The organism is Amycolatopsis sp. NPDC051106 (assembly GCF_040682775.1).
In the GTDB taxonomy this organism is placed as follows: Bacteria; Actinomycetota; Actinomycetes; order Mycobacteriales; family Pseudonocardiaceae; genus Amycolatopsis.
In genome coordinates, this window is record NZ_JBFBBQ010000017.1 from 55,859 (window position 1) to 111,462 (window position 55,604).

Sequence of the window (55,604 nt, forward strand, 5' to 3'; positions counted from 1 at the left end):
GACCCGGGTGGCCGACAAGGTCGCCCGGATCAAGTTCCCGGAGCCCGCGCCGTGCGGCCGGACCCCGCTCACCGCCGAGGGCCTCTCGAAGTCGTACGGCTCACTGGAAATCTTCACCGGGGTCGATCTCGCGATCGACCGCGGTTCGAAGGTCGTCGTACTCGGGCTGAACGGCGCGGGAAAGACCACTTTGCTCCGGCTCCTCGGCGGAATGGAAACTCCCGACACCGGGGAGATCGTGCCGGGTCACGGAATGCGTTTGGGCTATTACGCACAGGAACACGAAACTCTTGATCATGATGCGTCGGTGTGGGAAAACATCCGACATCTCTCACCGGACACCGGTGCTCAGGAGTTGCGGAACCTGCTCGGCTCGTTCCTCTTCACCGGCGAACAACTCGACCAGCCCGCCGGCACGCTTTCCGGCGGCGAGAAGACCCGGCTCGCGCTCGCGGGCCTGGTCTCCAGCGCTGCCAACGTCTTGCTCCTCGACGAGCCGACGAACAACCTGGACCCGGCCAGCCGTGCCCAGGTCCTGGACGCTTTGCGGAGCTTCGCCGGTGCCGTCGTCCTGGTCACGCACGACCCCGGCGCCGTCGAGGCGCTGGAGCCGGAGCGGGTCATCCTGCTGCCCGACGGGACCGAGGACCACTGGTCGGCGGACTATCTGGAACTTGTCCAGCTTGCGTGACTCTGTGCGTCCATTCGGGTGCAAGATCGTTGCGACCGAGCACTGGAATGGCCCAATGTGATCGCAGTTTCGGCTGTTTTACGTCTGTCGTCTGGCATTCCGGCGCTCAGTGTTCGATCATTGCCCCGGCAGGGGCCGATATGTGGCCCAGAACACTCTCGGCGGGAAGGCGATCGACGTGGCTGATCTCAAGAAAGGCGCGCGGATCACCGGCAACACGCGCGACAAGCTGGCCGCTGACCTGAAGAAGAAATACGAGAAGGGCTCGAGCATCCGGGCACTCGCGGAGTCGACGGGGCGTTCCTACGGGTTCGTCCACCGCGTGCTGTCGGAGTCCGGGGTCCAGCTGCGGGGGCGCGGCGGGGCCACGAGGGTGAAGAAGAAGTAGTCACGAACTGCTGCGCGGGGGGCGCGCAGTGGAAGCTTCGGCCACGCGGAACGTCAGGTGGGCCCCGAGCAGGACCAGCGGGTACACCAGGTAACCGTAGCGGGTGGCCGGGGTGAGCAGGATCAAGGCGCCGAGTCCGACGGCGATGCGCAGCAGTGCGCCGGAGCCGTTCGCGGGGGGCCGGCGCACCAGCCAGACGACCATCGCCACGGCCGCGGCGCCGACGAGCGCGAACGCCGCGACCCGGCCCACCGGGCCGATCCCGGCGATCAGGTGGCCCGGCAACGGGCTCGCCGCGGGCGAGCGCACGGCGCCCATCCCGAGGGGGAACCGGAAGACGTGTTCCACGAACGCCGCCGGGTCCACGAGGTACACCGGCAGGTGCAGCGCGGCCGTGGTGGCCACCAGCGCTGACCCGAACCGGCCCACGGCCGGCCAGTCGAGCCCGGTTTCGCGGCTGACCCGGCCCCGGCGTACCAGCACGAACACCGCCAGGACCGCGGCCGCGGGCGCGACGATGAGCTTCGCGCTGACGACCAGCGCCAGCACCAGGCCCGCCCAGGCCGCCCGCCCGGTGGCGGCGAGCGCGCAGGCGAGCACCAGCAGCCCGACGATCGCCAGGTCCGGACCGGCGACGGCCCAGGTGAGCGCGGTGAGCGGGCAGGCCAGCGCGAGCTGGGCGGCGCCGACCGGGACCTTCGGCCAGTTCAGCAGTTTCAGCGTGCCCAGCACGCACGCGCAGGCGGCCAGGGCGAACATCCAGCGGGCGTCGGTGAGGGCGTCGCCCAGCGGCGTGCCGCCGAACAGCGCGCGCGGCAGCCCGAAGACGGCCATCACCGGGCCGTAGGGGGTGTAGTCGTTGACTTCCGGCGCCCGGCCGAGCGCGGTGACGTCGACGTACGGCGTTCCGTGGTGCAGCAGCAGATCCGCGGACCGCTCGATCACCCAGACCTCGGGCTGCGCGGCCCACGAGAACGGCGTGATCAGCCAGTCCACTCCGGTCAGCCGGCGGATCACCAGAAGCAGCAACGGAAGGATCATTGCCAACAGGCCGACGGCGGCGATCCCGCACCAGCGCGAGCCGAGCAGGCTGCGGGGCGTCCGCCCGGTTCGCGCGGACAGCAGCAGCCAGCCGCTGTGCAGCGCGCCGAAGGCGTACGCGACGGTCGCGAAGTTTCCCCAGACGCGGTAGCCGTAGAACTCGGACTTGAGCGCGGTGGGCAGGGCGAAGGCCAGGCAGACGAGGTAGAAGCCGAGGTCCCACCGCAGCGGCGCCCGGTCGAGAGTGACCGCGGGGGCCGTGAAGAGCCGTGCCGCGCGCCGCCATGCGGGCGCCCGGCCCACCTCCGTTTCCACGTCGCCAGGCTACCGACGGGCCGGGTGCCCGGTTCAGCCGACGCCTCGCAGTCTCGGCAGCGCCCCCACGGCGGCCTCGGCGCGCTCGGCCTTGGCGTCGAAGTTCTTGAATGACTCATTCGGGCCTCCGAAGACCTGAATGAGTCATTCAAGACGGCTGGGCGGGAGCGGCTGGGGCGGTCAGGCCAGTTCTCGCAGGCGGGGGAGCAGCTCCGCGGCGGCCTCGGCCGCTTTGACGACGTTGTCAGGCCCGGCCGGCATGAGGACCAGCTCGGTGAAGCCCGCCTCGACGTAGTCGCGCGCGAGCCGCACGGCACCGTCCGCATCGGACGGCAGCCGGAACTGCACGGCGCGGCGGATCGTCGCCGGGTCGCGGCCGGCCGCCGCGCAGTGCTCGTCCAGTACTCGCGAAAGCCGTTGCAGCTCGGTGATTTCCGTGCCCGGCAGGGCGGCGTTGAGCCACACGTCGGCGTGTTCGGCGACGACGCGCAAGCCGAGCTTCTCGCCGCTGCTGCCCAGCCACAGCGGCGGCTTCGGCTGCCGGGGCTTCGGGTCGCTGCGCGCCCCGGTCAGCGTGTAGTGGCGGCCTCGGTAATCGGTTTCCTCGTGGGTCCACAGCAGACGGAGGATTTCGCAGCTCTCGGCCAGTCTTTCGACGCGTTCGACCGGTGACGGCGTCGGCGTGCCCATCATCGCGTCGGTGTACACGTCCCCGCCGGCGCCGAGGCCGACGTCCAGCCGGCCGCCGGAAAGGTGGTCGACGGTCGCGGCGATCTTCGCGAACGTGCCCGGGTGGCGGTTGGTGGTGCCCGAGACCAGGCATCCGATGCGCAGCCGCTGCGTCGCCTCGGCCATCGCCGCGAGGAGTGACCAGCCGTCGAAGACGTCGCCGGTGCGGTCCGGGCCCATCGGGGCGAGGTGGTCGAAGACCCAGCAGCCGTCGAAGCCGGCGTCGTCGGCGATGGCCCAGATCTCGCGGAGCGCCGTGATGCCGATGTGCTGCTGCGGTGGCTTGAGGCCGACGGTGACCATGATGTCCTCCTGATTATCAGCATGACAAATCATCAGTGAAACTGACGATCAGCTTAAGTGTAGAGTCATCCTGTGTCCAGCGACCTCGCCGTCACCCGCCGGCTCGGCTACCTGCTCAAGCACGCCCAGCTGCGGCTCGCCGAGCTGGCCGAGCCGCTGTACGCGCCGCTCGGCGTCACCGGCCGGCAGCTCGCGCTGCTCACCCTGTTCGGGGACGGGCCGGCGCTGTCGCAGCAGGAGGGCGCGGCCCGGCTGGGGATCGACCGGACGACGATGGTCGCGCTGGTCGACGAGCTGGAGGACAAGGAACTGGTCCGGCGCGAGGTCGCGCCCGGCGACCGCCGCAAGCGCCTCGTCACCCTGACCGGCGAAGGCGAGCGGGTCCGCGCGGCGGGGGAAGAAGTGACGCGGCAGGCCGAGGCGATGCTGTTGGAGCCCCTGAACGAAGGGGACGCGGAACGGCTGCGCGCCGCACTGCGCCGCGTTGTTCGCGGGGAGTGAACGGCAGCGGGAAGCAAACGGACGACGGGGACGTTGTCCAGGTCATATCCGGAGAAAACCTCGGCTATAGTAGAGGTTTTGACACTGGGGGTTCCTCATGGACAACACCTGGGCGCTGCTGAGCTCGGCGATGCGCGCCAACGACGTCCCGAAAGGGCTGAGCCGCGGCACGCTGAAACGCGTCGCGCGGTTCGCCCGGCCGCACTGGCGGCGGCTGGTGGCCTTCCTCGTGCTGACCGTCGTCTCGGCGGTCCTGGCCGTCTCGACACCGGTGCTGGCGGGCAAGGTGGTCGACACGATCGTCGGCGGCCGTGACCTGCCGCTGGTCGTCTGGCTCGCGGTCGTCATCGCCCTGCTCGCGGTCGCCGACGCCGGGCTGGGCCTCGTCGAGCGCTGGCAGTCCTCGCGCATCGGCGAAGGCATCATTTACGACCTGCGACGCGCGGTGTTCGAGCACGTGCAGAAGATGCCGATCGCGTTCTTCACGCGCACCCGCACCGGTGCGCTGGTCTCGCGGCTGAACAACGACGTCATCGGCGCGCAGCGGACGTTCACCGCGACGCTGTCCGGCCTGGTCACCAACACGATCCAGCTGGCGCTCTCGCTCGCCGTCATGCTGACGCTGTCGTGGCAGGTCACGCTGCTCGCGCTGGTGCTGCTGCCGATCTTCGTGCTCCCCGCGCGCCGGCTCGGCCGCCGGATGGCCGGGCTGCAGCGCGAAGCCGCGAACCTCAACGCCGGCATGACCACGCAGATGACCGAGCGGTTCTCCGCGCCGGGCGCCACTTTGGTGAAGCTTTTCGGCCGTCCGGTCCAGGAAGCGGACGACTTCGGCGTGCGAGCGGGGCGCGTGCGCGACATCGGCGTGCGGACCGCGATGCTGACCCGCTGGTTCATGACCAGCCTGACCCTGGTTTCGGCGCTGGCGCAGGCGCTCGTCTACGGCCTGGGCGGCTACCTCGCGCTGACCGGCAAGCTCGCGCCGGGCACCGTGGTCGCGCTCGCGCTGCTGCTGACCCGGCTCTACGCACCGCTGACCGCACTGGCCAACGTGCGCGTCGACGTCATGACGGCGCTGGTGTCCTTCGAGCGCGTCTTCGAGGTCCTCGACCTGAAGCCGATGATCGAAGAGAAGCCGTCCGCGCGGGCGCTGCCCGCTACTTCCGCCGGTGGTGTGTCCGTCGAGTTCTCCGACGTCCGCTTCGGTTACCCGGCGGCGGACCGGTACTCGCTGGCGTCGCTGGAGGACGTCGCGACGCTCGACCACCGCGGCGGGGAAGAGGTGCTGCACGGGATTTCGTTCCGCGCCGAGGCGGGGCAGATGGTCGCGCTGGTCGGGTCTTCGGGGGCGGGGAAGTCGACGATCGCGTCGCTGCTGCCGCGGCTGTACGACGTCGACTCCGGGTCGGTGCGACTGTCCGATGTGGACGTCCGGGACCTGACTTTCGCGTCGCTGCGGGAAACCGTCGGCGTCGTGACCCAGGACGGCCACCTCTTCCACGAGACGATCCGCGCGAACCTGGCCTACGCGCGACCGGGCGTCACCGACGACGAGATCTGGGCGGCGCTGGAGCGGGCGCGGCTCGGTGAGCTGGCGCGTTCGCTGCCGGACGGCCTCGACACGACGGTGGGGGAGCGCGGCTACCGACTCTCCGGTGGAGAGCGTCAGCGGCTGACGATCGCGCGGTTGCTGCTGGCGCAGCCCAAGGTCGTCGTGCTGGACGAGGCGACCGCGCACCTGGACTCCGAGTCCGAGGCGGCGGTCGGGGAAGCCCTGACCCACGCGCTGGCCGGCCGCACGGCCCTGGTCATCGCGCACCGCCTCTCGACGGTCCGCGCGGCCGACCAGATCCTGGTCCTGGAGCACGGCGAGATCGTCGAACGCGGCACGCACGACGAACTCCTGGCCGCGAACGGCCGCTACGCAACCCTCCACGCAACCCAGTTCGCCGACCAGGAACCCGCCGTGGCGTGATCAGCCACGTGACTCGCGTGATTGAGCCCGTATCTCGCGTGATTGGAGCCGGAACTCACGAGTTGCGGCTTCAATCACGTGAGTTACGGCTCTGATCACGCGAGTTACGTGTTCGGGAGGGACTCGTAGAGGGCCTGGACCAGGGCCATTTTGCGGGGGTCGTCGCGGATCAGGGGACCCAGCTGGTTGAGGGTGTAGCCGAAGGCGATGCCGTTCTCCGGGTCGGCGGCGCCGGTGGAGCCGCCCAGGCCGTCGTGGCCGAAGGCCGTGGGGTTGGGGCCGAAGCCGCGGGCGTCGCTGCCGAGGTAGAAGCCCAGGCCCCACTCGTTCGGCAGGCCGAGCACCGCGTCGATCTCCTTGCCCTGGCTTTCCCGGGCCCGGGCCAGGCCCGCGGGAGACAGCAGCGTCCCGTCCACCAGCCCGCCGTAGATGGTCGCGATCGCGCGAGCCGTGCCGTGGCCGTTCAACGCCGGCAGGACGGCGTGGCGCCAGGCCGGTTCGTTCGCGTGGTGCCCCGCGAGCTGCGGGTTGGTCAGCGCGGCCTGCGCGACCGGGCCGGCACTGGCGAACGCCGTGGCCAGCGCGTTCGCCATCTCTTCCGTCATGACCGGGTCGACCAGGGTCGCGCAGCGGTCCAGGTCGGCGTCGGGCCCCAGCCCGATCGAGAAGTCCGCGCCCAGCGGCCCGGCGACCTGTTCGGCGAAGAACTCGCGGATGCCCTGCCCGGCGATCCGCCGGACGACCTCGCCGACGAGCCAGCCGTACGCCAGCGCGTGGTACCCGCCCGCGGAACCCGGTTCGCACAACGGTTCCTGCGCCGCGAACAGCGACGTCATCAGGTCCCAGTCGTAGAGCTCCTCGACCGCCACCGGCCGGTCGAGGCCGATCCCGGGCACGCCGGAGCGGTGCGAGAGCAGCCACCGGACCGGGATCCCGTCCTTGCCCGCGGCGGCGAACTCGGGCCAGTACTTCGCGACCGGCGCGTCGACGTCCAGCTCGCCGGCGTCGGCGAGCCGGTGCGCGCAGATCGCGGTCATGCCCTTGGTCGTCGACCACACGTTGGCGAGGGTGTCCGGCTGCCACTCGCGAGTGCGGTCCGGGTCGGCCCAGCCGCCCCACAGGTCCACGACGACCTCGCCGTGGCGGAGGGCCGTGAACGCCGCGCCCAGCTCGCCGCGCTCGCGGAAGTTCGCTTCGAAGGCGTCGCGCACCGGCTCGAAACCGGGGGCGCACACACCGTGCACCGTCGCCGTGGAACCGTCCATGGGACCTCCTCCGAGCGCCGCGACCGGTCCATACCGACCAGTCGGTATGGAGACGCTAAAGGGGGCCGGGCACGCCCGTCAAGGCATGCCCGGCCGGTGCTTCTCCACGAACTGCTACTTCAGCCGCGGCACGATCGCGCCGTACTTCTCCAGCAGCGCCGCGTTCGCCTCGTCGCCGCCCTCCACATTGGAGCTGCGCCACAGCGGGACGTCGAGACCTTCGGCCGTCCCGCGGTCGTAGACCTGGGCGAGCACGAGGTTCCACAGGAACGCGTTGACCACAGTGGACAGCGGCGCGGTGCGCGGCGCGTCCGGCGGGTAGCTCGCGTCGCCGGGGATGACCAGCGAGTCCAGCACGACGGTGCCCTGCTCGACCAGCGTGCTCGACGACCGCCGCGGCGCCGCCGCCACGCAGGCCCGGGACGTGATCGCGATGACCGCCGCCCCCCGCTTGCGAGCCTCGATGCACAGCTCGACCGGGTACGGGTTCGACCCGGACGTCGAGAACACCACCAGCACGTCGTCCGGCCCCGGCGCGCGCTCGGCCAGGACCTCGGCGGCCAGGCCGGTGCGCCGTTCGGTCTTCGTGCTGCTCACCGCGCCGTGCAGCGGGAGCAGGTCCGGGTGGTACAGCGGGTACACGCAGGCCAGGCCGCCGGCCCGGTAGAACGTCTCGGCGACGGCGGCCAGCGAGTGCCCGGCGCCGGCGGTATAGACCAGTGCGTCCGCCCGGATCACCCCCAGCACCAGATCCGCCGCTTCGCGCACTGCCTCGGCGTTGGCCTGCTCGACGTCCGCCAGTTGCTTCGCGACGCTGCCCGAGATGTCCGTGGCGCTCACCACACCCACCCTTCCGTAGGGGACCGGGCGCCGAATCTACCGCGAAGATGGTGGTACGCGGTGGAATAGCCCGGTGGGCGGGCGCCGTTGACCCGGTTGCGGGGCCGACAGGAGGACACGGGTGAGCGAAGCGGAACCGGCGGTGTCCGTGCGGCGGGCACGCGGGCGGACCGAAGCGGTGGTGCTCGTGCTGCACGGCGGCGCCGAGCGCGGCACCGGCGGCGTGCCGCCCTGGAAGCTGGCCTACCTCCGGATGGTCCCGATCGCGCGCGCCCTGCACCGGGCCGGCCGCAAGGACGGCGTCGAAGTGCGGCTGCTGCGCAACCGCCGGTACGGCTGGAACGCCCCCGCCATGGACCCGCTCGACGACGCCCGCTGGGCCCTCGAGCGCATCCGCGCCGACCACCCCGGCCTGCCGGTGGTCCTGGTCGGACACTCCATGGGCGCCCGGGTGGCGCTGCGCGTGGCGGACGACCCGGCCGTGCGCGGGGTCTGCGCGCTCGCGCCGTGGACGCCGCGGGGCGAGCCGGTGGACGCCGTCGCCGGGCGCTCGGTGCTCATCGTCCACGGCACCCGCGACCGGATGACCAGTCCGGCGGAGTCGCACGCCTTCGCCGAACGCGCCGAGGGCGTGGCCGCCCGCGTCGCCCGGTTCGAGATCGCCAACGAAGGCCACGCGATGCTCCGCCGGTCGTCCGTGTGGACCCGGCTGACGATTGCTTTCACACTGGAAGTGCTCGCCGGGGACCCCGCCGACGAGCTGCGCGGCGCGTGGGCCGCGCCGGGGCCCGAGCGGCTCCGAATACCGGTGTAGAAACCGCCCCGAACAGGGCATACAGCGAAACGCGCCGCGGGGGTGCGGCGGCTAAAATCACCGGCGCACCAGGCCGGCCGGAGGGAGAACCGTGACCACCTCGAGTGTTGACCGCGCTCAGGACATCCCCGACGAGTCCCGCTGGCCGGGGCTGGCCAGCCCGCCGCGGTCCGCACTGCGCGCGCGGATCGCCGCCTCGCTCTTCCGCCGCGCGGTCCGCCCGCTCGACGTGCGGGTGACGTTCCCCGACGGCACCGTGCTCGGCGCCGGCGGCCCGGAATCACCCGAAATGCGGATTCTGCGGCCGGAAGCGTTCTTCCACCGCCTCGGCGTCGACGCCAAGATCGGCTTCGGCGAGTCCTACATGGCCGGTGACTGGACCGCGTCCGACCTGGCCGAGGTGCTGACGCCGTTCGCCGAGCGGATGGCCACGCTCGTGCCGCCGGTGCTGCAGAAGTTCCGGCGGATCGCCGAGCGCACGCAGCCGCCGTCGGAGGAGAACACCCTCGAAGGCGCGCGGGCCAACATCCACCGGCACTACGACCTGTCCAACGACCTGTTCGGGGCCTTCCTCGACGAGTCGATGATGTACTCCTCGGCGCTGTTCGGCCCCGGCGAGGACCTCACCGCCGCCCAGCACCGCAAGATCGACAGCGTGCTCGACTACGCCGGCGTCCGCGCGGGCAGCGAGGTCCTCGAAATCGGCACCGGATGGGGTGAACTCGCCATCCGCGCCGCGGCCCGCGGCGCCCAGGTGACGTCGCTGACCATCTCGGAGGAACAGCGGGCGCTGGCCACCGAGCGGATCGCCGCGGCCGGGTTCTCCGACCGCGTCGACGTGAAGCTGTGCGACTACCGCGAGTCGAGCGGCCAGTACGACGCCGTGGTCAGCGTCGAGATGATCGAGGCGGTCGGGGCGTCCTACTGGCCGGCGTTCTACGCCACGATCGGGGAGCGGCTGCGCCCCGGCGGGCGGTTCGGCCTGCAGGCCATCACCATGGACCACGACCGGATGCTGGCGGCCTCGCGCGCCTACACCTGGATCCACAAGTACATCTTCCCGGGCGGCATCATCCCGTCGGTCCGCTCGATCGAGGACGGCCTGGTCGCGAACACCCGGCTCAGGCTGGCCGGGATGCGCGAGTTCGGCCAGGACTACGCGCGCACGCTACGGTTGTGGCGCGAACGGTTCCTGCACCGCTGGACCGACATCGCCGGGTTCGGGTTCGACGACGTCTTCCGCCGGATGTGGGAGTTCTACCTGGCCTATTCCGAGGCCGGGTTCCGCTCCGGGTACCTCAAGGTCCACCAGTTCGGCTACGAGGCGACCGACAAGTAACCTCCGTCGGCAACCCCGACCCGGTGCCGCACGTCCTCCTTTCGAGGGCGTGCGGTTGACTGACGACGACAGGTTTGTCCGAATCGGGATTGGGTGATGGGTGATGACGTACCGTGGCGACGACGGCGGGCGCCGGATGCCGCCGCCCCGGCCGGGCGGGCGCTCCCGCGACCACCAGCGCGCGCAGATGATGCCGCTGCCCGGTCGCGGCCAGAGCCCGTACGACGAGCGCACCCGCCCGATGGGCACCCGCGAGGACGAGCGGCAGTACGCGCCGCCCCCGCCGCGGCAGGACCCGCCCCGGCGCCCGGTGGACGACGACTACCCGCCGTCCCGGCCGCCGCGCCGGCGTCGCTGGAGCTTCGGCCGGATCCTGCTGACGCTGGTGCTGGTGTTCGTCGTCTTCCTCGCCGGCATCTGGGTCTACCTGGAGTTCTCCATCAAGCGCGTCGACGCGCTCGCCGACTACTCCGGCCGCCCGGTCGCCGCGTCCGGCACCAACTGGCTGATCGTCGGCTCCGACAGCCGTGAGGGACTCACCGCCGAAGACGAGGAGCGCCTGGCCACCGGCGACGTCGCGGCGGCCGGCGGCGGGCAGCGCACCGACACGATCATGGTCGCGCACATCCCGGACAACTCCACGAAGCCGACGCTGCTGTCGCTGCCGCGCGACTCGCAGGTGTCGATCCCCGGCCACGGCAAGAACAAGATCAACGCGGCGTTCTCCCTCGGGGGGCCGAAGCTGCTCGCGCAGACCGTCGAAGGTGCCACCGGCCTGCACATCGACCACTACGCGGAGATCGGCTTCGGCGGGTTCGCCAAGATCGTCGACGCGATCGGCGGGGTCGACATGTGCATCGACAAGGACATGAACGACACCTTCACCAACATCAGCATCAAGGCCGGCTGCCAGTCCCTCGACGGCCGCTCGGCGCTGGGCTTCGTCCGGATGCGCCACAGCGACGCGACCCCGCGCTCGGACCTCGACCGCGTCGCCAACCAGCGCAAGTTCATCGGCGCGCTGGTCAGCCAGATCGCCAGCCCGGGCACGCTGCTCAACCCGTTCCACTTCTTCCCGCTGCTGGGCTCGGGGCCGGACGCGCTGACGCTGGACTCGGGCGACCACGTGCACAACCTGGTGGGCCTGGCGCTGGCGATGCGCGGCATCTCCTCGGGCGGCGTGGTGACGACGACGGTGCCGGTGACCAGCGGGTCGGCGGAGAACTGGGACAAGACCAAGTCGAAGCAGATGTTCGACGCGCTGAAGAACGACACGGAGATCCCGGACAGCGTCATCGTCAATTAATTCGGAAGCGCTCGAGGTCTCGGCCGGGGCACCATGGAAACATGGAGACCCCGGCCGAGACGTATGCGCGTGACGAGTTTTCGCTGACCCGCTGGCAGACCGCCGACGGGCCGGAACTCACCGCGACGGTCGGCGGGTCCCTCGACCACCTCGGCACCTGGTTGGTCTGGGCGACCGACGGCTACACCGCCGAAGACGGCGCCGAGTTTCTGCGGCGCACCCGGAAGCAGTGGGAGACCGGGGAAACGCACGACTTCGCGATCCGCGTCGGCGGCTCGCTCGCGGGCGCGGTCGGCTTGATGGCCCGCGAGGGCGGCGTCGAGATCGGGTACTGGCTCGTGCGGGACCACACCGGCCGGGGCCTGATCACCCGCGCGGTGCGGCTGTTGACCGAAGAGGCGTTCCGGCTCGGTGCCGGGTACGTCGAGATCAAGCACGACGAGCGGAACGTCCGAAGTGGAGCGGTGCCCGCGCGGCTGGGCTTCACGAAAGCGGGGGTGGAGCCCATGGAGGCACCCTGGGCACCTTCGTGCTGTGGCACGTACCGCGTGTGGCGGAAGGAGAAGCCGTGAAGCCGGTTTTCGCCGGAGTGACCCAGCCGAGCCACCGGTGGCTGTGCGAGCGGCGCGAGTTCGCGAACCGGGCCGCGAAACGCGGGAACCGCGCGGACGCGCACGAGTACGCGATCCGGCGGCGCCGTCGTGACCGCCCGAGGGGGTGGCCGTCGGCCGGAGTGCGCCGCCCGCCGGGCTGGCCGCCCCGCGGGTGGCGTCGCTGACCGCTCAGGAAACCTTGTTCCGCTCCCGCAGCACCTTGAGCGCCTGGTCGGCGTGCACGGTGAAGTTCAGCTCGCTCTTGATCTTTTCGAGGATCTTCCGGTCCTCGCCGATCACGAACGTGGCGCGCTTGGCGTGCAGCGGCAGCAGCTTCCGCCAGACGCCGAACTGCTTCGCGACTTCACCCTCCACATCGGACAGCAGCGGGTAGTCGAAGCCGTTGGCCTCGGAGAACTGCCGCTGCTTGGTGACGCCGTCCGGGCTGATGCCGACGCGGTGCGCGCCGACCTCGGCGAACTCGGCGGCCAGGTCGCGGAAGTGGCAGCTCTCCGCCGTGCAGCCGCCGGTCATCGCGGCCGGGTAGAAGAACAGCACCACCGGGCCGGTGGCCAGGAAGTCCGACAGCCTGCGGTCGGCGCCCTGGTCGTCGGGCAGCGTGAAATCGGGGGCGAGGTCTCCGGCGTCCATGGAGGTCCCTTCTCGTCGGCGGCAGAACCCATCCTGCCGGGTCTTCGGAGCCACCCCGAACCCGGCTTGGTCCCCACCGCCCCAATGTGGCCTTGGTTGCTCCTCCCATGCCCCCACCGCCACCCTCAACGGAGGCGCTTCGCGCCGCAGTGCTGATTCCACGCACCCAAGGCGGCCTTCGGTGCGTCCAACGCACCGAAGGCCACATTGGGGCGCTCGGGTCACCCGGTGGGGTGGCGGGCGATGAGCTCGTCGACCTCGTCGCCGGTGGCCGAGTCCGCCACGAACGGGCCGCGGGCCGCCAGGACGCCCAGCTGACGCAGCCTCGCCGCCTGCTCGTGCGTCCGGACCCCTTCCGCCCCGACCCGCAGGTTCAGCTCGCGGGCCCGCGTGACCAGCTGCGTCAGGTGCCGCAGCGCCGGCTCCGGCGGTGAGTCCGAGTCCAGCGCGTCGATCACCGCGCCCGAAAGGATCACGTGGTGGACGGGCAGCCGGCGCTGAGGGATCAGCTCCAGGTCCGCCGAGCCCGAGATGGTCAGCACCAGCTGCGTCCCCAGGTCGGCCAGCACCGCGAACGAGTCCAGCACCTCGCCGCGCGGGTCGAGGACCGAGTCGCGGTCCGTGCACAGCCGCAGCGCCTGGGCCGGCAGCTCGTGCTTGTCCAGCTGCTCCTTCACCAGCAGCACCAGGTCCGGGTCGATCGCCAGCCGCGTCGGCAGCCGGACGCACACGTCCGGCGCCGCCTCGCCGAAGCGCGACCGCCAGCGGGCCGTCGCCGCCAGGGACTCCGCCAGGAGCCAGCGGCCCAGCGGCACCGTCATGCCCGTGGTCTGGGCCAGCGGGTAGAACTCGTCGGAGCCGAGCTCGCCCTTCTCCGGGTGGTTCCAGCGCAGGCCCGCGTTCACCGCGGCGAGCCGGTCGGGGTCGGCGAGCTTCACCGTCGGCTGGTAGATGAGCGAGAACTCGCCGTTCTCCAGCGCCCCGGCGATCACCGCGCCCAGCTGGTAGCGGCCGCGGTCGCGGGCGTCCAGCTCCGGGTCGAACAGCATCCACTGCGCCTTGCCGGCCTCCTTGGCCCGGTGCAGCGCGATCTCGGCCGCCCGCAGCAGCTCCGCGGCGCCACCCTCGACGGCCGCGCGCACCACGATGCCCGCGCTCGCGCTCACGCCGATGCCGTGCCCGCCCAGGTAGATCGGCTCGTTGAGGTCCTCCAGCGCCCGCTCGACGAGGCCGACGACCTCGGCGGCGGACAGCTCGCCCCGCAGCAGCACCGCGAAGCCGTCGCCGGACAGCCGCGCGACGAACCCGTCGTGGTGGCCGGTGAACACGGCCGACAGCTTGCCCGCGACCCCGCGCAGCACCTGGTCGCCGACGCCGGCGCCGAGACCGTCGTTGACGACCTTGAAGCCGTCGACGTCGAGGTAGATCAGCGCGATGTCGTCGTGCGCGCCGGCGCCGAGCGCCGCTTCGAGCTTCGTGGTGAACGACGACGCGTTGGGCAGCCCGGTCAGCGGGTCGTGCACGTTCTGGTGCAGCAGCCGTTCCTGCAGCAGGTGCAGCTCGTTCGCGTCGGACACCATCAGCACCGGGTAGACCGAGCCCGGCCGGTCGCCGGGCAGCCGGGCGAGGGTGACGTCGGTCCAGAGCTGCCCGTCTTCGGTGTGGTCGAGCAGCATCCGCTCCTGGTAGCGCTCACGGCCGCCCCGCACCAGTTCGAGCCCCGCCTTGAGCCGCGAGACGTCGTGGTCGGTGGAGCCGAGGTCGGTGAGGTGGCGGCCGCGCAGCAGGTTCGGCGAGCAGCCGAGCAGCTGGCCGAGCGCGAGGTTGGCCTCCACGATCTCGCCGTCCGGGTCGGCCAGCGCGATCCCCATCGGCGACGCCGCGTAGAGCGCGGTGAACCGGTGCAGGGCACCGTCGTGCCCGGACCCGGCGTGGTCGACCGCGTCGTGCGCGATCTCCAGCAGCAGCGGTTCGAGCTCTTCCAGGGGAAGTGTTACTCCTTTGGTGTCGGCCAACGTCGCCGCCCACCGGCGCGCCACGTCCAGCAGTCCTGGCGCGGCACCGGACTCAGGCACACTTCACCTCTTCACGCACAGGTCGGGCCAGGTCAGCCGCGGTGCCGGGGATCAGCGAGCCACACCGGGTGCCCCTCGCCCGCGACCGATGCCACGCCATCATGTGTGTCACGGGGTGTCTACCGGCTGAACGAGTGAACGAATCTCCACAGGAGGTAACTTTATGTCACTCGGTGTATGCAGTGGTGGACGGTACCGCGGTCACCGAGGCGTCAAGCGCACCGGAAGGCCGTCGGCCGGCACCGGCAGGGAGACGTAATCCCACTTCGCGGTGTAACCGTCCGGAACCGACCAGCGGTGGGCCCGCAGCATTTCGTGCATCAGCAACTTCACCTCGAGGCCGCCGAAGTGGAGCCCGATGCACTTGTGCGCGCCGCCGCCGAACGGCATCCACGCCATCCGGTGGGACTTGTCCTCGCGGCGCGGCTCGGCGAACCGCTCGGGGTCGAACGCGAAGGGGTTCGTCCAGCACTCCGGCGTGAAGTGGTTCACCGTCGGCGAGACTCCGCACAGCGTGCCCGCGGGGATGTAGTGGCCGAGCACCTCGGTGTCCTTGACGGTCTGGCGGGTCAGCGACGGCACCGGGGCGACCAGCCGCAGCGCTTCCTTCATCACGAGGTCGAGGGTTTCGAGCTGGTCGACGGCGTCGATGTCGAGGAGGTCGTCGCCGAGGGCGAGGGACTCCTCGCGGGCGCGTTCCTGCCACTCGGGGTGCTTGGCGAGGTAGTACGCCATGGCGCTGCTGGTGATGGTCGTCGTGTCGTGCGCGGCCATCATCAGGAAGATCATGTGGTTGACGATGTCGGTGTCGGTGAAGCGGTCGCCGTCCTCGGTGGTGGCGTGGCAGAGCGCGGTGAACAGGTCGTCGCCGTCCGACTTCCGTTTGGCGGGCAGGGTTTCGCTGAAGTAGCGCTCGAGGACCTTCCGCCCGTGCAGGCCCGCCGACCAGCGCCCGCCGGGCATGGGGAAGCGCACCAGCGCGGTGCCGGCGCGCACGGAGCTGACGAACGCGCGGTTGATCCGGTGGGCGTCGGCGCCGCTGCGCATGCCCATGAACACGCGCGTCGCGACGTCGAGGGTCAGCTGCTTGAGCGCCCAGTACAGCCGCGGCCGCTCGGCCGATCCCCAGCTCGCGACGCCTTCGCGCAGCGCCGGGCCCATCTCGCCGACGTAGCCGATGAGCCGCTGCCGGGTGAACGCCTCCTGCATGATCCGGCGGTGCAGGTGGTGCTCGCCGAAGTCCATCAGCATCAGGCCGCGCTCGAAGAACTTCTCGATGAAGAACTTCCAGCCTTCTTGCGAGAACGCCTTGTCCTTGTTGACGAGCGCGATCTGCGTCGCCTCCGGCCCGGACAGCGCGACGATCTTCCGGCCGAAGCCGCCGGTCCACGACACGGGGCCGTAGAGCTCGTGGCGGCGCAGGCCGAACGCGGGGCCGAAGCGCATCATTTCGAGCATGTGCCCGACGACCGGCGGGCCTTCGTCGCCGAGGACGGGTTTGAGGCCGCTGCCGGCGGGCGGCGTCGCGAGCTCCTTGACGGGCCAGCGCGAGTGCAGCCAGCGTTCGTCGACCCGGTGGGGGAGGGGGAGCGAAGTCAGCGGCGGCACGCGTTCGCGCAGTGCTTCGGTGGCTCGGCTCACGGTGCCCGGCAAAGTGACCATCTCCCCGCTGAGATCGGCGACCCCTTCACGATGCACCCTTGTTGACGATGTGACAACAGGTTGGGGTGTCCTCTTTTCGGGTGGCTTCTCAGCGCGCCGCCGCGCGGCGGAACTCGCTCGGGTTCGTGCCGCGGACCCGCTTGAACGCGGCGCTGAACGCGAAGGCGTCGGCGTACCCGACGGTGCGGGCGACCTCCGCGACGGTCCGGTCTTCCCGCTCGGCCAGCAGGTCGGCGGCGAGCGCCATGCGCCGGCGGGTGAGGTAGGTCAGCGGCGGTTCGCCGACCAAGTCGGCGAACCGCTTGGCCAGCGTCGACCGGGACACGCCGGTGCGGCCGGCCAGCGTCCCGACCGTCCAGGGCGCGGCCGGTTCGGCGTGCAGGAGGCGGAGCGCGTGGCCGACCACCGGGTCGCGCTGGGCGGTCCACCAGGCCGGGGGTTCGCCGCCCGGCCGGTCGAACCACTCGCGCAGGGTGCAGACCAGCATCCAGTCGAGCAGCCGGTCGAGCACCACCTGCTGACCGGGCGCGTCGACGGCGACCTCGGCGGCGAGGTGCTCCAGCACGGCGTCCCCCGTGCCCCCGCCGCCGACGCGCAGGACGGCGGGCAACGCGTCCAGCAGCCGGGCGCCGACCTCACCGCCCACCGGGTAGGCGCCGACGATCAGCGTCGTCGCGCCGTCGCCGGGGTCGTGCCAGCCGCGCCGGTGCCGGGTCCCGCCCTCTTCGGGCGCCGCGCAGTGCTCGCCGCACGCGACCGGCTCGGCCGGGGTGCCGACCTCGTCGACGAAGGTGAAGGTCCCCGGTCCGCGCACGACGACCGTGTCGTAGGCGCGCAGCGGTTCCGGCGCGCCGTGCTCGGGCACGATCCAGCCGCCCCCGGTGAGGACGGTGCACAGGGTCAGTGGCGCGCCGTCGACGAAGTGCAGCGCCCAAGGCGGCGAGAGGGTCGAGCTGCCGAACAGCGAGCCGTGCGCCCGCAGGTCACCGAACGCGTCCACGTTCCCGAGATTAGACGATCACACAGGCATCCCGGGGTCTCGCCCATGGGATCGTCCGAGCGGATCGGGTTGACTCGACGTCATGACCGCGTTCACTGATGAGGACCTCGAATTCCTTCGGCGGCCCCTGCACGGCTTCCTGACCGTGGCCGGCGGCGAGCCCCGGCCGGTGTGGTTCGAGGCGACGGCCGAAGGCACGATCCAGCTGTTCACGGAAGTGGACTCGCCGAAGGTCCGGCGGGTGGGCCGGGACCCGCGAGCGTCGCTCGTGGTGGCGGCGCCGGTGGGGGAGCGTGAGCGGTGGGTTTCGGCCGCGGGCCGCGTCACGGTGGAACCCGGGGGAGCGCACGACCTCGCGTCGCGCCTGGCTGAGCGCTACTGGGACCTGGCGGACCCGGCCCGCGCCGCGACCCTCGAGGAAATCCTGGCCACGGACCTGATCCGCCTGGTGATCCACCCGGAGAAGGTGCGCCGCTACGTCTACTGAGCCAGGTTGGCGGTGAAGTACTTGGCCAGCTTCTCGACGGCGAGGTCGATGTACTCGCGCTTGTCGTAGAGATCGACGTGGCTCGCGCCCTCGATCCAGTGGATCTCCGCCGGGCCGGTGGCGCGCCGGTGGGCTTCCAGGCCCATCCAGGCGGTGACGGCGCGCTCGCCGAGGATCTGCAGGATCGGGCGCGGGCCGATCAGCGGCACGGCGTGGAAGACGTCGCTCGCGGCCATCTTGTCGACGCTGTCCCAGGTGAGGAACTTCGCCGAGCGCTCGTGGTGGCCGCGGGCGCCGCAGTAGTACTCCCAGCCTTCGATGCCGTGCTGTCCGCCGAGCGCGCCGGCTTCCGCGGCGGTCTCGGGGAACATCGTCAGCACGCCGGGGTACTCGCCGCGGGCGGCGGCGGTGCGTGCCTGCGCGGCGGCGTCCAGCAGCCCCTGGAAGACGGCCGGGTCCTGGGTGCCGTCGGCGCCGTAGCGGAACTGGCGGGCCGGCTCGGCCGTGCAGACCGTCGCGACGGCCTTGACCCGGTGATCACCGCCGGTGGCGGCGAGCGAATAGCCGCCGGAGGCGCAGATGCCGAGCAGGCCGATCCGGCCGGCGTCGACCTCGGGCCGGGTGGTGAGGAAGGAGACCGCGGCCTTGAAGTCCTCGATCCGCTGGGCGGGATCCTCCAGCCCGCGCGGCAGGCCGCCGGACTCGCCCTGGTGGGCGGCGTCGAAGGCGAGGGTCACGAAGCCCCGCTCGGCCATCAGGCTCGCGTAGGTTCCGGAGGTCTGTTCCTTGACGCCGGTGCCGGGATGGCCGACCACGAGGGCCGGAAGCGGGCCGTCGGCGCCGTCGGGAACGTAGAGGTGGGCGGCGATGTCGATGCCGGCGCTGGTGAAGGTGACGGTGGTGGTCATGTCTCCACCATCGACCCGGGATGTGACCGGCAAAAGCCGCGGGTTCCTGCCTGGGAAGAATCCTTCCCAGGCAGGAACCCGATCGGGAGATCAGTCCCAGTCGAGCGCGCCGCCCGACTGGTACTCGATGACGCGGGTCTCGAAGAAGTTCTTCTCCTTCTTCAGGTCCATCGCCTCGGACATCCACGGGAACGGGTTCTCGGTCTCGCCGAAGATCGGCTGGAGGCCGATCTGCTGCGCGCGCCGGTCGGTGATGAAGTGCATGTACTGCTCGCACAGCTGCGCCGACAGGCCGAGCATGCCGCGGGGCATCGTGTCGCGCGCGTACTTGACCTCGAGCTCGCACGCCTCCTTCAGCATCCCGCGGACCTCTTCCTGGAACTCGGGCGTCCACAGGTGCGGGTTCTCGATCTTGATCTGGTTGATGCAGTCGATGCCGAAGTTCAGGTGGATCGACTCGTCGCGCAGGATGTACTGGTACTGCTCGGCGATGCCGACCATCTTGTTGCGGCGGCCGAGCGACAGGATCTGCGCGAAGCCGGTGTAGAACCACATGCCCTCGAAGATCACGTAGAACGCGACGAGGTCACGCAGGAACGCCGTGTCGGCCTCCGGCGTCCCGGTCTTGAAGTCCGGGTCCTCCAGGTGCTGCGTGTACTTCAGTGCCCACGCGTCCTTGTCCGAAATGGACGGGACCTCGCGGTACATGTTGAACAGCTCGCCCTCGACCAGGCCGAGGCTCTCGCAGATGTACTGGAAGGTGTGCGTGTGCACGGCTTCCTCGAACGCCTGGCGCAGCAGGTACTGGCGGCACTCGGGGTTGGTGATCTGCCGGTACACCGCGAGCACGATGTTGTTGGCCACCAGGGACTCCGCGGTCGCGAAGAAGCCCAGGTTGCGCTTGAGCATCTGCCGCTCGTCCTCGGTGAGGCCGTCCTTCGACTTCCACAGCGCGATGTCGGCCTGCATGGCGACCTCGGTCGGCATCCAGTGGTTGTTGCAGCCGGCCAGGTACTTCTCCCAGGCCCACGTGTACTTCATCGGCAGCAGCTGGTTGACGTCGGCGCGCGCGTTGATCATGCGCTTGTCGTCGACGTTGATCCGGGCGGCGCCGACCTCGATCTCCCCGAGGCCGGTCGCGTCCGTGGTCTCCACGTTGGTCATGTTCCTCAGGTTCCTTACTGGCAGGATTCGCAGTCGGGGTCGTCGATGCGGCAGGCGGCGCCCTCGGTGGCGACGAAGTCCACGTCCGTCTTCGGCAGTTCCTTGGACTCCGGCTTCGGAGCCGGGGTCACCGGCACGGCCGGGACCGCGGCGGCCGGCGCCGGCGCGGGGGCCGGAGCCGCGGCGGGCGCAGCGGGCGCCGGGGTGGCCGAGACGGCGTTCAGCTTGCCGTCGGTGCCGCGCAGGGTGCTCTTCTCGACGTGCGTCGCGGACTGCGCTCGCAGGTAGTACGTGGTCTTGAGGCCCTTGTGCCACGCGTAGCGGTACAGCTCGTCGAGCTTGCGGCCGCTCGGCGCCGCGATGTAGAGGTTCAGCGACTGCGCCTGGTCGATCCACTTCTGGCGCACCGAACCGGCGTCGACGATCCACTTCGACTCGATCTCGAACGCCGTCGCGTACAGCGCCTTGAGGTCGTCCGGCACGCGGTCGATCTGGCCGAGGCTGCCGTCGAAGTACTTGAGGTCGCTGACCATGACCTCGTCCCAGAGCCCGCGGGCCTTGAGGCTCTTGACCAGGTGCGGGTTGACGACGGTGAAGTCGCCGGACATGTTCGACTTGACGAACAGGTTCTGGAACAGCGGCTCGATCGACTGGCCGACACCCGAGATGTTGGAGATCGTCGCGGTCGGCGCGATCGCCATCACGTTGGAGTTGCGCATGCCGACGGTCTTGACGCGCTCGCGCAGCGGTGCCCAGTCCAAAGTGGACGACAGGTCGACGTCGAGGCCGTCACCGCGGCGGGCGTCGATGAGCAGCTGCATCGAGTCGATCGGCAGGATGCCCTTGCTCCACAGCGAGCCCTCGAACGACTGGTACTGCCCGCGCTCCTCGGCGAGGTCGGTCGACGCCGAGATCGCGTAGTAGGAGAGGTGCTCCATGGAGACGTCGGCGAACTTCACGGCCTCGTCCGAGGCGAACGGGACGCCGATCTCGAACAGCGCGTCCTGGAAGCCCATGATGCCCAGGCCGACCGGGCGGTGGCGCAGGTTGGAGCGCCGGGCCTCCGGGATCGTGTAGAAGTTGATGTCGATCACGTTGTCCAGCATGCGGACGGCCGTGCGGACGGTCTTCTCGAGGCGCTGGGTGTCCAGGCCCTCGGGGGTGACGTGCTTGAGCAGGTTCACCGAGCCGAGGTTGCAGACCGCGACCTCGTCCGTGGTGGTGTTCAGCGTGATCTCGGTGCACAGGTTGGACGAGTGCACGACGCCGACGTGCTGCTGCGGCGAGCGCAGGTTGCACGGGTCCTTGAACGTGATCCACGGGTGGCCGGTCTCGAACAGCATGGTGAGCATGCGGCGCCACAGCTCCACCGCGCGGATCCGGCGGAACACCTTGATCTCGCCGCGGTCGGCCATCGCCTCGTACTCGCGGTAGCGGGCGGAGAACTCGTTGCCGTAGAGGTCGTGCAGGTCCGGGGTCTCGTTCGGCGAGAACAGCGTCCACTCGGCGTTGGCCTCGACGCGGCGGAGGAACTCGTCCGGCACCCAGTTCGCGGTGTTCATGTCGTGGGTGCGCCGGCGGTCGTCACCGGTGTTCTTGCGCAGGTCGAGGAACTCCTCGATGTCCACGTGCCAGGTCTCGAGGTACGCGCACGCCGCGCCCTTGCGCTTGCCGCCCTGGTTGACCGCGACCGCGGTGTCGTTGGCGATCTTGAGGAACGGCACGACGCCCTGCGACTGGCCGTTGGTGCCCTTGATGTGCGCGCCGAGGCCGCGGACCGGGGTCCAGTCGTTGCCGAGGCCGCCCGAGTACTTCGCCAGCAGCGCGTTGTTCTTGTACGCCTGGAAGATCGAGTCCAGGTCGTCGTCCACCGTGGTCAGGAAGCAGGACGACAGCTGGGCGCGCGTGGTGCCCGAGTTGAACAACGTCGGGGTGGAGGCCATGAAGTGGAACGTCGAGAGCAGCTCGTAGAACTCGATGGCGCGGGCTTCGCGGTCGTCCTCGCGGATCGCGAGGCCCATCGCGACGCGCATGAAGAACGCCTGCGGCAGCTCGAAGCGGGTGCCGTCGTGGTGCTGGAAGTACCGGTCGTACAGCGTCTGCAGGCCGAGGAAGCCGAAGTCGAGGTCGCGCCGGGCATCGATCGCGGCGGTGATCTTGTCCAGGTCGAAGGACAGCAGCTCGCCGTCGACCAGCTCCAGCTCGACCGCGCGGCGCAGGTAGGCGCGGAAGTACGAGGGGTACTCCGCCGCCATCTCGTCCTGGCTGGCCTGGCGCGGCTTCTTCGCGAGGTAGCTCAGGGCCTCGCCGCGCAGCTTGTCGAGCAGCAGCCGGGCGGAGACGTAGGAGTAGTTCGGCTCCTGCTCGACCAGCACGCGGGCGGCCAGGACCTGGGCCAGGGCCAGCTCGTCGGCGCTGATGCCGTCGTAGAGGTTGCGCTTGGCCTCGGCCAGCACCGGCTCGGCGCTGACGTCTTCGAGGCCGGCGACGGCCTCGCCCACGACGTGGGACACGCGGGCCCAGTCGAGCGGGCGCAGGACGCCGTCGGCGCCCTTGACGTTCAGCGCGACCTCGGTGGTGGCGGGCTTGGCGGCCTCGCGGGCCTTGCTGCGCTCGTCGCGGTAGAGGACGTACGCGCGGGCGACCTTGTGGTGCTCGCCGCGCATGAGGGCGAGCTCGACGATGTCCTGGATCTGCTCGATGTGCAGGGCGGTTTCGGGGCCGGCGTGCCGCAGCAGGGTGGTCTCCACCTGCTGGGTCAGCTCCGCTACGACGTGGTGCACGCGTGAGGACGCGGCGGCGTCGCCACCCTCGACCGCGAGGAACGCCTTGGTCAGCGCGACCGAGATCTTCCCGGCGTCGAACGGCGACACGCTGCCGTCCCGCCGGATGACCCGGATCGCGGTGGATGTGTCGGCGGCGGAGGGCCGCTGACCGGTTTCGACTGACATGCGTGTCTCCAAGTTTTCGGGCGCGTTCGATCGCCACACGGCGTGATGAGGCCGTGCGCAGGTGTTTTCCAGGCTGCTTGGCAGGTCTTGCGCAGCGGTCTCCCCGTCGCTGGGGCCTGCCGGTTCCCAGAGACTACATGTAGGGGTGCCCGCCCGCACGGGCCCCCAGATGGCGTGTCGCGAGTTCACTCTGACGGGATTACGTGATCACCCAGAGAAGCACTTCAACGCGCGATTGCGGGGTTCCGCGGGTAGGTTTCGCAGCCGGTCAGGAGCCGAAGCGCAGCTCCGACTTCGGGAGCTCCAGGCTCGTCACCGGCCGGCGCCCGGCGAGGTAGCCGAGCGGGCCGTCCGGGTTGAAGCTCCAGTCCGCCGACGCCGGGCGTGGCCGGATCTTCGCGCCGACCGGGGTGCGCAGGAGGCCGTCGCGTTCCTGGACCACCTCGAACGACGTCGGCACGCGCAGCGGCAAGGCGGGCCGGGGCTTGAACGCCGCCGTCGCGATCCAGTCCTCCGAGGTTGCCGCCGTGGCTTGGAACGTGCGGCCGCCGGTGAAGTCCAGGGTCGCCAGGTCCTTCGGGATCGCCCACAGCTCGCGGCCGCCCGCCAGGGACGCCTCGCTGTCGACCCAGATCTCGGTGATCGAGCAGGACACCCGCCGGGCCTTGATCGCCACCGCGGAAAGGAGTTCGTGGTAGGCCATCTGCCCGGGCGGGGTGTAGTCGATCCACGCCGTGAACACCGACGCGTGGCCGGCCACGAGCAACGGCTCGGTGCCGGGCGGCAACGCGGGCAGCCGAGAAGGCGGAACGCGCCAGATCGACACCCGCGCGTCGGCGGTCAGGTTCCAGGGCTGCGGCGGGTAGAGGCTCATTCTTCCAACCAGGGGAGATACGGGGGCAGGTCCTTGTCGACGCGCATGCCGAACGCGGGCGGTCGCTTCTGCAGGAACGACATGACCCCTTCGACGGCGTCCGGGCTCGCGCCCAGCCCGCCGATGAGGCGGGAGTCGAGTTCGTGCACCGGGAACGGCGACTCGGCGCTCGCCATCCGGTAGAGCAGCTGGCGGGTCACCGCGACCGACACCGGCGCGGTCTTCTCCACGATCTCGCGCGCCAGCTCGTACGCCTCGTCGAGCACGGTGCCGATCGGGAACACCTGGTGCACCAGTCCCTTTTCGAGGGCTTCGGCGGCAGGGAAGACCCGGCCGCTGATCATCCAGTCCAGCGCGGTGCCCATACCGACGAGCCGGGGGAGGAACCACGCCGACGCGCCTTCGGGGTAGATGCCGCGCCGCGTGAACACGAAGCCGAAGCGCGAGTCTTCCGAGGCGAGCCGGTAGTCGCACGAGAGCGTGATCGTGACGCCGCCACCGACGGCCGCGCCGTGCAAGGCCGCGATCACCGGCTTGTTCATCGTGAAGATCCGCTTCGAGCACCGGCCGGCGGGCTCCTGCCACGCCGCGTCCGGCCCGGTCGCCGGGTCGAAGTCGAAGCCGCCCTGCGACAGGTCGGCGCCGACGCAGAAGTCCGGGCCCGCGCCGGTCAGCACGACGACGCGGACGTCCTCGTCGCGGTCCGCGCGGTCCATCGCGGCGCCGAGCTCGTCGGCCATCCGGATCGTGTAGCCGTTGCGCGCCTCGGGGCGGTTCAGCGTCACCGTGGCTATCCGGTCCGCGACGGCGTAGGTGATCTCGGCGTAGTCGGCCATGGTGAGGAACGTATTGCAGCCGGCCACTACTGGCAAGCTGTCAATAGCACACTTTCCCGTGAAAGTGCGGTTGCTGTCCCAGGCAAAACAATCAGGCGTGCTTGATTTTTCCGGTGGCCGGTGCGACGCTGGGCGCCAGGACGCAAGGAGGCGGCGGATGGCGGATCTCGGCGTGATCCTCGGGGATCTCGACGCGGAGACACGGACGATCGACGACGTGGTGGCGGGCCTGCCCGCGTCGGACTGGGCGCGGGCCACGCCCGCCGAGGGGTGGACGATCGCGCACCAGATCGCGCACCTGGCCTGGACCGACCGGAAGGCCCTGATCGCGGCGGCTCACCCGGAGGACTGGCAGGCCGAGGTCGAGGAGCTGCTCAAAGCGGGGGAGACCTACGTCGACGACGGCGCCGCGGCCGGGGCCGAGCGGCCGCCGCGTGAGATCCTCGAAGACTGGCGTTCCGGGCGCGCCGCGCTGGCCGCCGCGCTCGCCGCTGTGCCGGACGGGCAGAAGCTGCCGTGGTACGGCCCGCCGATGAGCGCGGCCTCCATGGTCACCGCGCGGCTGATGGAGACCTGGGCGCACGGCCAGGACGTCTTCGACGCGCTGGGCCTGACGCGCGAGCCGACCGCGCGGCTGTGGCACATCGCGCGCTTCGGCACGCGCACCCGCGACTTCGCGTTCCTGACCCGCTCGCTCGCCCCGCCGGCGGAGGAGTTCCGCGTCGAGCTGACCGCGCCCGATGGCACCACCTGGGCGTTCGGCCCGGAGGAGGCCGAGCAGAAACTCACCGGCAGCGCGCTGGACTTCTGCCTGGTCGTCACGCAGCGGCGGCACCCGGCCGACACCGACCTGGCCGCCCACGGTGCCGACGTCGAAGAGTGGCTGACCATCGCGCAGGCCTTCGCCGGGCCTCCCGGGGAAGGCCGTAAGCCGGGGCAGTTCGCATGACCTATCGCATCGGCAACGCTTCGGGCTTCTACGGTGACCGGTTCAGCGCGGTCCGCGAGATGCTCACCGGCGGGCCCCTCGACGTCCTGACCGGCGACTACCTGGCCGAGCTGACCATGCTCATCCTCGGCCGCGACCGGATGAAGGACGCGAACCGCGGCTACGCCAAGACGTTCCTGCGCCAGATGGAGGAGAACCTCGGCCTGGCGAAGGAAAAGGGGGTCAAGATCGTCGCCAACGCGGGTGGCCTGAACCCCGCCGGGCTCGCGGACGCGCTCCGGGAGCTGGCCGATCGCCTCGGTCTCGACGTCAAGATCGCGCACGTCGAAGGGGACGACCTGGTGGCCCGCGCCGAGGAGCTGGACCTCGGGAAACCGTTGACCGCCAACGCCTACCTCGGCGCCTGGGGCATCGTGGAGTGCCTCAACGCGGGCGCGGACGTCGTCGTCACCGGGCGCGTCACCGACGCCTCGGTGATCGTCGGCCCGGCCGCCGCGCACTACGGCTGGGCGCGCGACGACTTCGACGCCCTCGCCGGCGCGGTCGCGGCCGGGCACGTCATCGAATGCGGCGCCCAGGCCACCGGCGGCAACTACGCCTTCTTCACCGAGCATTCTCTGGGCGTGCCGGGTTTCCCGATCGCCGAGATCGAGGCCGACGGCTCCAGCGTTATCACCAAGCACCCCGGCACCGGGGGCGTGGTGAACACCGGCACGGTCACCGCGCAGCTGCTGTACGAGATCACCGGCGCGCGCTACGCGGGACCCGATGTGACCACGCGGTTCGACACGCTCTCGCTGACCGAAGCCGGACCAGACCGCGTCCGCATCTCCGGCGTCCGAGGCGAAGCTCCGCCGCCGACCCTGAAGGTCGCGCTCAACACCCTCGGCGGGTTCCGCAACGAGACTACGTTCGTCCTCACCGGACTCGACATCGAGGCGAAAGCCACGCTGGTGCGCGAACAACTCGAAGCGTCCTTGAAGGACCGGCCGCCCGCCGACGTCCGCTGGACTCTCGCGCGCACCGATCACCCCGACGCGGACACCGAGCAGGCCGCGAGTGCGCTCCTGCACGTCGCCGTCAAGGACGCCGACCCCAAGGTCGCCGGGCGCGCGTTCACCGGCGCCGCCGTCGAGCTGGCGCTGGCCAGCTACCCCGGGTTCCACGTCACCGCGCCGCCGTCGGACGCCTCGCCGTACGGCGTCTACACCGCAGCTTATGTGGACGCGGGGAAGGTGCCGCACGTCGCGGTGCTGCCGGACGGGATGCGGGTCGACATAGCGCCTTCGGTGTCCACTCAGGACCTGTCCGATGTGGACGAGCCCGCCCTGCCCGAGCCCCTGGACCACGGGCCGGTACGCCGCGTGCCCCTGGGTACCGTCGTCGGCGCCCGCAGCGGCGACAAGGGCGGCAACGCCAACCTCGGCGTCTGGGTGCGGTCCGATGAGGCCTGGCGGTGGCTGGTGCACCGGCTGACCGTCGCCGAACTCAAGCTGCTGCTGCCCGAGACGGCCGACCTGCCGGTGATGCGCTACCTGCTGCCGAACCTGCGGGCGATGAACTTCGTGGTCGAAGGCATCCTCGGTGAAGGCGTCGCTTCGCAGGCGCGGTTCGACCCGCAGGCCAAGGCGCTGGGCGAGTGGCTGCGCTCGCGCGAAATCGACGTTCCCGAGGTGCTCCTGTGACCGATCCGTTCCGGACGCCCGAGCGGGCCGAACTGCGCAAGACCGTGCGGAAGTTCGTCGAGCAGGAGGTCCTGCCGCACCTCGACGACTGGGAGCGCGCCGGCGAACTGCCCCGCGACCTGCACCGCAAGGCCGGGGACCTCGGCCTGCTCGGGGTCGCGTTCCCCGAGGAGATCGGCGGCGGCGACGGCAACTACCTCGACGCGCTCGTCGTCGCCGAGGAAATGCACTACGCGGGCGGCTCCGGCGGGCTGTTCGCGTCGCTGTTCACCTGCGGCATCGCCGTCCCGCACATCGCCGAGGCGAACGACCCGGTCCAGATCGAACGCTGGGTCCGCCCGGCGCTGACCGGCGACAAGATCGGCTCCCTGGCCGTCACCGAGCCGGACGGCGGCTCGGACGTCGCCGGGATCCGGACCACCGCCGTGCGCGAAGGCGACGAGTACGTCATCAACGGTGCCAAGACCTACATCACCTCCGGCTGCCGCGCGGACTTCGTGACGACTGTTGTGCGCACCGGCGGCGACGGCGCGCACGGGCTTTCGCTGATCGTCGTCGAACGCGGGACACCCGGGTTCACGGTGTCGCGCAAGCTGGAGAAGATGGGCTGGCTCTGCTCCGACACCGCCGAACTGTCCTACGTGGACGTCCGGGTGCCGGTGGAGAACCTGGTGGGCACCGAGAACAGCGGGTTCGCGCAGGTGGCCACCCAGTTCGTCACCGAACGGCTTTCCCTGGCCGTGCAGGCGTACGCGCACGCCCAGCGCGCCCTCGACCTGACGCTGGACTGGTGCCGGTTGCGCGAGACGTTCGGCCGTCCGTTGATCTCGCGGCAGGTCGTGCAGCACAAATTGGCCGAGATGGCGCGGAAGACCGACGTCGCGAGGACCTACACCCGGCAGGCCGCGATCCGGCACGTCTCGGGCGAAGAGGTCATCGCCGAAGCCTGTTTCGCCAAGAACACCGCCGTCGAGGCCGCCGAGTGGGTGGTCAACGAGGCCGTCCAGCTGCACGGCGGGCTCGGCTACATGCGCGAGTCCGAAGTGGAGCGCCACTACCGCGACGTCCGGATCCTCGGCATCGGCGGCGGCACCACCGAGATCCTCACCGGCCTGGCCGCGAAGCGATTGGGATACACCTCGTGACTACCTTGAGGTCCACAGTGGACACGCGGGCCGCCGAGTTCGGCGCCAACCGCGAGGCGATGCTGGAGAAGCTCGCCGAGATCGACACCGAGCAGGCCAAGGCCGTGGCCGGTGGGGGCGAGAAGTACGTCGAACGCCACCGCAAGCGCGGCAAGCTCCTGGCCCGCGAGCGCATCGAGCTGCTGCTCGACGAGGACTCGCCGTTCCTGGAGCTCTCGCCCCTGGCAGCTTGGGGTACCGACTACCGCGTCGGCGCGAGCCTCGTGACCGGTATCGGGGTCGTCGAAGGCGTCGAGTGCCTGATCTCGGCGAGCGACCCGACGGTCAAGGGCGGCGCCAGCAACCCGTGGACCACCAAGAAGAGCTTCCGCGCCGCGGACATCGCCGCGCAGAACCGGCTGCCGTCGATCAACCTCGTCGAGTCCGGCGGCGCGGACCTGCCGACGCAGAAGGAAATCTTCATCCCCGGCGGCCGCATCTTCCGCGACATCACGCGGGCCTCGGCCGCGGGCTGCCCGACGGTCGCGCTCGTGTTCGGCAACTCGACCGCGGGCGGCGCGTACCTGCCGGGGATGTCCGACTACGTCGTGATGGTCAAGGAGCGCGCCAAGGTGTTCCTCGGCGGACCGCCGCTGGTCAAGATGGCGACCGGGGAGGAGTCCGACGACGAGTCGCTCGGCGGCGCCGAGATGCACGCGCGCACGTCAGGCCTGGCCGACTACCTGGCCGTCGACGAGCAGGACGCGATCCGCCTGGGCCGCAACATCATCAAGCGGCTCAACTGGACCAAGCAGGGGCCGACGCCGAAGCCGGACTACGCCGAGCCGCTGTACGACGCCGAGGACCTGCTCGGCATCGTGCCGACCGACCTCAAGGTGCCGTTCGACCCGCGCGAGGTCATCGCCCGCGTCGTCGACGGCTCCGACTTCGACGAGTTCAAGCCGCTCTACGGCTCGTCGCTCGTGACGGGCTGGGCGAGCATCCACGGCTACCCGGTCGGCGTGCTGGCCAACGCCCAAGGCGTGCTGTTCGGCGAGGAGTCGCAGAAGGCCGCGCAGTTCATCCAGCTGGCCAACCAGATCCACACGCCGCTCGTGTTCCTGCACAACACCACCGGCTACATGGTCGGCAAGGAGTACGAGCAGAGCGGCATCATCAAGCACGGCGCGATGATGATCAACGCGGTGTCGAACTCGAAGGTGCCGCACCTGTCCGTCCTCATGGGAGCGTCCTACGGCGCCGGGCACTACGGGATGTGCGGCCGGGCCTACGATCCCCGCTTCCTGTTCGCGTGGCCGAGCGCGAAGTCCGCGGTGATGGGCCCGGCGCAGCTGGCCGGCGTGCTGTCCATCGTGGCCCGCGCGGCGGCGGAAAGCCGCGGCCAGGAGTACAACGAGGAGCACGACAAGGCCATGCGCGCCATGGTGGAAGGCCAGATCGAAGCCGAGTCGATGCCGATGTTCCTCTCCGGCATGCTCTACGACGACGGCATCATCGACCCGCGCGACACCCGCACCGTGCTGGGGCTGAGCCTGTCCGCGATCCACAATGGACCAGTGAAGGGCGCCGAGGGCTTCGGCGTCTTCCGGATGTGAGTGAGCGATGATCCAGAACCTGCTGGTCGCCAACCGCGGCGAGATCGCCCGCCGCGTCTTCCGCACCTGCCGCGACGCCGGGATCGGCACGGTCGCGGTGTTCTCCGACGCCGATGCCGCCGCGCCTCATGCGCTGGAAGCCGACGCGGCCGTCCGGTTGCCCGGCAACGCGCCGTCCGAGACGTACCTACGGGCCGAGCTGCTGGTGAAGGCCGCGGCCGACACCGGCGCCGACGCCGTCCACCCCGGCTACGGCTTCCTGTCCGAGAACGCTGCCTTCGCGCGCGCTGTTGTCGACGCCGGCCTGACCTGGGTCGGCCCGCCGCCGGAGGCCATCGAGACCATGGGCTCCAAAGTGGAGTCCAAGCGGCTGATGGCGGCCGCGGGCGTGCCCGTGCTGTCCGAATTGGACCCGGCGTCGGTCACTTCCGGCGACTTGCCGTTGCTGGTCAAGGCGTCCGCCGGGGGTGGCGGCCGCGGGATGCGCGTGGTCCGGTCGCTCGACGAGCTGGCCGAGGCGGTGGAAGGCGCCAGTGCGGAAGCCGGGTCGGCGTTCGGCGATCCGACCGTCTTCTGCGAGCGGTACCTGGAGACCGGGCGGCACATCGAGGTTCAGGTTCTCGCCGACACCCACGGCACGGTCTGGGCGGTGGGCGAGCGGGAGTGCTCGATCCAGCGGCGGCACCAGAAGGTCGTCGAGGAGGCGCCGTCGCCGTTCGTGGACGCCGCCATGCGCGAGGAGCTGTTCGACGCCGCCCGCAAGGCCGCCAAGGCCATCGACTACGTCGGCGCGGGCACGGTCGAGTTCCTCGCCGGCCCGGACGGCCGGTTCTACTTCCTCGAGATGAACACCCGGCTGCAGGTCGAGCACCCGGTCACCGAGAACGTCACCGGGCTGGACCTGGTCGCGCTGCAGCTGCGGATCGCCGAGGGCGAACGGCTGCCCGCTGACCCGCCGCCGACCGTCGGTCACTCCATCGAGGTCCGGCTCTACGCCGAAGACCCGGCAGCGAACTGGCAGCCGCAGAGCGGCACGCTGCACACCTTCGAAGTGCCCGATGTGGACCGTGAGTTCACGGAAGGCGCCGGATTGCGGCTCGACTCCGGGTTCGTCAGCGGCTCGGTCGTCGGGGTGCACTACGACCCGATGCTGGCCAAGGTGATCACCTGGGCCCCGACCCGCGCCGAAGCCGCCCGCCGGCTCGCCAAGGCCTTGGCGGCGGCGAAGATCCACGGTGTGGTCACCAACCGCGATCTCCTCGTGAACATCCTGCGCCACGACGCCTTCCTGGCCGGTGAGACAGACACCGCGTTCTTCGACCGGCACGGCCTGGACACTCTCGCCGCGCCGCTGGCCACTGTGGACACCGAGCGGCTCTCAGCTCTCGCGGCAGCCCTGGCGGATGCGGCGGGCAACCGGGCGTCGGCGACCACGCAGGGCAGGCTGCCCAGCGGCTGGCGCAACGTCCGCTCGACCGGTCAGCGGAAGGTCTTCTCGATCGCGGACCGCGAGTACGAGGTCGTCTACTCGCTGACGCGCGACGGTTTGAAGGCCGACGGGTTCGAGGCCGGGCTGGTCACCGCCGAGCCCGGCCGGGTGGTCCTGGACGTCGCCGGCGTGCGGCGCGCCTTCGACGTCGCCCGGCACGCCGGAGTGTCCTACGTGGACTCCGCGCTCGGCTCGGTGGCGCTGACGGCGGCGCCGCGGTTCGCCGACCCGGGCGCGGCCCTGGCCGCGGGGTCGCTGGTCGCGCCGATGCCGGGCACGGTCGTCCGGCTCGCCGTGCAGGCCGGGGACCCGGTGAAGGCGGGCGACCCGTTGCTGTGGCTCGAGGCGATGAAGATGGAACACCGGATCGCCGCTCCCGCCGACGGTGTGGTGGCGGAACTGCCGGTGACAGTGGGACAGCAGGTCGAAGTGGGCACGATCCTCGCGGTGGTGGGAGAAGCAGAATGAACGCGATGAACTTCATCGAGCCGGAGGAGCGGATCGCGCTTCGCAAGGCCGTCGCCGAACTCGGTGCCAAGTACGGGCACGAGTACTACGCGCGCAAGGCCCGTGCCGACGAGAAGACCCACGAACTGTGGGACGAAGCCGGCCGGCTGGGCTACCTCGGCGTCAACATCCCCGAGGAGTACGGCGGCGGGGGCGCGGGCATCGCCGATCTCGCCGCGGTGCTCGAAGAGCTGGCCGCCGCGGGCTCGCCGCTGCTGCTGATGGTCGTCTCGCCGGCCATCTGCGGCACCGTGATCTCCCGCTTCGGCACCGAAGAGCAGAAGAAGCAGTGGCTCCCCGGCATCGCCGACGGCAGCAAGCGGATGGTCTTCGCGATCACCGAGCCGGACGCGGGGTCGAACTCGCACAAGATCACCACCACCGCCAAGCGCGATGGCGACGGCTGGGTCCTCAGTGGACGCAAGGTCTACATCTCCGGCGTCGACGAGGCCGACGCGGTGCTCGTCGTCGGCCGGATGGAGGACTCCCGGACCGGCAAGCTCAAGCCCGCGCTGTTCATCCTGCCGACGGGCACCCCCGGCTTCGAGTACACGAAGATCCCGATGGACATCATCGCGCCGGAGAACCAGTTCTCGCTGTTCCTCGACGACGTCAAGCTCCCGGCCGAAGCTCTCGTCGGCGAGGAGGACGCGGCGATCGCGCAGCTGTTCGCCGGCCTGAACCCGGAACGCATCATGGGTGCGTCGTTCTCCCTCGGCATCGCCCGGTACGCGCTTTCCAAAGCCGTCTCCTACGCCAACCAGCGGCAGGTGTGGGGCACGCCGATCGGCGCCCACCAGGGCCTCGCGCACCCGCTTTCCGAAATCAAGATCGAACTCGAACTCGCGAAGCTGATGACGCAGAAGGCGGCGTCGCTCTACGACTCCGGCGACGACTTCGGCGCGGGGGAGTCGGCCAACATGGCGAAGTACGCCGCCGCCGAGGTGGCCATCCGCGCGACCGACCAGGCCGTGCAGACCCACGGCGGCAACGGTCTCGCCACCGAGTACGGCCTCGGCACGCTGGTCACCGCTGTCCGGCTCGGCCGGATCGCGCCGGTCAGCCGCGAGATGGTGCTCAACTTCGTCGGCCAGCACAGCCTCGGCCTCCCGAAGTCCTACTGACTACCGATTCCGAAGCGTCACTTTCTCTAGGAAAGATGCGTCGCCTCACGGAGGTTTCACATGGCTGGATTGACGGGTAGGACCATCATCATGTCCGGCGGCAGCCGCGGCATCGGTGAGGCGATCGCGCTCCGCGCGGCGAAAGACGGCGCGAACGTCGCGCTGCTGGCCAAGACCGCCGAACCGCACCCGAAGCTGCCCGGCACCATCCACACCGCCGCGGAAGCCATCGAGAAGGCCGGCGGGCACGCGCTGCCGATCCTCGGCGACGTCCGCGACGACGACGGGGTCGCGGCGGCCGTGGCCAAGACGGTCGAGCAGTTCGGCGGCATCGACGTCGTGGTGAACAACGCCAGCGCGATCGACCTGACGCCGACCGAGCAGGTCAGCATGAAGCGCTACGACCTCATGCAGGACATCAACGCGCGCGGCACGTTCCTGCTGTCCAAACTGGCCATCCCGCACCTGCGCCAGGGGATGAACCCGCACATCCTGACGTTGTCGCCGCCGATCAGCCTCGACGAGAAGTGGTTCACCGCCGGGCACCTCGCCTACAGCATCGCGAAGTACTCGATGAGCCTGGTGACCGTCGGGCTCGCGGCGGAACTGAAGAAGGACGGCGTCGCGGTCAACTCGCTGTGGCCGCGCACGACCATCGACACGGCGGCGATCCGCAACGTCGTCGGCGCCGAGCTGGCCGACCGCAGTCGGACGCCGGAGATCATGGCCGACGCCGCGTACGCGATCCTCACCAAGCCGAGCCGCGAGGCGACCGGGAACTTCTACCTCGACGACGAGGTGCTGCGGGCCGAAGGCGTCACCGACTTCGCGAAGTACCGCGCCGGCGACACCGCGGAAGAGGACCTGCAGCTCGATTTCTGGGTCGATCCGGCTTGACCGGCGTCCGCGAACCCCAGCAGGAACGCAGCCGCACGACGCGGCGGCGGCTGATCGAGGCCGCGCTCGACGGCTTCGGCGAGCGCGGCTGGCACGGCGTCACGGTGGCCGGGATCGCCGAACGAGCCGGCGTCTCGCGTGGTGCGGCCCAGCACCACTTCCCGACGCGGGAGGACCTCGTCGCGGCGGCGGTCGACCTCCTGGGCGAGGCCCAGATCGACGAGCTGCGTGCCCAGGCCGCGGACCTGCCGAGCGGGGCGTCGCGCATCGAGCGCGTCGTCGAGATGGTGCTGAACCTCTACACCGGGCCGCTGTTCCGCGCGGCGCTGCAGCTGTGGTCGGCGGCGGCGACCGACGAGGCGCTGCGGGACGTGCTGGTGCCGTTGGAGGCGCGCGTCGGGCGCGAGGCGCACCGGGTGACGGTGGAGCTGCTCGGCGTCGACGAGTCCCGGCCGGGCGTGCGCGAACTGGTCCAGGCCACCCTCGACCTCGCTCGGGGCCTGGGCCTGGCCAACCTGCTGACCGACGACACCCGCCGGCGGCGGCAGATCGTCCGGGAGTGGGCCCGGACGCTGGAGCTGCGCCTCGCGGACGGCTGAGCCGCCCGTCAGCCCGCGCGCAAGCGGTCCAGGGCCGCCTGGCTCTGCTCGTCCGCGGCGCGGTAGATCACCAGCAGCTGGTCCGGGTCCTGCAGCGGCCGGAGCGTTTCGAACTGCACGGTGAGCACCCCGGCTTCGGGGTGCCGCATGACCTTGTGCCCGCGGCCGCTGACCTTGACGTCCCGCTCGGCCCACAGGCGCGCGAACTCTTCGTTGCCGTCGGTGAGTTCGGCGATGAGGCCGGTCAGCGCGTCGTCGTCCGGGTGGGCGGCCCACGCGGCGCGCAGGTGGGCGATCCCTTCCCGCACCACGCGTTCGCGGTCGAGGTAGAACTCGCGGACCTGCGGGTGCATCAGGCACAGCCACATCGAATTGCGCTGCGCCGGGGCGAGCGTGTCGAAATCCACCAGCAGCCCGGCCATTTCGTCGTTCCAGGCCAGGATGTCGTAGCGGTGGTTCAGCACCATGGCCGGCAGGGGCGCGAGATCGGTGACCAGCCGGGCCAGCGGCGGCGCCGGGGTGGTGACGAGCTTGTCGGTGTCGCGCGGGCGCTGCCCGGCCAGGTCGAAGAGGTAGGCGCGCTCGTCGGGAGCCAGGCGCAGCGCCCGGGCCAGCGCCTCCACCACGTCCGCGGAGGGCCGCAGCCCGCGGGCCTGTTCCAGCCGCACTACGTAGTCGACGCTGACCCCGGCCAGCTCGGCGACCTCTTCGCGGCGCAGTCCCGGAGTCCGCCGGGCCTGGCGGCGCGACGGCAGGCCGAAGTCCCGCGGGTCCAGGCGTTCGCGCCGGGTCCGCAGGAACGCGCCCAGCTCCACGGTCGGGGTCGTCATGATCGGTGCAACCGCCGGAGTGGGACTCGTGTTCCCAGGATGTTCCTTCCCTTACCCCGGGCGCGCGGCGATCGGAGACTCGCTGTCGACAACGGATCAAAGGAGGACTCCATGGCACTCACCCTGGACAGCTACCGGCTGCTGGGCCGCTCGGGGCTGCGGGTCTCCCCGCTGGCGCTGGGCACGGCGACCTTCGGCACCGAGTGGGGCTGGGGTGCCGGGAAGGCCGAGGCGCGCAAGCTGTTCGACACCTACGTCGAGCGCGGCGGCAACTTCATCGACACCGCCAACACCTACACGGACGGCAGTGCCGAGCGCCAGCTGGGCGAGTTCGCCCGCGACCGCCGCGAAAGCCTGGTGCTGGCCACGAAGTACACGACCCTGCGCCGGCCCGGCGACCCGAACTCCGCGGGCTCGCACCGCAAGAGCCTGTTCGCGTCCGTGGAAGCCAGCCTGACCCGCCTGAACACGGACTACCTCGATCTGCTCTACCTGCACGTGTGGGACTTCGCGACCCCGGTCGAGGAGATCCTGCGCGGCCTGGACGACCTCGTCCGCCAGGGCAAGGTGCTGTACGTCGCGATGTCCAACGCCCCGGCCTGGGAGATCTCGCGCATGCAGGCGATCGCCGACCTGCGCGGCTGGTCGCCGCTGGTCGGGCTGCAGGTCGAGTACAACCTGATCAACCGAGCCGCGGAACGCGACCTGATCCCGATGGCGCGGGCGATGGGGCTGGGGGTGACACCGTTCTCGCCGCTGGCGGGCGGCCTGCTGACCGGCAAGTACCGCGATGCCGCGCCGGAGGCCGGCACCCGCCGCAGCTTCAACGCCGGCCTGGGGATGGTCACCGAACGGAACCTCGCCATCGCCGACGTCGTGACGGAGATCGCCACCGAGCTGGGCCACACCCCCGCGCAGGTCGGGCTGGCGTGGACGCTGCAGAACCCGGGCGTGACGGCCCCGATCATCGGCGCCCGCACGCCCGGGCAGCTGGAGGGCAACCTCGGTGCGCTGGAGGTCGAGTTCACCGAGGCCCAGCTGGTCCGGCTCGACGAGGCCAGTGCGATCGACCTCGGCTACCCGCACGACCTGCTCGCCGGTGACCACATCCGGGCGGTGATGCGCGGCGACCTGAAGCTCGAACCACGCCGGTGACCGCGGGACGCCTGAACCGCTCACCGTGACCGCCGAACCGCTCACCGAGAACCGCGACCCATCGGAACCTCGACCGGCTCCGAAACGTCATAGTGCCGTAAGTAACACAATCGGCCCAATGGGCGAATGACTGGTAGTAGCGATTTTCGAAGGAAGGCAGTCCGGTGTCCGGTTCAGGAGTCGAGCTCACCCACCGCGCGATGGCGATGCTGAAGGCGGTGGCAGCGGGCCGTGCTCAGATGTCGTGCAGCTGCGAGCCCGATCTCTTCATCGACGGATTCGCCTGTTGCGATCAAATGACGGCCCACGCGCTGGCCCACGGCGGCTACCTGCGTCCCGCCGTCGAGGTCGCCGCCGGGCGCGTCACGGCTGAGCTGACCGAAGCCGGCCGTGCCGCGCTGGAGATCACCGCGGCCGCCTGAGCAGCCGCAGGCGCGTTACGGAGCGTCCCGGCTCCGAACACGTGTTCGGTATCCCGTGCGCGATCCCGACCTGGCAGGCTTGAGCCATGGCGGAACCCCCACCACCGGTGGACGACGAGGCGACGGTCTTCCTCCCCAGCGATCTGCGCGGTGCCCACTGGCCGACCCGCGACCCCGACGTCTCCCGGCGGCCCTACGACGAGTTCGCCACCCAGATCGTCGCGCGGCCGCCCGCGTCGCCGGTCTCGGCCGGCCGCGGCGAAGGCGCCGGCTCGTCGCTGGCCCGCTCGAGCGGGCGGATGGCCGTCGCCTCGACCGTCAGCCGGATCACCGGGTTCGTCGCGAAGCTGCTGCTGGCCGCCGTGGTCGGCACCCGGGTCGTCAACGACTCCTTCACCGTCGCGAACACCCTGCCCAACATCGTTTTCGAGCTGCTCTTCGGCGGTGTGCTCGCCAGCGTCGTCGTGCCGCTGCTCGTCCGCTCCCAGGACGACCCGGACGGCGGCCGCGCCTACACCCAGCGGCTGATCACGATGGGGCTGGTGCTGCTCACCGTCGGCACGGCCGTCGCGGTGGCGATCGCGCCGCTGTTCACCTCGCTCTACGTCGACAAATCGTCTCCGACGGCCAATCCGGGGCTCACCACCGCGCTCGCGTACCTGCTGCTGCCGCAGATCCTGTTCTACGGCCTCTTCGCGCTGCTTTCGGCGATCCTCAACGCCCAGAACGTCTTCGGCCCGCCGGCCTGGGCGCCGGTGCTGAACAACGTCGTCGTCACCGCCACGCTCGTCGTGTTCGCCGTCGTGCCGGGGGAGCTGACGCTGGATCCGGTCCGGATGAGCGACCCGAAGCTGCTGGTGCTCGGCCTCGGCACCACGCTCGGCATCGTCGTGCAGGCGCTGGTGCTGATCCCCGCCCTGCGGCGCACCGGTTTCCGGTTCCGCTGGCGCTGGGGCTTCGACCCGCGGATCCGCGAGTTCGGCGGGCTCGCCGCGTGGATCCTCGGCTACGTCGTGGTCAGTCACGTCGGGTTCGTCGTCACCACCCGCGTGCTGACCTACGGGACCAGCGGTGGCGTCACGGCCTACAGCTACGCGTCCCTGCTCTTCCAGCTCCCGTACGGGATCCTCGGCGTCTCGCTGCTGACCGCGCTGATGCCGCGGATGAGCCGCGCCGCCGCGGACGGCGACACGGTTTCGCTCGTCGGCGACCTTTCGCTCGCCTCCCGCATCTCGACGGTCCTGTTCGTGCCGATCTCGGCGGTGCTGGCGGTGGTCGGCACGCCGGTCGGCATCGCGATCTTCACGTGGGGCCGCGGCACCCTCGACGACGCCGAGCGGCTCGGCCAGACCCTGGCCGTCTCCGCGGTCGGGCTGCTGCCCTTCGCGCTGGTCATGTTGCAGCTGCGGGTCTTCTACGCCATGAAGGACGCTCGCACGCCCACGTTGATCATGCTCGTGATGACCGCCGTGAAGATCCCGCTGCTGCTGCTCTGCCGCGGGCTGCTCGACGGCGACCACATGGTCCTCGGGGTGATGCTCGTGAACGGGGCCGGGTTCGTCGTCGGCGCCGTCCTCGGCCAGGTCTGGCTGTGGGTGCGGCTCGGGCACCTGCGCAGCAAGCGGTCCCTGCGGGTCGGGCTGATCACCCTCTCCGCCAGCGCCCTCGGCGTCGGGGCCGCGGTGCTCGCCGGCTACGCCGTGCCCGGCTCGCTCGGCACGATCCCCGCCGCCTGGGTGAAACTGCCGGTCCAGACCTTGCTCGGGATGGCCGTCCCGTTCGGTTTGCTGGCGCTGCTGAAGCTCCCGGAGTTCACGCCCGTGACCCGGCGCGCGGGCGCTCTCCTGCGGCGGCTCTCGCCTCGTTGACGACTACGGCCGGGAGCGTGATCCGGATGTCTCGAACCGGTAACGAGACCGCTGCGATCAGCGCGTTTACATTTGCCGCGCGGCTTTCTACGATCCACGGGATCAGCGATGGGGTGGAGGTCGTGCATGACGCGCAGGGCGCGCAGGCGGCGGGACCGGGTCACGGTCGACGAACTGCTGCACAAGGCCGGGGCGCGGCCGCGCAAACCCGGTTCGCGCTCGGCCGAGGCAGCCGCCCGGCGTGATCCCGAGGACGAGCCGCGCGGTGCGGCCGGCCGGATCGCGCTGGCGTCGGCGGTGATCGTGGTGCTCGGCGGGCTCGTGCTCGTCCTGGCGACGCGGAGCGACCCCGTCCCGGGGTCCACGCGATTCCCGCAGCTGCAGCCGGCCACCGGCGTCCCGACGTCGAGCGTGATCGCCGCGCCTACTCAGACGACGACACCGTCGCCGGTGGTGATGCACGCACGCCAGACACCGACGCCGACCCCCACGCCGACCGTGACGGTCGACCTGCCGCCGTCCCCGACGACGACGGTCACCCTCCCGAAGTTCACCCCGGGCTACCCGGACTACCGGTGCTACCCCTACGGCTGCCGCCGTGACGGCACGCCGGTGCGCTGAGACCGGGAGCGTGTCCGAACGCCAGGAATGAGTCATTCACCGCGCCGGACGCCGGGAATGAGTCATTCACTGCGTTCCGGCTCGCCGAACCCGGTTCCCGGTGACCGGAACGGGTTTCGCCGGCCGGGAACCCGCGAAGACCCCCTCACCGGCCCCGATGCCGGTGAGAGGGTCTTCGACAGCCCCACTACGGGTCTCGCGTCAGCCGGCGTACCCGGCGACGATCTTCGTGAACGCGTACTTGTCCTGCGTGATGCCGCTGCACTCGCCGCCGCCGCTGCAGTCGCGGTTGGTGGCCCAGAACGTGAAGCGGGCCAGGTGGTGGCTCGTGGCGTAGCCGCGGATGGAGTTGAAGTTGGCCACCGTGACCGTCTCGCCCGCGTTGTCGGTCTTGCCGTTCATCGAGGAGAGGCCGCTGTGCCGGTAGGCGGTGTCGTCGTTCCAGCCGAACGTGGTCTTGAGCTGGTTCTTGAGCCCGTCGACCGCGGACTTCGTCAGCGCGGCCATGTCGCCGCCGCTGGAGAAGTCGAACGGCATGACCGACCAGACGTCCACACCCGCGCCGATCGCCTTGGCCTGGTTGATCAGGCGCTGGCCCCACGAATCGGGGCCGGTCGTCGTGGTGCCGATGGTGATGACGACCTTCAGGTTCGGGTTCTTCTGCTTGGTCAGCTTGACCGCGTTGAGGATGCGGTCCTGCACCGTGTTGTTCTGGAACTCGTCGGTGTTCTCGATGTCGAGGTCGATCGCCTTGAGGCCGTAGGCGTCGATCACCTTCTGGTACGCGCCGGCCAGCGCCGACGCCGACGTGCACTTCGAGCCCAGTTTCGTGCCGGACCAGCCGCCGAAGGAGGGGATCACGTCCCCGCCCGCGTTGCGGATGTTCTGGATCATCGTCTTGTCCGAGCCGGTCAGCGAGCGGCTGCCGTCCCACTTCGGGTTGCAGGTGCCGTCGGACAGGACGAACGCGAGGGTAAACGCTTTCACGCCGGTGGCCGACATCGCCGCGGTCGGGCTGGTCTGCCCGCCCCACTGGTACAGGTACGGCGAGGCGAGCACGGGGTCGACCGCGGCCATGGCCTGCGGGGCGAGGCCGACCGCCGTCGCCATCGCGGCTCCGGCGGCGACCGCGAGGGTCACCAGCCGGCGCAGGCGGCTCGACGCTGGTCGGATCGACGATGAACGGTGCAGCATGGGGTCCTCCAAGCGAGCAGGTTGGAGCACCTCCGGTTTGAGGCGGCGGGATCATCCCGGGAGGAGCGCTGTGCCACCACACAGTGGACTAGACCAATGTTGGCTGTCAACCCTCCGAGGGTCGGAAATATGACTCACCGTGCGTACGCGGCTCCTCAGCGTCGGGGACGTGAGATTCCCCTGAAGGCGGAGTGACAGCGCCCCGCATTCCGGCTACTTTGCCGAAATGGTGGGGGATTCGGTCGCCGCCGGCGGGGGACGCCGCCCGGGCCGGTTCCTGCCCGCCGTCGTCCTGCGGCGCTGGGCGCTGCGGCGGTGGGCACTGTGGCGGCTGCCGCGCCGCGGTCAGGTCCTCTACCTCGTCGCGATCGACACGCTCGCCGTCGCCGCCACCGTGCTCGCGGCCCTCCGGTTCCCGCCGCTCGCCACCATGCTGGCGCCGTTCGCGCTGCTCCTGGGCGGGATGCTGGTGTCGGCCGAGCTCGCCCGCGCGGTCGAACGCCACCGCGAGGAGACGCTCCTCGGCCCCGGCGTCGACACCCCGTGGATCTTCGCCGGCGTACTGGTGCTCCGGCCGGGCCTCGCCGTCGCGCTGGTCGTGCTCTCCGCGCTGCACCAGTGGTTCCGGGTCCGCAGAAGACCCGTGTACCGGCAGGTGTTCGGCGCCGCCGCGACGGCGCTGGCCGGCCTCGTCGCCGGCGCGTTCCTCACCGCGACCCGCGTCCGGCCGCTCGGCGAGGTCCTCGACGCCCGCACCGTCGTCCTGCTGACCGTCGCCGGCGTGGTGTTCCTGGCGGTGAACGCCGCGCTCGTGACCGCCGCCGACGGTCCCCGCCGGCCCCGTGAAGCTCTTCCGGGACACGCTTTCGACGCCGCGATGACGGCGTCCGCCCTGCCGCTCGCCTGGGCCGTGCAAGCCGCGCCGCTGCTGGTCCCGCTGCTGGCCGGCGCCACCGTCGTGCTGCACCGCGGCGGGCTGGGCCGCGGCCGCCGCGACCACGTCACCCTCGACCCCGGCACCGGCGTGCTGACCGCGGCGTCGTGGCGCGGCGCCGCCGAAGCCGAGCTGACCCGGCTCGGCCGCCACGGTCCCGGCCAGGCCGTGCTGCTGCTCGACCTCGACCACTTCCGCCAGCTCAACGACCGTTACGGCGTCCGCGTCGGCGACGCCGTCCTGCGCGCGGTCGCCGACACCCTGCGCGACGAAGTCCGCTCGGCCGATCTCGTGGGCCGGTCCGGCGGCGAGGAGTTCGCGGTGCTGCTGCCCGGCACCGGCCGCTTCGACGCGATGGCCATCGCCGAGCGGATCCGGCTGAAGGTCGCCTCGACGCTGGTGGCGTTGAAGGTTTCGGGCGACGGGCCCCAGTTCGTCGGCGTGACGGTGTCGATCGGCGTCGCGGGCTGCGCGGACGGGCTGCTCGCGGACGCACTGCTCGCGGCGGAAGCGGCGGTGCTGCGCGCGAAGGCGGCGGGCCGCAACCGCACGATCTGCGCCGACCCCGACTCGGGCCTCAGGTGACCGTGATCGCGTTCAGCTTCTCCCGCAGGTAGTCCGCCGCGATCACTTCCGGGTACGTCCGCTTGCCCAGCGGCGGCGCCAGTGACGTGATCCGCGCGTCGTAATCGGTCTCGTAGAAGAAGATCAGCGACACGAGGTCCTCGTCGGGGGCCGAAGCGGCCGGGGGCAGGACGCGGTGGCGCGTCGAACGCCACCGGTCGCCCGTCCAGCGGGCCATCAGGTCGCCGATGTTGACCGTGAACGCGTCGGGGTGGAACGGCGCGTCCGCCCACTCGCCGCCGTCCGTGTAGACCTGCAGCCCGCCGACGCCGGCCTGGCGGTCGAGCACCGTCACCGTGCCGAAGTCGGTGTGCGGGCCGATCCGGAACTGCTCCGGTTCGGGCGCGCCGACGTGGGTCATCGGCGGGTACCAGTTGATGTTGAACGTGTACGTCGGCTGCGCGGTGTGGCGCGTGAAGTGGCTCGCGGCCAGGCCGAGCGCCGCGGCGAAGATTTCGAGCAGGTGGTCCGACAGCGCCCGCATCCGGCGCATGTACTCCGTGGCCGTCTCGGCGAGCCCCGGCACCTCGTCCGGCCAGACGTTGGGCTGGAACCAGAACCCGTCGATTTCGGCAACGCCGACGCCGAAGTCGGCGCCTGCCGAGTACGACTCCTTGAGGTCCGGCGGTGTCTCGGTGCCCTCGGCGTAGCCGTTGGCCTCGACGCCCGGCGGCAGCCAGCCGCGGCCGCCGACGGTGACGGCGTAGCGCTGCTTGACGTCCACTGGCAGCGCGAAGAACTCCCGCGCCAGCTCACGCGTCCGGCGGCGCAGGTCGTCCGGCACGCCGTGCCCGGTGACCAGCAGGAAGCCGGACTCGCGCAGCGCGTGGTCGATCTGCCCGGCCACCTCGGCGCGACCTTCGGACGTGCCCGCGAACCACGGTGAGAGGTCCACGAGCGGAACGGTTGACGGCATGCCTGCTCCTCGGTGAAACACTGTCCTATCCGGACTTCTCGACCCCGATGTCCTCGGACCACAGGTCCGGGCGCGCGGCGATGAACTCCGTCATCAGCGCGGTGCACGCGGGATCGTCGAGCAGGGTGATCTCCACGCCGAGTTCCGCGAGCCAGTCGTGCCCGCCGTGGAACGTCGCCGCCTCGCCGATGATGACGCGCCCGATCCCGAACTGACGGACGAGCCCGCTGCAGTACCAGCACGGCGAAAGCGTGGTGACCATGATCGTGTCGCGGTAGTGCGGGCGGCGCCCGGCGTTGCGGAACGCCGAAGTCTCGGCGTGCATCGAGGGGTCGTCGTCCTGCACGCGCCGGTTGTGCCCGCGGCCCAGCAGCGTGCCCGCGGTGTCGAACAGCGCGGCCCCGATCGGCACGCCGCCCTCGGCCTTGCCCAGTTCGGCTTCTTCACGGGCGACGGCGAGCAGGGCGCCAGGGTCGATCGGCATGCGTCACTCTTTCCGCCCGGCGCGGTCCGTGGCAAGGGTTTGACCACCTCAGGTGGATCGCGGACCGGAACTGTCCTCGATGTCTGGCACACTGCGTGCCATGTACGGCACTTCGGAACGCCTGCTCAGGCTGCTTTCCCTGCTGCAGGCGCGGCGCGACTGGCCGGGCGCGGACCTCGCGTCGCGGCTCGAGGTCGACGTCCGCACGATCCGCCGCGACATCGAGCGGCTGCGTTCCCTCGGCTACCCGGTGCACGCGACACCGGGCGTCGCCGGCGGCTACCGGCTCGGCGCGGGTGCCGCGCTGCCGCCGCTGCTGCTGGACGACGACGAGGCCGTCGCGGTCGCGGTCGGCCTGCGCACGGCGGCGAGCGGCACGGTCAGCGGCATCGAGGAGACGTCGGTGCGGGCGCTGGCGAAGCTCGAGCAGGTGCTGCCGGCCCGGTTGCGGCCGCGGGTGGGCGCGTTGCAGGCGGCGACGATGTCGCTGCCGGGCGGCGGCCCGACGGTCGACGCGTCGGTGCTGACCGTGATCGCGTCCGCCTGCCGCGACCACGAGCGGTTGCGGTTCCCCTACGGCGACCGCGCGGGCACGGAGACGGAACGGCAGGTCGAGCCGCTGCGTCTGGTCCACACCGGGCGGCGCTGGTACCTGGTGGCGTTCGACCTGGACCGCGCCGGCTGGCGCACGTTCCGCGTGGACCGCATCACGGGTGTGCCGGCCCCGAGCTTCCGGTTCACGCCGCGCGAACCCCCGGCGGAGGACCTGGCGGCGTACGTGTCGCACCAGATCTCGTCGGCGCCCTACCCGCACCAGTTCGTGCTGCGGGTGGCGGCGCCGGCGTCGGAGCTGTCCCGCCGGATCCCGCCGGCGAGCGGCGCGGTGGAGCCGATCGACGAGCGCAGCTGCCGGGTGCGGACCGGGGCGAACACCCTGGACACGGTCCCGTACTACCTGGCCCAGTGGGGCTACGACTTCGTGGTGGAGGAGGCGCCGCCGGGCCTGGTGGAGCGGCTGCGTGAGGTTGCCGAGCGCTTCGCCCGGGCGGTCGGCTGAAGGGCACCTTCAGCCCACCGTCGCCCGGTCACTTTCGCCGTCGCTCAAGAAGGACGCCACCTCGCGTCCCTCCGCCGCCACCTCGCGGCGTTCGGGTCCGGTCAGCTGCCGCAACGGGCGCACCACCACCTCCGCGGCCGTCACCGTCCAGGTCGCCGAGACCCGGCCGTCCACCAGGACCACCCGCTCGCCCGCGACCGACACCCCGCGGTGGGCGTCGTCGATGACGCGGGTCCGGTCGTCGTAGCCGAGGATCGCGTTGTCGAACGCCGGCAGGAACCGCACCGGGGCCGGCGTGTCCGGGTCGGGGCGGGGCGCGTCCGGCAGGTCGAGCAGCTCCCGGCCCCGCTCGTCGCGGAAGGCCACCAGTTCCTCGCGCACGGCCTTCACCGCCGCCGGCAGCCCGGCCAGGCCGGACCACGCGCGCAGGTCCGCGGTCGCCGCCGGCCCGAACGCGGCCAGGTACCGCTTCACCAGTGCCCGCCCGACCCCGTCGTCCGGGTCGAGCGGGTCGATCTCCCGGCCCAGCCACGCCGCGAGCGGCAGGTTCCGCACCCCGCCTTTGGTGCGCCACAGGCCCCGGGGCGGCAGCTGCGCCACCGGGATCAGCGCGGCGACGAGCATCTCGCCGAGCGGCCGCGGCCCGCACGCGGGCCACCGGTCGGCGACCGCCCGGGCCAGCTCGCCCATCGACCGGGGCTCGCCGTCGGCCAGCACCGCCCGGCCCGCCGCCGCGAGCTCGTCGAGGTCCACCCCTTCGAGCTCACGGCGGTAGGTGCCGAGGACGCGCTGGCGCAGCATGGCGTCGAACCGCGCCCGCCACGCGAGGACGTCCTCGGCGGTGAGCAGGTGGACGGTCCGGCGCATCAGGTGCGTCCGCACCAGGCGCCGCCCGGTGAGCAGGTCCGACAACGCGGCCGGGTCGAACGCGCGCAGCCGCGACCACAGCCCGGTGAACGGCTCCTGCGGCTCCTGCGCTTGGAGGCCGCCGAGGTGCGCGACGGCGTCGTGCACCGGCAGCGCGGCGCGCTCGAGCAGCAGCTGCCGGGCGAGCGTCGCGCGGTTGAGCGCCCGGGTGTCCAGCACCGTCACGTCGGCTTCCGGCCGTCGAGCGTCTCGCGGAGGAGGTGGGTCATGGGAACCACCATGTCAGGAGTAGCGGACAGGATGTGTCCGCTACTCGGGACAAGATCGAATTGGCTTTTCGCGTGGCCGACCGACCGCTTAGTCTGTGATCGGCGTCTCAGGCTGGGACGCGCCGAGCATCCGCAGCACGAGCCCGCCGTACTCCTTGCCGAGCGCGGTGGGCGTCTGACGCGCGCGTTCGGTGTACCAGCGAGCGACGTCGACGCCGAGGGAGAGCACGGCGCGGGCCGAGATGTGCGCGTCGGAAACGGTGAAGACGCCGGATTCGGCGCCCTCCGCGATGACCTCGCGGACGATCCGCTCGATGCGCCGCCGCAGCTCGGCGACGACCTCGAACTCCTGCTCGGGCAGGGCCTGCAGCTCGTACTGCACGACCCGGGCGACGGTGTGGCGCCGCGCGTGCCAGGCGACGAAGTCCTCGACGATGAGGCGGATCCGTTCGACCGGATCGGACGCCTTCGCGACGACGTTCTCCACCAGGGCGAGCGTCTGCTCGTGCCCGTACCGGCTGATGGCGAACAGCAGCGCGGCCTTGGACGGGAAGTGCACGTAGAGGGCGGCGGGACTCATCCCGGCGGCACCGGCGATGTCCCGCGTGGTGGTGGCGTGGTAGCCGCGCTTGGCGAAGGCTTCCACCCCGGCCAGCATCAGCCGCCGCGCGGTCTCGGGCTGCACATCCGGCCACAGTTCGGCCGACAGCGACATCGTCATCCGGTGATCCTCCCAGACCGCACCGCCCGGGATGGCCGGCTCCGGTCGCGTCCAGTCTAAGTGAGCGCTTTGTCCAGAAGGCTGGGGACGGATTCCCGAAATGGGGAGGTCATGCCAGGCAGGCTAGCCTCCGACGGTCGGAGCAGTGCCGGTGCCGGTCTGTGCGATGACGACGCCGACCAACCCGGTGATCAGCAGCGGTCACCGCGCCAGGGTTTCTGTCCGGCCGCCCGGCGCAGTCCGGACTTGAGCTTGCGCCCCAGGAACAACGCCGGCCAGGCCGCCGCGACGCCGGCCCCGAGCGGGATACCGCTCTGCCAGGCGGGCGCGCCGAGCGCCGCCGGCTGGGCGCCTTCTTGCGGGTTGTGGTCGGTGATCCCGCCCCACCGGCCCGGCGGCAGGACGATGATCCGCGCCTTGCCGATGATGTTGTCCACCGGGACCGCGCCGTTCACGCCGCCGCCACCCTGGAACCGGGAGTCTCTGGAGTTGTTGCGGTTGTCGCCCATGACCCAGACCGTCCCGGCGGGGACCTTGACCGGGTCGAAGGGCTGCTCCGTCTGGTTGGACGGGTCGTTCCAGTGGACGTACGGCTCGTCGAGTCCCTTGCCGTCCACGACGACCCGGCCGTGGGTGTCGCAGCACTGGACCGTCTGGCCGCCGGTCGCGATCACGCGCTTGACGAAGTCGCGCTCGTCCGGCGGGGCGAACCCGACCAGCGAACCGAGACCACGCAGGCCCTCGGCGACGATGTTGCTCGACTCCTGCGGCGGGATCTCGTTGTCCCACGCCGGCGGGCCTTTGAACACGATCACGTCGCCCGGGGAGGGTTCGGTGAAGTCGTAGGTGACGCGGTCGACCAGGATCCGGTCGCCGGTGCACCCGGGGCACCCGTGCAGGGTGGCTTCCATGGATCCCGAGGGGATCATGAAGACCTTCGCGAGGAATGTCTGGATCAGGATCGTGAGCACCAGGGCGATCACGAGCAGGATCGGCAGTTCCTTCCAGAACGACCGTTTCTTGGCGGGTTTGGCTCGCCGCCGCCGGGATCCCCCGCGCTCCTCGGAGCGGGACCGCCTGGGCTGGTCCTCCTCGGAGCGATCGGGGTCATCCTCGGAAGCGTTCTGGGACACGGGTTCGGCCACGTCGCCAAGCTACCGGTAACCGGGTAGTGGCTCAGTTGGCCGAGCGGGCGTAGGCGGCTATGTCGTCGGGCCGGCCCGTGCCGGGAGTGATCTGCGAGAGGGCCTTGGCCACGCTTGACACATTAACAAAGTTCAGGCACTGTGGGCGACAGTGGGTCTTAACTTAGTTCAGGAGCGTATGTGGTGCAGCACCCGGCGAAGCGACCGGTTGTGGCGCTCTGCGCCTGCTCGGCCGAAGTCAAGCGGATGTACGTGACGCCGCAGGCACGCGGCACCGGAGTGGCCACCCGTATCCTCCGGGCACTGGAGGACCATGCCCGACGGCACGGGATCAGTGCGCTTGTGCTGTCGACCGGCGTGAAGCAGCCCGACGCGATCCGGTTCTACGAACGCGAGGGCTACCAACGGTTCGACGGATATGGGCCGTACGTCGGTGAGCCGCTGGCCAGGTGCTTCACCCGTCAGCTCCGCTGAAGGGCCTGCGAGGCACCGTTCAGCGGAATGCCCGGTACAACGAGAGGTGTTCAGTGGATCGATTCGACGTGCATGTCGGCGGAACGAAAATCGCCTACCTGAAAAGCCCGGCCGACGACGACGCTCGGGCGGTTGTGTTCGTGCACGGCAATTCCTCGTCAGCCGGCACGTGGCTCCCGCTTCTGACCGGTGATTTCGGACGGCGGTTCCGCTGCTTCGCGCTGGATTTGCCGGGGCATGGGCACTCCGGCCCGGCTCGTGATCTTGCCGATTACTCACTGCCGGGATACGTGGCCGTACTCACCGGTTTCATGCGGGAGCTCGAGATCGCCGATGCGGTCGTCGTCGGTTGGAGTCTGGGCGGGCAGATCGCCATGGAGGCAGCGCCCGAGCTGCCCGATGCGGCCGGCTTCGTCGTTTTCGGTGCTCCGCCTGTCGCGACGCCGGCACAACTGGCAGAGGCGTTCTTGCCGAGCCCGGCCATGGCCGCGCTGTTCAGCGACCAGGTCTCCGAGCCCGAGGCGAAGTCGGTCGCCGGGTGCTTCGTCGCGGCCGGCTCGTCGTTCGATGTCGGAGGGTTCGTCTCCGACATTCTCGGCACGGACGGTGCGGCCCGCGCGGGACTCGGAGCCAGCCTCGGCGCGGGCCGTTTCGCGGATGAGATCGCGATCGTTTCGGCTCTGGAGCAACCTCTGGCTGTCGTGCACGGCGAGGCCGAACAACTGGTGAGCCTCGCTTACCTGCGCAAGCTGGACTTTCCCGCGCTGTGGCGTGGCGAGGTGCAGGTGATTCCCGGTGTCGGCCACGCATTGCACCAGGAGGCACCGCAAAAGTTCGCCGCCCTGTTGAGAGAGTTCGTCGGTGAGGCTGTTCAGTTCGGGTGACACGCGACCGGCCGGGCACAAGCTGGTTTTACCCGGTCGCCCCCGGAGCCGGGGCCGACGCGCGGAAGGTGCGCCGGTAGGTCGACGGCGCGACCCCCGCCTCCGCCGCCAGGTGCCGACGTAGCGACGTGGCGGTGGCGAAGCCGACCTCGTGGGCGACGCGGTCCACCGGGAGGTCGCTGGACTCCAGCAGGTGCCGCGCCCGCCGCAGGCGGTGCTGGGTCAGCCAGCGACCGGGACTCATGCCGGTCTCCTCCCGGAAGCGCCGGGCGAAGGTGCGGGTGCTCATCGCCGCGTGGGTGGCCAGTTCTTTCAGCGACAGCGGCGTTTCGAGGCGCTGCAGCGCCCAGTCACGCGTCGGCCCGGTGCCGGTCGCGCTCGCCGGCGGCACGTGCTGTTCGATGTACTGCGCCTGCCCGCCGTCCCGGTACGGTGCCGTGACGCACTGGCGGGCGACCTGGTTGGCCACCTCGCTGCCGTGGTCCTGGCGCACCAGGTGCAGGCAGACGTCGATCCCACTCGCCGCCCCGGCCGAGGTCAGCACGTCGCCGTCGTCGACGAACAGCACGCCGGCATCGAGCTCGACCCGCGGGAACAGGTCCCGGAAGCAGTCGGCCAGCGCCCAGTGGGTGGTGGCCCGCCGCCCGTCCAGCAGACCGGCCGCCGCCAGCAGGAAGGCACCGGTGCAGATGGACACCAGCCGGGTCCCGGGGCGCACGCGGGACAGGGCCGCGACGGCCCGCGGGTCCGGGGCGGCGGCCGAGGCGGGGGAGAGCGCGTACGGCGGGATGACGAGGGTGTCCGCCTCGGGCAGTACCTCGGGACCGTGCCCGGGCGTGACGGTCAGGTCCGCGTCGGTGCGCACGGGCTGCCCGTCCACGCCGGCGGTCACTACCTCGTAGCGGCCACCGGCCGATCCCAGGACTCGGTGCGGGATACCGAGTTCGAAGGGGTAGACGCCGTCGAGGGCGAGGACGACGACTTTGTGGGCGGCAGAGTCGGAGGGCATGGCAAGAACGTATCGGAAGATGACCTTCTTGCCATCGTCCCGGATCGGGGCACCCGCCCAGGATGACGACATGACTTCGACAGACACCGCCGGACACCCCGGCTCCACGAGCACCCCGACGATGCTCGCCCTGCACCAAACCGCTCTTGGTGGCCCCGAGGTCCTGCGGCTGACCGAACTCGCGCGGCCCGCGCCCGGCCCGGGAGAGATCCTGGTCGCCGTACACGCGGCCGGACTCAACCCCACGGACTTCAAACACCGCGCTCACCCCATTTTCCTGCCGCCACCGCCGATGACGCTGGGGTGGGACGTCTCCGGCACCGTGGTGGAGACCGGTGTCGGCGTCACCCTGTTCCGGGCTGGTGACGAGGTGTTCGGCATGCTGCCTTACCCCCACGGCGCCGGTGCCCACGCGGAGTACGTGACCGGTCCCACCCGCGCCTTCACGGCCAAGCCCGCCGGGATCGGCCACGTCCAGGCGGCCGCGCTGCCGCTGGCCGCGCTCACCGCCTGGCAGGCGCTCGTCGACACCGCGGACCTGCGGGCGGGGCAACGGGTGCTGATCCACGCCGCGGCCGGCGGTGTCGGTCATCTCGCGGTGCAGATCGCCAAGGGGCGCGGCGCGCACGTCACCGGGACCGCGAGTGCCGCCAAACACGACTTCCTGCGCGAGATCGGCGTGGATGCCTGCATCGACTACCGCAGTGAGGACTTCACCGACACCGGACAGCGGTATGACGTCGTCCTCGACGCCCTCGGCGGCGAAACCGCGACCCGTTCGGTGGGTGTGCTCCGTCCCGGTGGGGTCCTGGTGTCCCTGGTGCCGGTCGCCGAAGACACCCAGGCCGCCGCGGAGAAGGCGCAGGTCCGCGCCGTGACCCTGCTCGTCGAGCACGATCAGGCCGGAATCCGCGCTGTAGCCCGGCTCGCTGACCGGGGAAAGCTCCGTGCGCGGGTCTCCGGCACCTTCCCCCTCGCCGAAGGCGCCCGGGCTCACGCCCTGGGAGAGACCGGCCACACCACGGGCAAACTGGTCATCACCGTGCGCTGACGCCGAGGTTCTTCGCCGGTCCGTCCTCGGCGCCGGCCGTCCGCAGCAGCACCTTGATGGGTGCGTCGGCGGCCTGCGCGAGCTCGAACGCCTCCGCGACCGACTCCAGCGGCAGCACCGCGACGGGGAGCCGGTCGAGGCCGAGCTCGTCGCCGGCCAGGAGCGAGACCGCCTCGGCGAAGTCACGGCGGCTGTACACCCGGGCGCCGATGATCCGCTGCTCGGCGAAGCAGAGGGCCCGCAGGTCGACGGGCGGGGGCGTCTTGTAGACCGCCACCAGCACGATCGAGCCGGTCTCGCGCGCGGCGGCCGGGAGGACCGCGGCGACCGCGGGGTGGCCGGCCGCGTCGAACACGACGTCCGCGCCCTCACCGTCGTTCGTCGAACGGAACCAGGCCACCGGGTCGAGGCAGGCGGGTGCGATCTCGAAGCCGCACCGTTCGGCCGTGGCCCGCCGGGCGGGTTTCGGCTCGACGACGACGACCCGCGCCGCACCGTTTCGCCGGGCGACCAGGGCGGTGAGGATGCCGATCGGCCCGCCGCCGAAGACGAGGACCGTCGCCCCGGCGGCCGGCTCGGCCCGGCCGACCGCGTGCACGGCGACGGCGAGCGGCTCGGCCCACGCCGCCAGCCGGGCCTCGACCCGCGGGGCGACGGGCAGGACCCGGTCGACGGGCACCGCGACGAACTCGGCCAGCCCACCCGGGGCGTCGATTCCGTACAGCTCCAGGTTGCGGCACACGTGCCGGGCCCCGTCGCGGCAGGCCCGGCAGCGATCGCAGGCGATCAGCGGCTCGACGGCCACCCGGGTGCCGGCGGGCGGGCCGCCGCCCGCTGACGGCCGCTCGACCGTCCCGACGATCTCGTGCCCGAGGATCAGCGGCGCCTCGGCACGGGGATGGGCGCCGGCGAGGATCGCCAGGTCGGTCCCGCAGATCCCGCCGTACTCGACGCGGACCAGGACATCGCCGTCCTTCGCCAGGGGACGCTCGACGTCGCGCACGGCCACCGCGCCCGGCCCGGTCCACACCGCGGCCCGCATCAGGGCCGGGCGCACCGGCTCAGCGCCGGAACTGGTCGACATAGCCGGCTCCGAGGCCGTTGGCCGCGTAGTGGGCACGGCACATGTCCAGCTTGGTGAAGGCGTCCTCGTAGCCGATCTGCACGCCGTCGTCGTCGAGGTAGATCATCGCGCCGCTGATGTTGAAGAACGTGATCATCTCGGTGCAGTGCTCCGGAACCCGGAGGGTGTGGATCTCGCCGGGCGGCTCGTAGACGAACCCGCCCTCGCGCGCGGTCCACTCGTGCTCGTCGTACTTCCACTCGCCCTTGAGCACGTAGCCGACGACGATGCCGGGATGGCGGTGCCGGGACACGATGCCCGACCTCGTCACCTTGAGCAGGTTGCACCACTGGCCGGTCACGGTGTTGATGAAGAGGGGCCGGAAGAAGACGCCGGGTGCCTGGGGAACCCAGACCCGGTCGTCGTCCGGGACGGCGCCGACGGCGATCTCGAGGGGGATGTCGGTCGAGACGGTGATCGGGTGCATGGCGGGACCTCCTAGTAGCGGTGGGAGCCGACGGCCCCGGGGAACTCCGGTTCGGACTTGCCGCGCACCGCGGCGATGCCTGCCTCGGCGTCGGGGAGGGTCATGCTGTGCGCCTCCATGTAGAGCGAGTGCTCGAAGATCCCGATGTTGTGCAGGTACCAGTCGTTCAGCGCCGCCTTGGTGGCCTGGATGGCGAACTGCGGACCCCGGGCGAGCCGCACCGCGATGTCGTTCGCGGTGGGCATCAGCTCCTCGTGGGGCACGCACTTACCCACCAGCCCGATCTCGGCGGCCTCCCGGCCGTCGATCCGGTCGCACAGCAGCAGGTGGTACTTCGAGCGGGCCAGCCCGATCGCCAGCGGCCAGACGAGCGCGGCGTGGTCGCCGGCGACGAGGCCCAGCTTGATGTGGCCGTCCATGAGGATCGCCCGCTCGCTGGCGATGCTGATGTCGGCGAGCAGCGCGATGGCCAGGCCACCGCCGACCGCGACCCCGTTGATCGCGGAGACGATCGGCTTCCGGCAGGCGATCATGTTGCGCACCAGCGCCCGGCCGTCGCGGGTGTCGACGCCCGCGGGACCGTTGCCCGCATCGAGGTCACCACCCGCGCTGAACGCCCGGCCCGCCCCGGTGATCAGGGCGACGTTCATGTCGGGGTCGTCGTCGAACTCCCGCCAGATCCGCCCCTGCTCGCCGTGCCCGATCTCGCCGGACGCGTTCAGCTTCTCCGGCCGGTTCATGGTGATGCGCAGGACCCGGTCGGCACCGGGCTCGACCTTGAGGAATTCGTAGTCGTCGTACATCTGCTGCTTCCCGTCGTCGATGGAGAGGTGCCTTACGTCGCGACCGCGGCGATCGCCTCGGCGAACACGTCCGGTGCTTCCACGGGCACGAAGTGGCCGGACCCCGGCACGGGCACCACCGTCACGTCCGAGAAGAACGCGTCGAGCCGGTCGGACCACGTGCGGGGGAAGAGCGGGTCGTGGTCCGGCCACAGGAACGTCGTCGGGACGGCGACCCGGTCGGCGGGATCCGGCTCGGTCTCGGCGAGCGCGCGGGCGACCAGTCCGCTCCCGGCGCGGTACCAGCCGATCGACGCGACGAACGCCCCGGGAGCGCCGTAGGCGGCGGCGAGGTGGTCGAGCCGCTCGTCGTCGACGGTGTGGTCCGGGCCGGACCAGTGCGACCAGAAGTGCTTCAGGTAGGCGCGGGCGCGGCGCACGTCGCCGTCGATCAGTTCGCGGGCGAGTTCGAGCTGGTGGAACGACTGGTACCAGAACTCGCGAATCGGCTCTTCGGCGAGGACCCGTCGTCCCGCACCCGGAGCCGGCGGGGTGATCACCAGGGCGCGCACCAGGTCCGGCCGGTCGACGGCGAGCTGGAGGCCGACGCGGCCGCCGATGTCGTAACCACCGACCACGGCCGCCGAGATCCCCAGCTCGTCGAGCAGCCCGGCCACGCTCTTCGCTTGGCCGGGTGCGCCGTAGTACCCGGCGGGATCCCGGTCGTGCTTGTCGGACTCCCCGAACCCCCGCAGGTCGGGTACGACGACGTCGTGGCCGAGGCCGGCGAGGCGGGCGGCCACGGCCGCGTGGTCGGTCCGGTCACCCGGCCAGCCGTGCACCAGCAGGACGGGAGAGCCGGCCGGGTCACCATGCCGGTCGTAGGCGAGGCGGAAGCCGTCTGTGGGCTGGGACAGCATCATCGTCCGGTCGATTCGCTCAGCGTGACGTGACGGCCGGGGAGCTCGGCCAGCTCCGCGACCCCGAGCAGGCGGAGCGTGCGGGTCAGCTCGGTGCGCAGGATGCTCAACGCCCGGTCCACGCCGCGCTCGCCGCCCGCCATAAGCCCGTAGAGGTAGGCCCGGCCCACCAGGACGCCGTCCGCCCCGAGGGCGATCGCCGCGGCGATGTCCGCGCCGGACCGGACGCCGCCGTCGACGAAGACCTCGACCCGGTCGCCGACGGCCGCGCGAACCTCCGGCAGCACCCGCAACGGCGTCGCCGCCCGGTCCAGCTGCCGCCCGCCGTGGTTGGAGACGACCACGGCGTCGGCTCCGGCCTCGACCACCTTGCGGGCGTCCTCGACGGTCTGGATCCCTTTCACCACCAGCGAATGGGGCCAGGCGGCACGCAGCCAGTGGAGGTCGTCGATGCCCGCGCTGGGGTCGAACAAGCTGTCGGCGAGCTCGGCGGCCGTGCCCTTCCAGGAGCCGAACGAGGCGAACTTCAGCGGGTCGGTGGTCAGCAGATTCGCCCACCAGCGCGGATGGAGCGCGATGTCGGCGAGCGTTCGGGGGCCGAGCATCGGTGGGATGGTGAGGCCGTTGCGCATGTCCCGCAGCCGGGCGCCCGAAACCGGGGTGTCGACGGTCAGCACCAGGGTGTCGTAGCCGGCGGCCAGTGCTCGTTCGACGAGGTCTTTCCCCGCCGCCCGATCGCGCCAGAGGTACAGCTGGAACCATTTCCGGCCAAGGGGTTCGGCAGCGGCGAGGTCCTCGACGGAGGTCGTGCCCATTGTGGACAGCGTGTAGGGGATGCCCGCCCGGGCGGCGGCGCGGGCCACGGCCACCTCCCCTTCGTGGTGCATCATCCTGGTGTACCCCGTCGGCGCGAGCACGACGGGAAGCTCCGACTTCTTGCCGAGCAGAACGCGGTCGAGCGCGACCCGGGAGACGTCGCGCAACACCGCCGGGTGGAAGTGGACGTCCCGGTAGGCAGCCCGCGCACGGGCCATGCTGACCTCCGACTCGGCGCCGCCGTCGACGTAGTCGAACACGGCGCGGGGAACGCGCCGCCAGGCGATCGCGCGGAGGTCCCCGAGGGTGTGAG

General features: G+C 71.1%; 53 protein-coding genes (2 of these 53 running past the window's edge). 27 read left to right on the forward strand and 26 right to left on the reverse strand.

Annotated elements, in window-relative coordinates:
- Both AB0M83_RS16030 and AB0M83_RS16035 read left to right on the forward strand, forming a co-directional pair.
- On the forward strand, positions 1 to 691 hold the final stretch of the coding sequence (locus tag AB0M83_RS16030; RefSeq protein ID WP_364517561.1) for an ABC-F family ATP-binding cassette domain-containing protein. The gene continues 938 nt to the left of window position 1, outside the view; only the last 691 of its 1,629 coding nucleotides appear in the window; its start codon lies beyond the left edge, outside the window; its stop codon occupies positions 689 to 691.
- Between the two features lie 178 nt (positions 692 to 869).
- Entirely contained in the window at positions 870 to 1,079 is a 210-nt protein-coding gene (locus AB0M83_RS16035; RefSeq protein ID WP_003071237.1) for a helix-turn-helix domain-containing protein, read from the forward strand.
- Here the strand turns inward: AB0M83_RS16035 and AB0M83_RS16040 are convergent, their stop codons facing one another.
- Positions 1,080 to 2,348, reverse strand: a complete 1,269-nt coding sequence (locus AB0M83_RS16040; protein ID WP_364517686.1) for a glycosyltransferase 87 family protein — start codon at positions 2,346 to 2,348, stop codon at positions 1,080 to 1,082.
- Between the two features lie 267 nt (positions 2,349 to 2,615).
- Positions 2,616 to 3,467, reverse strand: coding sequence for an LLM class flavin-dependent oxidoreductase (locus AB0M83_RS16045; RefSeq protein ID WP_364517563.1), 852 nt, complete (start codon positions 3,465 to 3,467; stop codon positions 2,616 to 2,618).
- 72 nt (positions 3,468 to 3,539) lie between these two features.
- Here AB0M83_RS16045 and AB0M83_RS16050 point away from each other — a divergent pair, with 72 nt between their 5' ends.
- Positions 3,540 to 3,968: a MarR family transcriptional regulator gene (locus AB0M83_RS16050; protein ID WP_364517565.1), complete on the forward strand. Its 429-nt coding sequence runs from the start codon at positions 3,540 to 3,542 to the stop codon at positions 3,966 to 3,968.
- 97 nt (positions 3,969 to 4,065) lie between these two features.
- Positions 4,066 to 5,943: an ABC transporter ATP-binding protein gene (locus AB0M83_RS16055; RefSeq protein WP_364517567.1), complete on the forward strand. Its 1,878-nt coding sequence runs from the start codon at positions 4,066 to 4,068 to the stop codon at positions 5,941 to 5,943.
- Between the two features lie 104 nt (positions 5,944 to 6,047).
- On the opposite strand, the gene AB0M83_RS16060 is transcribed toward AB0M83_RS16055, so the two are convergent.
- Both AB0M83_RS16060 and AB0M83_RS16065 read right to left on the reverse strand, forming a co-directional pair.
- The gene (locus AB0M83_RS16060) at positions 6,048 to 7,208 is read right to left on the reverse strand and encodes a serine hydrolase domain-containing protein (RefSeq protein WP_364517569.1); all 1,161 of its coding nucleotides are present in this window, start codon (positions 7,206 to 7,208) and stop codon (positions 6,048 to 6,050) included.
- A gap of 114 nt (positions 7,209 to 7,322) precedes the next feature.
- Positions 7,323 to 8,051 (reverse strand): SIS domain-containing protein, encoded by a 729-nt coding sequence (locus tag AB0M83_RS16065; protein WP_285994448.1) that lies wholly within the window; start codon positions 8,049 to 8,051, stop codon positions 7,323 to 7,325.
- A gap of 118 nt (positions 8,052 to 8,169) precedes the next feature.
- Between AB0M83_RS16065 and AB0M83_RS16070 the strand changes: the two genes are divergently transcribed.
- The 5 genes from AB0M83_RS16070 (at position 8,170) to AB0M83_RS16090 (ending at position 12,285) form a co-directional block, all read left to right on the forward strand.
- Positions 8,170 to 8,862, forward strand: coding sequence for an alpha/beta fold hydrolase (locus tag AB0M83_RS16070; protein WP_364517571.1), 693 nt, complete (start codon positions 8,170 to 8,172; stop codon positions 8,860 to 8,862).
- Positions 8,863 to 8,953: 91 nt separating this feature from the next.
- A complete protein-coding gene (locus AB0M83_RS16075; protein ID WP_364517573.1) occupies positions 8,954 to 10,201 on the forward strand; it encodes a cyclopropane-fatty-acyl-phospholipid synthase family protein in 1,248 nt (415 codons plus the stop codon).
- Positions 10,202 to 10,304: 103 nt separating this feature from the next.
- Positions 10,305 to 11,507 (forward strand): LCP family protein, encoded by a 1,203-nt coding sequence (locus AB0M83_RS16080; RefSeq protein ID WP_364517575.1) that lies wholly within the window; start codon positions 10,305 to 10,307, stop codon positions 11,505 to 11,507.
- A 41-nt stretch (positions 11,508 to 11,548) separates the two neighbouring features.
- A complete protein-coding gene (locus tag AB0M83_RS16085) occupies positions 11,549 to 12,079 on the forward strand; it encodes a GNAT family N-acetyltransferase (RefSeq protein WP_364517577.1) in 531 nt (176 codons plus the stop codon).
- Positions 12,076 to 12,285 (forward strand): hypothetical protein, encoded by a 210-nt coding sequence (locus AB0M83_RS16090; RefSeq protein WP_364517579.1) that lies wholly within the window; start codon positions 12,076 to 12,078, stop codon positions 12,283 to 12,285. The genes AB0M83_RS16085 and AB0M83_RS16090 overlap by 4 nt, the downstream gene beginning before the upstream one ends.
- Positions 12,286 to 12,289: 4 nt before the next feature.
- Here the strand turns inward: AB0M83_RS16090 and AB0M83_RS16095 are convergent, their stop codons facing one another.
- The 4 genes from AB0M83_RS16095 to AB0M83_RS16110 all read right to left on the reverse strand — a co-directional run bounded on the left by AB0M83_RS16095 (position 12,290) and on the right by AB0M83_RS16110 (position 17,488).
- Entirely contained in the window at positions 12,290 to 12,751 is a 462-nt protein-coding gene (locus tag AB0M83_RS16095) for a peroxiredoxin (protein ID WP_364517581.1), read from the reverse strand.
- Between the two features lie 221 nt (positions 12,752 to 12,972).
- Positions 12,973 to 14,790 carry a diguanylate cyclase gene (locus AB0M83_RS16100; protein ID WP_364517688.1) on the reverse strand — a complete coding sequence of 606 codons (1,818 nt, stop codon included), beginning with the start codon at positions 14,788 to 14,790 and terminating at the stop codon, positions 12,973 to 12,975.
- 237 nt (positions 14,791 to 15,027) lie between these two features.
- Entirely contained in the window at positions 15,028 to 16,488 is a 1,461-nt protein-coding gene (locus tag AB0M83_RS16105; RefSeq protein ID WP_364517690.1) for a cytochrome P450, read from the reverse strand.
- Between the two features lie 88 nt (positions 16,489 to 16,576).
- Complete coding sequence (locus tag AB0M83_RS16110; RefSeq protein WP_364517583.1) at positions 16,577 to 17,488, reverse strand: AraC family transcriptional regulator; 912 nt, start codon at positions 17,486 to 17,488, stop codon at positions 16,577 to 16,579.
- 82 nt (positions 17,489 to 17,570) lie between these two features.
- Here AB0M83_RS16110 and AB0M83_RS16115 point away from each other — a divergent pair, with 82 nt between their 5' ends.
- A complete protein-coding gene (locus AB0M83_RS16115) occupies positions 17,571 to 17,975 on the forward strand; it encodes a pyridoxamine 5'-phosphate oxidase family protein (RefSeq protein WP_364517586.1) in 405 nt (134 codons plus the stop codon).
- Here the strand turns inward: AB0M83_RS16115 and AB0M83_RS16120 are convergent.
- The 5 genes from AB0M83_RS16120 to AB0M83_RS16140 form a co-directional block, all read right to left on the reverse strand.
- Positions 17,969 to 18,883 carry an alpha/beta hydrolase gene (locus AB0M83_RS16120; protein ID WP_364517588.1) on the reverse strand — a complete coding sequence of 305 codons (915 nt, stop codon included), beginning with the start codon at positions 18,881 to 18,883 and terminating at the stop codon, positions 17,969 to 17,971. The genes AB0M83_RS16115 and AB0M83_RS16120 overlap by 7 nt on opposite strands.
- 90 nt (positions 18,884 to 18,973) lie before the next feature.
- A complete protein-coding gene (locus AB0M83_RS16125; protein WP_364517590.1) occupies positions 18,974 to 20,047 on the reverse strand; it encodes a ribonucleotide-diphosphate reductase subunit beta in 1,074 nt (357 codons plus the stop codon).
- A gap of 14 nt (positions 20,048 to 20,061) precedes the next feature.
- Complete coding sequence (locus AB0M83_RS16130) at positions 20,062 to 22,998, reverse strand: ribonucleoside-diphosphate reductase subunit alpha (protein ID WP_364517592.1); 2,937 nt, start codon at positions 22,996 to 22,998, stop codon at positions 20,062 to 20,064.
- Positions 22,999 to 23,266: 268 nt separating this feature from the next.
- The gene (locus AB0M83_RS16135) at positions 23,267 to 23,872 is read right to left on the reverse strand and encodes an acetoacetate decarboxylase family protein (RefSeq protein ID WP_364517594.1); all 606 of its coding nucleotides are present in this window, start codon (positions 23,870 to 23,872) and stop codon (positions 23,267 to 23,269) included.
- The gene (locus AB0M83_RS16140) at positions 23,869 to 24,708 is read right to left on the reverse strand and encodes an enoyl-CoA hydratase-related protein (protein ID WP_364517596.1); all 840 of its coding nucleotides are present in this window, start codon (positions 24,706 to 24,708) and stop codon (positions 23,869 to 23,871) included. Before AB0M83_RS16140 ends, AB0M83_RS16135 begins: the two co-directional genes overlap by 4 nt.
- 157 nt (positions 24,709 to 24,865) lie before the next feature.
- On the opposite strand from AB0M83_RS16140, the gene AB0M83_RS16145 reads away from it, so the two are divergent.
- The 8 genes from AB0M83_RS16145 to AB0M83_RS16180 are packed head-to-tail and all read left to right on the forward strand — an operon-like array spanning position 24,866 to position 34,698.
- The gene (locus AB0M83_RS16145; RefSeq protein ID WP_364517598.1) at positions 24,866 to 25,657 is read left to right on the forward strand and encodes a TIGR03084 family metal-binding protein; all 792 of its coding nucleotides are present in this window, start codon (positions 24,866 to 24,868) and stop codon (positions 25,655 to 25,657) included.
- Positions 25,654 to 27,342, forward strand: a complete 1,689-nt coding sequence (locus tag AB0M83_RS16150) for an acyclic terpene utilization AtuA family protein (RefSeq protein WP_364517600.1) — start codon at positions 25,654 to 25,656, stop codon at positions 27,340 to 27,342. The genes AB0M83_RS16145 and AB0M83_RS16150 overlap by 4 nt, the downstream gene beginning before the upstream one ends.
- Positions 27,339 to 28,487, forward strand: coding sequence for an acyl-CoA dehydrogenase family protein (locus AB0M83_RS16155; RefSeq protein WP_364517602.1), 1,149 nt, complete (start codon positions 27,339 to 27,341; stop codon positions 28,485 to 28,487). Before AB0M83_RS16150 ends, AB0M83_RS16155 begins: the two co-directional genes overlap by 4 nt.
- Positions 28,484 to 30,082, forward strand: a complete 1,599-nt coding sequence (locus tag AB0M83_RS16160) for a carboxyl transferase domain-containing protein (RefSeq protein WP_364517604.1) — start codon at positions 28,484 to 28,486, stop codon at positions 30,080 to 30,082. The genes AB0M83_RS16155 and AB0M83_RS16160 overlap by 4 nt, the downstream gene beginning before the upstream one ends.
- A 7-nt stretch (positions 30,083 to 30,089) precedes the next feature.
- Entirely contained in the window at positions 30,090 to 32,039 is a 1,950-nt protein-coding gene (locus AB0M83_RS16165; RefSeq protein WP_364517606.1) for a biotin carboxylase N-terminal domain-containing protein, read from the forward strand.
- Positions 32,036 to 33,202: an acyl-CoA dehydrogenase gene (locus AB0M83_RS16170; RefSeq protein WP_364517608.1), complete on the forward strand. Its 1,167-nt coding sequence runs from the start codon at positions 32,036 to 32,038 to the stop codon at positions 33,200 to 33,202. Before AB0M83_RS16165 ends, AB0M83_RS16170 begins: the two co-directional genes overlap by 4 nt.
- Positions 33,203 to 33,262: 60 nt before the next feature.
- The gene (locus AB0M83_RS16175) at positions 33,263 to 34,099 is read left to right on the forward strand and encodes an NAD(P)-dependent oxidoreductase (protein WP_364517610.1); all 837 of its coding nucleotides are present in this window, start codon (positions 33,263 to 33,265) and stop codon (positions 34,097 to 34,099) included.
- Positions 34,096 to 34,698 carry a TetR/AcrR family transcriptional regulator gene (locus AB0M83_RS16180; protein ID WP_364517612.1) on the forward strand — a complete coding sequence of 201 codons (603 nt, stop codon included), beginning with the start codon at positions 34,096 to 34,098 and terminating at the stop codon, positions 34,696 to 34,698. Before AB0M83_RS16175 ends, AB0M83_RS16180 begins: the two co-directional genes overlap by 4 nt.
- A gap of 8 nt (positions 34,699 to 34,706) precedes the next feature.
- Here the strand turns inward: AB0M83_RS16180 and AB0M83_RS16185 are convergent, their stop codons facing one another.
- Entirely contained in the window at positions 34,707 to 35,528 is an 822-nt protein-coding gene (locus AB0M83_RS16185; protein WP_364517614.1) for a helix-turn-helix transcriptional regulator, read from the reverse strand.
- A 111-nt stretch (positions 35,529 to 35,639) separates the two neighbouring features.
- Between AB0M83_RS16185 and AB0M83_RS16190 the strand changes: the two genes are divergently transcribed.
- From AB0M83_RS16190 to AB0M83_RS16205, 4 genes are all read left to right on the forward strand, one after another.
- Positions 35,640 to 36,683, forward strand: coding sequence for an aldo/keto reductase (locus AB0M83_RS16190; RefSeq protein ID WP_364517616.1), 1,044 nt, complete (start codon positions 35,640 to 35,642; stop codon positions 36,681 to 36,683).
- Between the two features lie 164 nt (positions 36,684 to 36,847).
- Positions 36,848 to 37,105, forward strand: coding sequence for a hypothetical protein (locus AB0M83_RS16195; RefSeq protein WP_364517618.1), 258 nt, complete (start codon positions 36,848 to 36,850; stop codon positions 37,103 to 37,105).
- A gap of 86 nt (positions 37,106 to 37,191) precedes the next feature.
- Entirely contained in the window at positions 37,192 to 38,973 is a 1,782-nt protein-coding gene (gene murJ / locus AB0M83_RS16200; protein ID WP_364517620.1) for a murein biosynthesis integral membrane protein MurJ, read from the forward strand.
- Between the two features lie 126 nt (positions 38,974 to 39,099).
- Positions 39,100 to 39,594, forward strand: a complete 495-nt coding sequence (locus AB0M83_RS16205) for a hypothetical protein (protein ID WP_364517622.1) — start codon at positions 39,100 to 39,102, stop codon at positions 39,592 to 39,594.
- A 201-nt stretch (positions 39,595 to 39,795) separates the two neighbouring features.
- On the opposite strand, the gene AB0M83_RS16210 is transcribed toward AB0M83_RS16205, so the two are convergent.
- The gene (locus AB0M83_RS16210) at positions 39,796 to 40,704 is read right to left on the reverse strand and encodes a chitinase (protein WP_364517692.1); all 909 of its coding nucleotides are present in this window, start codon (positions 40,702 to 40,704) and stop codon (positions 39,796 to 39,798) included.
- A gap of 310 nt (positions 40,705 to 41,014) precedes the next feature.
- On the opposite strand from AB0M83_RS16210, the gene AB0M83_RS16215 reads away from it, so the two are divergent.
- Entirely contained in the window at positions 41,015 to 42,307 is a 1,293-nt protein-coding gene (locus tag AB0M83_RS16215; RefSeq protein WP_364517623.1) for a GGDEF domain-containing protein, read from the forward strand.
- Here AB0M83_RS16215 and AB0M83_RS16220 read toward each other — a convergent pair.
- Together AB0M83_RS16220 and AB0M83_RS16225 are read right to left on the reverse strand one after the other, a co-directional pair.
- A complete protein-coding gene (locus AB0M83_RS16220; protein WP_364517625.1) occupies positions 42,300 to 43,262 on the reverse strand; it encodes a 2-oxoglutarate and iron-dependent oxygenase domain-containing protein in 963 nt (320 codons plus the stop codon). The two genes, AB0M83_RS16215 and AB0M83_RS16220, sit on opposite strands and share 8 nt — an antisense overlap.
- A 25-nt stretch (positions 43,263 to 43,287) precedes the next feature.
- The gene (locus tag AB0M83_RS16225) at positions 43,288 to 43,746 is read right to left on the reverse strand and encodes a nucleoside deaminase (protein WP_364517627.1); all 459 of its coding nucleotides are present in this window, start codon (positions 43,744 to 43,746) and stop codon (positions 43,288 to 43,290) included.
- A gap of 100 nt (positions 43,747 to 43,846) precedes the next feature.
- On the opposite strand from AB0M83_RS16225, the gene AB0M83_RS16230 reads away from it, so the two are divergent.
- Entirely contained in the window at positions 43,847 to 44,803 is a 957-nt protein-coding gene (locus AB0M83_RS16230) for a YafY family protein (protein WP_364517629.1), read from the forward strand.
- Positions 44,804 to 44,812: 9 nt separating this feature from the next.
- Here AB0M83_RS16230 and AB0M83_RS16235 read toward each other — a convergent pair whose 3' ends face one another.
- The 3 genes from AB0M83_RS16235 to lepB form a co-directional block, all read right to left on the reverse strand.
- The gene (locus AB0M83_RS16235) at positions 44,813 to 45,895 is read right to left on the reverse strand and encodes a winged helix DNA-binding domain-containing protein (protein WP_364517631.1); all 1,083 of its coding nucleotides are present in this window, start codon (positions 45,893 to 45,895) and stop codon (positions 44,813 to 44,815) included.
- Between the two features lie 132 nt (positions 45,896 to 46,027).
- Positions 46,028 to 46,660, reverse strand: coding sequence for a TetR/AcrR family transcriptional regulator (locus AB0M83_RS16240; protein WP_364517633.1), 633 nt, complete (start codon positions 46,658 to 46,660; stop codon positions 46,028 to 46,030).
- A 191-nt stretch (positions 46,661 to 46,851) separates the two neighbouring features.
- A complete protein-coding gene (gene lepB, locus AB0M83_RS16245; protein ID WP_364517635.1) occupies positions 46,852 to 47,805 on the reverse strand; it encodes a signal peptidase I in 954 nt (317 codons plus the stop codon).
- 180 nt (positions 47,806 to 47,985) lie between these two features.
- On the opposite strand from lepB, the gene AB0M83_RS16250 reads away from it, so the two are divergent.
- Complete coding sequence (locus AB0M83_RS16250) at positions 47,986 to 48,279, forward strand: GNAT family N-acetyltransferase (protein ID WP_364517637.1); 294 nt, start codon at positions 47,986 to 47,988, stop codon at positions 48,277 to 48,279.
- Between the two features lie 53 nt (positions 48,280 to 48,332).
- Positions 48,333 to 49,163, forward strand: a complete 831-nt coding sequence (locus AB0M83_RS16255) for an alpha/beta hydrolase (RefSeq protein WP_364517639.1) — start codon at positions 48,333 to 48,335, stop codon at positions 49,161 to 49,163.
- 28 nt (positions 49,164 to 49,191) lie between these two features.
- Here AB0M83_RS16255 and AB0M83_RS16260 read toward each other — a convergent pair whose 3' ends face one another.
- Entirely contained in the window at positions 49,192 to 50,172 is a 981-nt protein-coding gene (locus tag AB0M83_RS16260; RefSeq protein WP_364517641.1) for a helix-turn-helix domain-containing protein, read from the reverse strand.
- 121 nt (positions 50,173 to 50,293) lie between these two features.
- Here AB0M83_RS16260 and AB0M83_RS16265 point away from each other — a divergent pair, with 121 nt between their 5' ends.
- A complete protein-coding gene (locus AB0M83_RS16265) occupies positions 50,294 to 51,223 on the forward strand; it encodes an NADP-dependent oxidoreductase (protein WP_364517694.1) in 930 nt (309 codons plus the stop codon).
- On the opposite strand, the gene AB0M83_RS16270 is transcribed toward AB0M83_RS16265, so the two are convergent.
- The 5 genes in view from AB0M83_RS16270 to AB0M83_RS16290 are tightly spaced (at most 32 nt apart) and all read right to left on the reverse strand, a layout consistent with a single transcriptional unit that may run on beyond the window.
- Positions 51,210 to 52,307: an alcohol dehydrogenase catalytic domain-containing protein gene (locus AB0M83_RS16270; RefSeq protein WP_364517642.1), complete on the reverse strand. Its 1,098-nt coding sequence runs from the start codon at positions 52,305 to 52,307 to the stop codon at positions 51,210 to 51,212. The two genes, AB0M83_RS16265 and AB0M83_RS16270, sit on opposite strands and share 14 nt — an antisense overlap.
- Positions 52,285 to 52,773: a 2,4'-dihydroxyacetophenone dioxygenase family protein gene (locus AB0M83_RS16275; protein ID WP_364517644.1), complete on the reverse strand. Its 489-nt coding sequence runs from the start codon at positions 52,771 to 52,773 to the stop codon at positions 52,285 to 52,287. The genes AB0M83_RS16270 and AB0M83_RS16275 overlap by 23 nt, the downstream gene beginning before the upstream one ends.
- 11 nt (positions 52,774 to 52,784) lie before the next feature.
- Complete coding sequence (locus tag AB0M83_RS16280) at positions 52,785 to 53,576, reverse strand: enoyl-CoA hydratase/isomerase family protein (RefSeq protein WP_364517646.1); 792 nt, start codon at positions 53,574 to 53,576, stop codon at positions 52,785 to 52,787.
- Positions 53,577 to 53,608: 32 nt separating this feature from the next.
- The gene (locus AB0M83_RS16285) at positions 53,609 to 54,478 is read right to left on the reverse strand and encodes an alpha/beta hydrolase (protein WP_364517648.1); all 870 of its coding nucleotides are present in this window, start codon (positions 54,476 to 54,478) and stop codon (positions 53,609 to 53,611) included.
- Positions 54,475 to 55,604 carry the 3' portion of an alpha-hydroxy acid oxidase gene (locus AB0M83_RS16290; protein ID WP_364517696.1) on the reverse strand. Its footprint extends 97 nt past the window's final position, so 1,130 of the gene's 1,227 nt are visible here — the last part of the coding sequence; its start codon lies off the right edge, out of view; its stop codon occupies positions 54,475 to 54,477. The genes AB0M83_RS16285 and AB0M83_RS16290 overlap by 4 nt, the downstream gene beginning before the upstream one ends.

What these genes read in the sequence shown, in the direction of transcription:
- AB0M83_RS16045 (WP_364517563.1), bottom strand. Translation starts at nt 3,467, where the DNA reads ATGGTCACCGTCGGCCTCAAGCCACCGCAGCAGCACATCGGCATCACG.
- AB0M83_RS16055 (WP_364517567.1), top strand. Translation starts at nt 4,066, where the DNA reads ATGGACAACACCTGGGCGCTGCTGAGCTCGGCGATGCGCGCCAACGAC.
- AB0M83_RS16060 (WP_364517569.1), bottom strand. Translation starts at nt 7,208, where the DNA reads ATGGACGGTTCCACGGCGACGGTGCACGGTGTGTGCGCCCCCGGTTTC.
- AB0M83_RS16080 (WP_364517575.1), top strand. Translation starts at nt 10,305, where the DNA reads ATGACGTACCGTGGCGACGACGGCGGGCGCCGGATGCCGCCGCCCCGG.
- AB0M83_RS16085 (WP_364517577.1), top strand. Translation starts at nt 11,549, where the DNA reads ATGGAGACCCCGGCCGAGACGTATGCGCGTGACGAGTTTTCGCTGACC.
- AB0M83_RS16095 (WP_364517581.1), bottom strand. Translation starts at nt 12,751, where the DNA reads ATGGACGCCGGAGACCTCGCCCCCGATTTCACGCTGCCCGACGACCAG.
- AB0M83_RS16105 (WP_364517690.1), bottom strand. Translation starts at nt 16,488, where the DNA reads ATGGTCACTTTGCCGGGCACCGTGAGCCGAGCCACCGAAGCACTGCGC.
- AB0M83_RS16115 (WP_364517586.1), top strand. Translation starts at nt 17,571, where the DNA reads ATGACCGCGTTCACTGATGAGGACCTCGAATTCCTTCGGCGGCCCCTG.
- AB0M83_RS16120 (WP_364517588.1), bottom strand. Translation starts at nt 18,883, where the DNA reads ATGACCACCACCGTCACCTTCACCAGCGCCGGCATCGACATCGCCGCC.
- AB0M83_RS16125 (WP_364517590.1), bottom strand. Translation starts at nt 20,047, where the DNA reads ATGACCAACGTGGAGACCACGGACGCGACCGGCCTCGGGGAGATCGAG.
- AB0M83_RS16130 (WP_364517592.1), bottom strand. Translation starts at nt 22,998, where the DNA reads ATGTCAGTCGAAACCGGTCAGCGGCCCTCCGCCGCCGACACATCCACC.
- AB0M83_RS16135 (WP_364517594.1), bottom strand. Translation starts at nt 23,872, where the DNA reads ATGAGCCTCTACCCGCCGCAGCCCTGGAACCTGACCGCCGACGCGCGG.
- AB0M83_RS16140 (WP_364517596.1), bottom strand. Translation starts at nt 24,708, where the DNA reads ATGGCCGACTACGCCGAGATCACCTACGCCGTCGCGGACCGGATAGCC.
- AB0M83_RS16145 (WP_364517598.1), top strand. Translation starts at nt 24,866, where the DNA reads ATGGCGGATCTCGGCGTGATCCTCGGGGATCTCGACGCGGAGACACGG.
- AB0M83_RS16150 (WP_364517600.1), top strand. Translation starts at nt 25,654, where the DNA reads ATGACCTATCGCATCGGCAACGCTTCGGGCTTCTACGGTGACCGGTTC.
- AB0M83_RS16165 (WP_364517606.1), top strand. Translation starts at nt 30,090, where the DNA reads ATGATCCAGAACCTGCTGGTCGCCAACCGCGGCGAGATCGCCCGCCGC.
- AB0M83_RS16170 (WP_364517608.1), top strand. Translation starts at nt 32,036, where the DNA reads ATGAACGCGATGAACTTCATCGAGCCGGAGGAGCGGATCGCGCTTCGC.
- AB0M83_RS16175 (WP_364517610.1), top strand. Translation starts at nt 33,263, where the DNA reads ATGGCTGGATTGACGGGTAGGACCATCATCATGTCCGGCGGCAGCCGC.
- AB0M83_RS16185 (WP_364517614.1), bottom strand. Translation starts at nt 35,528, where the DNA reads ATGACGACCCCGACCGTGGAGCTGGGCGCGTTCCTGCGGACCCGGCGC.
- AB0M83_RS16190 (WP_364517616.1), top strand. Translation starts at nt 35,640, where the DNA reads ATGGCACTCACCCTGGACAGCTACCGGCTGCTGGGCCGCTCGGGGCTG.
- murJ (WP_364517620.1), top strand. Translation starts at nt 37,192, where the DNA reads ATGGCGGAACCCCCACCACCGGTGGACGACGAGGCGACGGTCTTCCTC.
- AB0M83_RS16205 (WP_364517622.1), top strand. Translation starts at nt 39,100, where the DNA reads ATGACGCGCAGGGCGCGCAGGCGGCGGGACCGGGTCACGGTCGACGAA.
- AB0M83_RS16210 (WP_364517692.1), bottom strand. Translation starts at nt 40,704, where the DNA reads ATGGCGACGGCGGTCGGCCTCGCCCCGCAGGCCATGGCCGCGGTCGAC.
- AB0M83_RS16215 (WP_364517623.1), top strand. Translation starts at nt 41,015, where the DNA reads ATGGTGGGGGATTCGGTCGCCGCCGGCGGGGGACGCCGCCCGGGCCGG.
- AB0M83_RS16220 (WP_364517625.1), bottom strand. Translation starts at nt 43,262, where the DNA reads ATGCCGTCAACCGTTCCGCTCGTGGACCTCTCACCGTGGTTCGCGGGC.
- AB0M83_RS16225 (WP_364517627.1), bottom strand. Translation starts at nt 43,746, where the DNA reads ATGCCGATCGACCCTGGCGCCCTGCTCGCCGTCGCCCGTGAAGAAGCC.
- AB0M83_RS16230 (WP_364517629.1), top strand. Translation starts at nt 43,847, where the DNA reads ATGTACGGCACTTCGGAACGCCTGCTCAGGCTGCTTTCCCTGCTGCAG.
- AB0M83_RS16240 (WP_364517633.1), bottom strand. Translation starts at nt 46,660, where the DNA reads ATGACGATGTCGCTGTCGGCCGAACTGTGGCCGGATGTGCAGCCCGAG.
- AB0M83_RS16260 (WP_364517641.1), bottom strand. Translation starts at nt 50,172, where the DNA reads ATGCCCTCCGACTCTGCCGCCCACAAAGTCGTCGTCCTCGCCCTCGAC.
- AB0M83_RS16265 (WP_364517694.1), top strand. Translation starts at nt 50,294, where the DNA reads ATGCTCGCCCTGCACCAAACCGCTCTTGGTGGCCCCGAGGTCCTGCGG.
- AB0M83_RS16270 (WP_364517642.1), bottom strand. Translation starts at nt 52,307, where the DNA reads ATGTCGACCAGTTCCGGCGCTGAGCCGGTGCGCCCGGCCCTGATGCGG.
- AB0M83_RS16275 (WP_364517644.1), bottom strand. Translation starts at nt 52,773, where the DNA reads ATGCACCCGATCACCGTCTCGACCGACATCCCCCTCGAGATCGCCGTC.
- AB0M83_RS16280 (WP_364517646.1), bottom strand. Translation starts at nt 53,576, where the DNA reads ATGTACGACGACTACGAATTCCTCAAGGTCGAGCCCGGTGCCGACCGG.
- AB0M83_RS16285 (WP_364517648.1), bottom strand. Translation starts at nt 54,478, where the DNA reads ATGATGCTGTCCCAGCCCACAGACGGCTTCCGCCTCGCCTACGACCGG.